Below are 55,193 nucleotides of genomic sequence, written 5' to 3'. Positions count from 1 at the left end.
TTGAGGCCACGCTTCTCGATGATCTCGTCGGCATTGCCTTCACCGGCGGCCATCGCTTCGAACACGGTCTTGGCAATTTTGCCGGAGATGGTGTTGTCCTTGATGCGCAGCAGCATGCCACCCAGTTGTTCGGCGGTGACCGGCGCGTCGTCGATTTCCAGGCCCTGTTTGTTCAACAGGCTGCCCAGCTCGACCATCACCCAGTTGGCCGCCAGCTTGGCGTCGCCGGCAATGCTCACGACTTTTTCGAAGTAGTTGGCTTGTTCACGGCTGGAGGCCAATACGCTGGCATCGTAGACCGACAGGCCGAATTGCTCCTGGAAGCGCTCGCGTTTTTGCTGCGGCAGTTCCGGCAGGGTGGCGCGGATGTCATTGAGGAACGAATCCTCCAGCACCACCGGCAACAGGTCCGGGTCGGGGAAGTAACGGTAGTCGTTGGCTTCCTCTTTGCTGCGCATGGCGCGGGTTTCGTCTTTGTTCGGGTCGTACAGGCGCGTTTGCTGGATCACCTTGCCGCCGTCTTCGATCAGCTCGATCTGGCGACGTACTTCGCTGTTGATCGCTTTCTCAATGAAGCGGAACGAGTTGACGTTCTTGATCTCGCAGCGGGTGCCGAACTCGACCTGGCCCTTGGGGCGGATCGACACGTTGCAATCGCAACGCAGCGAGCCTTCGGCCATGTTGCCGTCGCAGATGCCCAGGTAGCGCACCAGCGCGTGGATGGTCTTGACGTAGGCCACGGCTTCCTTGGCGCTGCGCATGTCCGGCTCGGACACGATCTCCAGCAGCGGCGTGCCGGCACGGTTCAGGTCGATACCGGTGGCGCCCGGGAATTCTTCGTGCAGGCTTTTGCCGGCGTCTTCCTCCAGGTGTGCACGGGTGACGCCGACGCGCTTGATGGTGCCGTCTTCCAGTGGAATGTCCAGGTGGCCCTTGCCGACAATCGGCAGTTCCATCTGGCTGATCTGGTAGCCCTTGGGCAGGTCCGGGTAGAAGTAGTTCTTGCGCGCAAACACGTTGTGCTGGCCGATTTCGGCGTCAATCGCCAGGCCGAACATCACCGCCATGCGCACCGCTTCCTGGTTCAGCACCGGTAGCACGCCGGGCATGCCCAGGTCTACCAGGCTGGCCTGGGTATTGGGCTCGGAGCCGAACGTGGTGGCGCTACCGGAGAAAATCTTCGATTGGGTGGCGAGCTGGGTATGAATCTCCAGCCCGATCACAACTTCCCATTGCATAGTGTTCTCCTCAGAAGCCGGTAGGGGTGCGGGTGTGCCAGTCGGTGTTCAACTGGTACTGGTGCGCCACATTGAGCAGGCGGCCTTCCTGGAAATATGGGGCGAGCAATTGCACGCCCACCGGCAGGCCATCGACGAAACCTGCGGGCATGGACAAGCCCGGCAAGCCCGCGAGGTTGGCGGTGATGGTGTAGAGGTCTTCCAGGTATTCGGCGATCGGGTCGCCGGTCTTGGCGCCGATCTTCCACGCCAGGTTCGGCGCGGTCGGGCCGAGGATCACATCGACTTCTTCAAAGGCGGCCATGAAGTCGTTCTTGATCAGGCGACGGATTTTTTGCGCCTTGAGGTAGTACGCGTCGTAGTAGCCGGCCGACAGGGCGTAGGCCCCGACCATGATCCGGCGCTGCACTTCACTGCCGAAGCCTTCGCCGCGGGAGCGTTTGTACAGGTCGGTGAGGTCTTTCGGGTTCTCGCAGCGATAGCCGAAGCGCACGCCGTCGAAACGCGACAGGTTGGAAGAGGCCTCTGCTGGCGCGATCACGTAGTAGGCGGGAATCGCGTGCTGGTTGTTCGGCAGGCTGATTTCCTTGATCACGGCGCCAAGCTTTTCCAGCTCTTTGATGCTGTTTTGCACCAGTTCGGCGATACGCGGGTCGAGGCCGGCGCTGAAGTATTCCTTCGGCACGCCGATGCGCAGGCCCTTGATCGAGGTGTTCAGGCTGGCGCTGTAGTCCGGCACTGGCTCATCGATGCTGGTGGAGTCCTGTTTATCGAAGCCTGCCATGCCTTGTAACAATATTGCGCAGTCTTCAGCCGTGCGTGCCAGGGGGCCGCCCTGATCGAGACTTGAGGCGTAGGCGATCATGCCCCAGCGGGAAACGCGACCGTAGGTCGGCTTCAGGCCGGTCAGGTTGGTGAAGGCGGCTGGCTGGCGGATCGACCCGCCGGTATCGGTGGCGGTAGCGGCCGGCAGGAAGCGTGCGGCCACGGCCGCAGCCGAACCACCGGACGAACCACCCGGGACGTGTTCCAGGTTCCACGGGTTTTTCACCGCACCGTAGTAGCTGGACTCGTTGGCCGAACCCATGGCGAATTCGTCCATGTTGGTCTTGCCCAGGGTCACGGCGCCGGCGGCGGCCAGCTTGGCGACCACAGTGGCGTCGTAGGGCGCCTTGAAGTTGTCGAGCATCTTCGAGCCGCAGCTGGTGCGAATGCCCTGGGTGCAGAACAGGTCCTTGTGGGCGATCGGTGCGCCGAGCAGCGCGCCGTTCTCACCGTTGGCGCGACGGGCGTCGGCGGCCTTGGCCTGGCTCAGGGCCAGCTCCTCGGTGAGGCTGATGAAGCTGTTGACCTTCGGATCGAGCGCGGCGATACGCGCCAGCAAGGTCTGGGTCAGCTCTTCGGAAGAAAACGATTTGTCGGCGAGACCGCGGGCGATCTCGGCCAGAGTCATGTGATGCATGAAAGGCTCTTTCCCTTTAGTCGATGACTTTCGGAACCAGGTACAGGCCGTTTTCGACCGCTGGCGCGATGGACTGGTAGGCCTCGCGATTATTGCGTTCGGTCACGACGTCTGCGCGCAGGCGCTGGCTGGCTTCCAGTGGGTGAGCCAGGGGCTCGATGCCGTCGGTATTCACGGCCTGCATTTGGTCGACCAGCCCGAGAATGCTGTTCAGGGCTGCGGTGGTCTGTGGAAGATCGGCATCATTAAGGCCAAGCGAGGCCAAATGTGCGATTTTTTCCACGTCGGAGCGTTCAAGCGCCATGGGATTCTCCAGTGGAAAACAGAACGGAGGGCGTCCGTGTGTTAGATTGTCGGAACACTACCGCATTTCTACGGTCATAAGGCCGCGATTGTGGGGGTTGGTGCACAGAAAGTCGGCCAATTTAGCACATTGGCGCCTTGCCCAAAATCCCTGTCGTTGTTAGAGTTTGCCGCACTTTTTTACCCACGCGTTGCCTAGGGTCCTTTCCCCATGTTCAAGAAACTGCGTGGCATGTTTTCCAGCGATCTCTCCATTGACCTGGGCACTGCCAACACCCTTATTTACGTGCGCGAGCGCGGTATCGTTCTGAATGAGCCATCAGTTGTGGCCATTCGGACCCATGGTAATCAGAAAAGTGTCGTTGCCGTTGGCACCGAGGCCAAGCGCATGCTCGGCCGTACACCAGGCAATATTGCTGCCATTCGTCCGATGAAGGATGGCGTGATCGCCGATTTCAGCGTCTGCGAAAAGATGCTGCAGTACTTCATCAACAAAGTTCACGAAAACAGTTTCCTGCAGCCCAGCCCTCGCGTGCTGATCTGCGTTCCGTGCAAGTCCACCCAGGTGGAGCGTCGCGCCATCCGTGAATCGGCCCTTGGCGCCGGTGCCCGTGAAGTATTCCTGATCGAAGAGCCAATGGCGGCTGCGATCGGTGCCGGCCTGCCGGTGGAAGAAGCGCGCGGTTCGATGGTGGTGGATATCGGTGGTGGTACTACCGAAATCGCCCTGATTTCCCTGAACGGTGTGGTGTATGCCGAATCCGTGCGCGTGGGCGGCGACCGCTTCGACGAAGCGATCATCACTTATGTGCGTCGTAACTACGGCAGCCTGATCGGCGAATCCACCGCCGAGCGCATCAAGCAGGAAATCGGCACCGCTTACCCAGGCGGTGAAGTGCGCGAAGTCGATGTGCGCGGTCGCAACCTGGCCGAAGGCGTTCCACGTGCCTTCACCCTGAACTCCAATGAAGTGCTGGAGGCTCTGCAAGAGTCCCTGGCCACCATCGTTCAGGCGGTGAAAAGTGCCCTGGAGCAATCGCCGCCGGAGCTGGCTTCCGATATTGCCGAGCGTGGCCTGGTACTGACCGGTGGTGGCGCCTTGCTGCGCGACCTCGACAAGCTGCTGGCCCAGGAAACTGGTCTGCCGGTGATCGTTGCCGAAGACCCGCTGACCTGCGTTGCTCGTGGTGGTGGTCGTGCGCTGGAAATGATGGATAAACACACCATGGACCTGCTCTCCAGCGAATAAGATTGCCTGGATGGTTCATGCTTCGTCGGCAGGCAGCACTTTGCAGTGCTGCCTGTTGGCGTTTATCTTCTTCAATCTGCATCCAGGCCGGTTTGATGCCGTATGAATAAAGAGAACATTTGCCTGGGAGGAGCGGCTTATTAAACCGCTTTTCGCCAAAGGCCCCTCATTGGGTGTGCGCTTATTGGTGCTGACCGTGCTTTCGGTCGCGCTGATGGTGGTCGATGCCCGCTTTGCACTGCTCAAGCCGGTGCGCAGCCAGATGTCGCTGGTGTTGATGCAGACCTACTGGATCACCGACCTGCCGCAACGTCTCTTCCAGGGCGTGTCCAGCCAATTTGGCAGCCGCACCGAACTGGTCGCCGAGAACGAAAAACTCAAGACTGAAAACCTGCTGTTGCAGGGGCGCATGCAAAAGCTGGCGGCCCTCACCGAGCAGAACGTTCGGCTACGCGAGTTGCTCAATTCTTCCGCGCTGGTCAACGAAAAGGTCGAAGTGGCCGAGCTGATCGGCATGGACCCCAACCCCTTTACCCACCGCATCATCATCAACAAGGGTGAGCGCGACGGTGTGGTGCTTGGCCAGCCGGTGCTCGATGCCCGTGGCCTGATGGGCCAGGTGGTGGAGTTGATGCCCTACACCTCGCGGGTGCTGTTGCTGACGGATACGACCCACAGCATTCCGGTGCAGGTCAACCGTAACGGCTTGCGCGCAATCGCCAGCGGCACCGGTAACCCGGAACGCCTGGAGCTGCGCCATGTGGCGGATACCGCTGACATCAAGGAAGGCGACCTGTTGGTCAGCTCTGGCCTGGGCCAGCGCTTCCCGGCGGGTTATCCGGTGGCGACGGTCAAAGAGGTGATCCACGATTCCGGCCAGCCGTTCGCTATCGTTCGGGCGGTACCGACTGCCGCGCTGAACCGCAGCCGTTACCTGCTGCTGGTGTTCAGCGACAACCGCACCCCGGAAGAGCGCGCTAACGACGCTGCCCAGGCCCAGGAAGCGGAGGACCAGCAGAATGGCACCGCGCCTATCGTGCCGGCCACGGTGCCAAAACCTGCTTTTGTTGGCCCACCTGCACCCGCGCCAGCCACGTCACCTGCACCGGCAGCTGCAGCACCTGTGGCAACGCCGGCCAAACCTGCCGCGCATAACGCGCGCCCGGCTAAACCGACCGCCGCTCCGGCCACCACACCGCAGAGGGGGGACTAATGGCGGGTACTCATTCACGCAATGGCTGGATCGTCTGGCTGACCTTCGCCATCGGCTTGCTGCTCAGCGTCTCGCCGCTGCCGCAGTTCATGGAAATCCTTCGCCCGCTCTGGCTGGCCTTGTTGCTGGCGTTCTGGTCATTGAACCTGCCGCACAAGGTGGGCATGGTCACGGCCATGTGCCTGGGGTTGGCCGAAGATGTGCTGTATGGCACCTTGCTAGGCCAGAACGCGTTGATCCTGACCCTGATTACCTTTCTGGTGCTGTCGCTGCAGCAGCGCTTGCGCATGTTCCCGATGTGGCAGCAGTGCCTGGTGATCCTGGTGATATTCGGCCTGGCGCAGTTGGTGCAACTATGGCTCAGCGCGTTGACCGGCAACCGCCAGCCGACCCTGGCCTTGGTTCTGCCGGCGCTGGTCAGCGCCTTGTTATGGCCCTGGATCAGTTTTGGCCTGCGTGGGCTGCGTCGTCGCTATAAAATCAATTGAATGGATTGCGAGGCTCTGCCTGGTTATCGAACCCCACAGGGAGAGTCTGCAATGAATTCGCTTTATCTGGCCTCGGGCTCCCCGCGGCGACGTGAACTGCTGGCCCAGATCGGTGTGCCCTTCACCCTGGTCAGCGCCGCTATTGATGAAACTCCCCTGAACGACGAACCTGCCGTTGCCTATGTCGAGCGCCTTGCGCGGGGCAAGGCGACGGCAGGTTTTGTCGCGCTTGGCCACACCTCGGGCACCTGCGTACTGGGGGCCGACACGGCGGTGATTGTCGATGGGCGGATCCTGGGCAAGCCGGTGGACCAGGCTGATGCACTGGCCATGCTGATGGCCCTTTCCGGCCGCGAGCATGAAGTGCTCACCGCCATCGCCCTGACCGACGGCCAGCAATGTGAAACCCGATGTGTCAGCAGCCGTGTACGTTTCCGCGAGGTTTCTGTGCGGGAGGCTACCACCTACTGGCACAGTGGCGAACCGCAGGACAAGGCCGGCGGCTATGCTATCCAAGGGCTGGGCTCGGTGTTTGTGGCCGGGCTGAATGGCAGTTATTCCGCCGTGGTGGGCCTGCCAGTCTGCGAAACCGCGCAACTGCTCGCCCAATTCGGCATACCCTGTTGGCAAAACCTTACCGTGTGCTGAACGCCGTATTCCAGCGCCAAGCCTTAAGCGAACGGTCACTATTGTGAAAACGCCTGAACGAGACCCAGCCATGAGTGAAGAGATTCTGATCAATATCACGCCGATGGAATCGCGCGTGGCGGTGGTAGAGAACGGTGTTCTGCAAGAAGTGCATGTCGAGCGCACCCAGAAGCGCGGGATCGTCGGCAATATCTACAAAGGCAAGGTGGTGCGCGTATTGCCGGGCATGCAGGCGGCCTTCGTCGACATCGGCCTGGACCGTGCAGCGTTTATCCATGCCTCGGAAATTTCCTTGCGCGAGGGCCCTGCGGTGGAAAGCATCAGCGCTCTGGTGCACGAGGGCCAGAGCCTGGTGGTGCAAGTCACCAAGGACCCCATCGGTTCCAAGGGCGCCCGCTTGACCACCCAGCTGTCGATTCCCTCGCGCTACCTGGTGTACATGCCGCGCACCGCCCATGTGGGCATTTCCTTGAAGATCGAAGATGAAGCCGAGCGCGAGCGTCTGAAGAAGGTGGTCAGCGACTGCGTCGCCGCCGAGGGCATCAAGGAAGCGGGCGGGTTTATCCTGCGCACCGCCGCAGAAGGCGCGGGCGCTGACGAGATCCTCATGGATATTCGCTACCTGCGGCGCTTGTGGGACCAAATCGACGCGCAGATCAAGACCATTGGCGCGCCCAGCGTCATTTATGAAGACCTTGGCCTGGCGCTGCGCACGCTGCGCGACCTGGTCAGCCCGAAGATCGAGAAAATTCGCATCGACTCGCGGGAAACCTTCCAGCGCACCACGCAATTTGTCGCTGAGTTGATGCCAGAAATCGCCGATCGCCTGGAACACTACCCCGGCGAGCGGCCGATATTCGACCTGTATGGCGTCGAAGACGAAATCCAGAAAGCCCTGGAGCGCAAGGTGCCACTCAAGTCCGGCGGCTACCTGGTGGTGGACCCGGCAGAAGCCATGACCACCATCGACGTCAACACCGGTGCCTTCGTGGGCCATCGCAACCTTGAAGAGACGATCTTCAAGACCAACCTCGAAGCGGCCACGGCCATCGCTCGTCAACTGCGCCTGCGTAACCTGGGCGGCATCATCATCATCGACTTCATCGACATGGAAGATGAAGAGCACCAGCGCCAGGTGCTGCGTACGCTTGAAAAACAACTGGAGCGCGATCACGCCAAGACCAACATCATCGGCATCACCGAGTTGGGCCTGGTGCAGATGACCCGCAAGCGCACGCGTGAGAGCCTGGAACAGGTACTGTGCGAGCCGTGCAGCAGTTGCCAGGGGCGCGGCAAACTGAAGACCCCGGAAACGGTTTGCTACGAGATTTTCCGTGAGATCCTGCGGGAGGCACGCGCCTATCAGGCCGAAGGTTATAGAGTGCTTGCCAATCAGAAGGTGGTGGATCGCCTGCTGGACGAAGAGTCCGGTAACGTCGCCGAACTGGAAAGTTTTATCGGTCGCACCATTCGCTTCCAGGTCGAAACCATGTATTCCCAGGAACAATACGACGTGGTGTTGCTCTGATCCCCAACTGTGCACTTTCTTCGAGACCGGCAGACCTTGATCTGCCGTCCGCTAACTGTTTTTTGAGGGTCGCCTGACATGGAGCGTCTGATACGCTTTTTTGCCGCTTTGACCCGTTGGGGCCTGGGCCTGTGTGCGTTGTTGCTGGTATTGGCGGCGGTGTACGTGAGCCTGGGGCGCGAACTTACCCCGCTGGTGGCCGAATACCGCGCCGAAGTCGAGGCCAAGGCCCAGGCTGCGCTGGATACGCCGCTGCATATCGGCAGCCTTGAAGGCCGCTGGAGCGGGTTTGCCCCGGTATTGCTGGCCCATGACGTCATGGTGGGCGAGGGCAGCAGTGCCTTGCGCCTGGACCAGGTGGAAGTGGTGCCGGATATGTGGGCCAGCCTGTTGGCCCGCGAAGTGCGTATCGCCCATCTGCAAGTCAGTGGCTTGCAACTGAGTGTCAAGGAAGACCAGGACGGCCGCTGGACCCTGCAAGGCTTGCCGGTGCAGGACGACCAGCCGTTGGACCCGCAACAACTGCTGACGCGCATGCAAATGGTCAAGCGCGTGTCGGTGCTGGACAGCCAGGTGACCCTGCAACCCTTCGACCAGGCACCAGTGACCGTGACCTATGTGGGCCTGAGCCTGCATACCGGCATGAGCCAGCAGCGTCTGGACGCTCGCCTGACATTGCCCGATGGCCAACCGTTGGCGGTCAGCCTGCGTAGCCGCATTCGTGCCAGCCAGTGGCAAGACGCTGAGGTCGATGCCTACCTGAGCCTGCCGCAGAGCGACTGGGCCAAGTGGATTCCCGCCAAACTGACCCAGCAATGGAAGCTGACGCAATTGAAGGCTGGCGGCGAGTTTTGGCTCAGTTGGGCCAAAGGTACGGTGCAAAGCGCTGCCGTGCGCCTCAATTCGCCCCAAGTGAAGGGCAGCTATGCCGACCGTAAGCCGGTACACCTCGAAAACCTGGCCCTGACCGCCTACCTGCAGCGCAGTGACACTGGCCTCAAGGTGCTGTTTGATTCCCTGGCGATGAACATTGGCGAAACCCGCTGGGAGTCGCGCCTGCAATTGCAGCAAAGCCTGGCGACCGACAAGGAACAGGAAGTGTGGAAATTGCAGGCCGACCGCCTCGACCTGACCCCCATTACCCCGTTGCTCAACGCCTTGGCGCCGCTGCCGGACGGTTTCGCCAAGGCCGTCGAACACCTCAAAGCCACTGGCCTGTTACGCAATGTGCTGGTGGACTTCCGACCGCAAGACACCACCGATCGCAAACTCAGTTTTGCCGCCAACCTGGAGCGTGTCGGCTTCGATGCCTACTTTGGCGCGCCGGCCGCACGCAATGTGTCCGGCAGCATCAGTGGCGACCTGGGCCAAGGTGAGTTGCGCATGGACAGCAAGGACTTTTCCTTGCATCTGTATCCGATCTTCGCCAAGCCGTGGCAGTACATCCAGGCCAATGCGCGCCTGACCTGGAAGTTGGACAAGCAAGGCTTCACCCTGATCGCCCCGTATATCAAGGTCCTGGGCGAGGAAGGCAAGGTGGCGGCGGACTTCCTGATTCGTCTGCATTTCGACCACAGCCAGGAAGACTACATGGACCTGCGGGTCGGCATGGTCGATGGCGATGGCCGTTTCACCCCGAAGTACCTACCGGCCGTGTTGAGCCCGGCGCTGGATGAATGGCTGCGCACGGCGATCCTAAAGGGCGCGGTGGACGAAGGCTTCTTCCAGTACCAGGGCTCGCTCAGCCACAATGCGCTGCCTGCGTCGCGCAATATCAGCCTGTTCTTCAAGGTGCATGATGCCGAGCTCGCCTTCCAGCCGGGCTGGCCTCATGTGAACAAGGTCAATGGCGAAGTGTTTGTCGAGGAGAGCGGCGTACGCATTCTGGCGAGCAAGGGCCAGTTGCTCGACACCCAGGTCAAGGATGTCTACGTCAATATCCCCCACGCCCCAGCGGGCGGGGACAGTCATCTGCTGCTCACGGGCGGGTTCTCCGGCGGCTTGGGCGACGGCCTGAAGATCCTTCAAGAAGCCCCTATCGGCACGGCGTCTACGTTTGCCGGCTGGAAAGGCGAGGGCGACCTGCAAGGTGGCCTGGACCTGGACGTACCGCTGGCCAAAGGCACTGAGCCCAAGATCGTGGTGGACTTCAAGACCGACAAGGCGCGCCTGCAATTGGCCGAGCCGCCGCTGGACCTGACCCAGCTCAAGGGTGATTTTCGCTTCGACAGCGCCAAGGGCCTGAGCGGGCAGAAGATCTCGGCCCAGGCGTTCGACCGCCCCATCACGGCGCAGATCTTTGCCGAAGGCAAACCGGGCAATATCAGCACGCGGGTGACTGCCAATGGCCAGGTCACCGTCAAGCGCCTTACGGACTGGTTGAAAATCAGCCAGCCGTTGCCGGTCTCCGGCGATATTCCGTACCAGTTGCAAGTGATCCTGGACGGCGCGGACAGCCAGTTGATGGTCAACTCCAACCTCAAGGGTGTCGCGGTGGACCTGCCGGCACCGTTCGGCATGCCCGCCAGCCAGGGGCGTGACAGCACCTTTCGCATGACCTTGCAGGGTGCTGAGCGCCGTTACTGGTTTGATTACGGCGAGTTGGCGAATTTCACTTTTGCCGCGCCGCCGGACAAGTTCAATGATGGCCGCGGCGAACTGTTCCTCGGCGACGGTGATGCCATGTTGCCCGGTGCCAAGGGCCTGCGCATTCGTGGCGTGCTGTCGGAACTGGATATCGATCCCTGGAAGAAACTTGTGGATCGCTACGCGGGCAATGATCCAGGTGGCAATGCCAAGCAGCTGCTCAGCGGTGCGGACTTCAAGGTGGGCAAACTGACCGGGTTTGGTACCCAGTTTGATCAGGTCAGCTTGCAGCTCGATCGCAAACCAGCGGCCTGGGGCCTGCAACTCGATAGCCAGCAAGCCAAGGGCGCGGTGAACCTGCCGGACGCCAAAGGCGCGCCGATTGCGGTCAACCTCAAGTATGTGAAATTGCCTGCGCCAGACCCGACCGCGCAGGCGGACGAAAACGCGCCGGACCCGCTGGCCGATATCGACCCAAAAAGCATTCCGGCGCTGGATATTGCCGTCGACCAGCTGTTCCAGGGCTCGGACCTGATCGGGGCCTGGTCGCTGAGGATCCGCCCCACCGCCAAAGGGCTGGCCTTCAATAACCTCGACCTTGGCCTCAAGGGCATGCTGCTCAAGGGCGCCGGGGGTTGGGAAGGTGCGCCAGGCGCCAGCAGCAGTTGGTACAAGGGCCGCCTCGATGGGCGCAACATTGCCGACGTGCTCAAGGGCTGGGGTTTTGCGCCTACGGTGACCAGCGAAGACTTTCATCTGGACGTGGATGGCCGCTGGCCGGGGTCGCCGGCCTGGGTCGGGCCCAAGCGGTTTTCCGGCAGTCTGGATGCCGCGTTCCGTAAAGGTCAGTTCGTCGAAGTGGAGGGCGGTGCCCAGGCATTGCGAGTGTTTGGCCTGCTTAACTTCAACTCCATTGGCCGGCGTTTGCGTTTGGACTTTTCCGACTTGTTCGGCAAGGGCTTGAGCTACGACCGGGTCAAAGGCTTGTTGGCCGCCAGTAATGGCGTGTTCGTGACCCGCGAGCCCATCACCATGACCGGGCCTTCCACCAACTTGGAGCTTAACGGCACCCTGGATCTGGTGGCCGATCGCGTCGACGCCAAATTGCTGGTCACCTTGCCTGTGACCAACAACCTGCCGATTGCGGCGCTGATTGTCGGTGCGCCGGCCATTGGTGGTGCGCTGTTTTTGATCGACAAGCTGATCGGTGACCGGGTTTCGCGCTTCGCCAGTGTGCAATACAAGGTGCAAGGCCCCTGGAAGGATCCAAAAATCACCTTCGACAAGCCATTTGAAAAGCCAAACTGAGAGCCTGTGGAGTAGCATGGCCCCATGCCCTGTCTGGAGTGTCGGCCCATGTCCTTTGCGGTAATTCAAATGGTCAGCCAGAGTGACGTGCTGGCCAACCTCGCCCAGGCGCGTCGCCTGCTGGAGCAGGCGGCGGCCGATGGTGCGAAACTCGCGGTGCTGCCAGAGAATTTCGCCGCCATGGGCCGCCGCGACTTGGCCGACATTGGCCGCGCCGAGGCGTTGGGCCAAGGGCCTGTGCTGCCCTGGTTGAAACAGGCCGCCCGCGACCTCACCTTATGGATAGTGGCCGGCACATTGCCGCTGCCGCCCAAGGACCAGCCCCACGCCAAACCCAATGCTTGCTCGCTGCTGATCAATGATCAGGGTGAAATCGTCGCTCGCTACGACAAACTCCATCTGTTTGATGTGGACGTGGCGGATGCTCGCGGTCGTTATCGCGAATCTGACGACTATGCTTTCGGTAACCATGTGGTGGTGGCGGATACGCCGGTGGGCCGTGTGGGGTTGACGGTGTGTTACGACCTGCGTTTCCCCGAGCTGTACAGCGAGTTACGTGCGGCGGGGGCTGAACTGATTACCGCGCCCTCGGCCTTCACGGCGGTGACCGGGGCTGCACACTGGGATGTGCTGATTCGCGCACGTGCCATCGAAACCCAGTGCTACCTGCTGGCAGCCGCCCAGGGCGGTGTGCACCCAGGCCCACGGGAAACGTTTGGCCATGCGGCGATTGTCGACCCTTGGGGCCGAGTGCTGGCGCAACAGGATCAAGGCGAAGCGGTGTTACTGGCCGAACGCGATAGCAGTGAACAGGCGTCGATACGGACGCGCATGCCGGTGGCCAATCACCGGCGCTTTTTCTCGCAGGGCGCGCAGCGGCCTGCTTCAGAACGATGAATTTAAGGCCAAACCTATGAGCGAGTTGTTGTCCTCAGTCAGTGATCACCTCCTGGCACCCGGTGGCGTGACCATCGAAAGCCTGCAAGCCGTGCTCGGCGATCTGGCCGGGCCGGGTATCGATGCGGCTGACCTGTATTTCCAGGGGCAGATTTCCGAGTCCTGGGCGTTGGAAGATGGGATCGTCAAGGAAGGCAGTTTCAACCTTGACCAGGGCGTAGGCGTCCGCGCGCAATCGGGTGAGAAGACCGGCTTTGCCTACAGTAATGCGATCACCCTGGAGGCCCTGGGCCTGGCGGCGCGTGCCGCCCGTTCGATCTCCCGTGCCGGGCAGAATGGCACGGTGCAGGCGTTCAGTACCCAGGACGTGGCGCAGTTGTATGCGCCGGATAACCCCTTGGAAGTGATCAGTCGTGCGGAAAAGGTAGAGCTGCTCAAGCGTATCGACGCTGCTACCCGTGCCTTGGACCCGCGTATCCAGCAAGTGACCGTGAGCATGGCTGGCGTGTGGGAGCGCATCCTCGTGGCGTCCACCGACGGTGGGCTGGCGGCGGATGTACGGCCGCTGGTGCGTTTCAATGTGAGTGTGATCGTCGAACAGAACGGGCGCCGCGAGCGCGGTGGTCATGGCGGCGGCGGACGCACCGACTACCGTTATTTCCTTGCTGACGACCGTGCCATGGGCTATGCCCGTGAGGCGCTGCGCCAGGCATTGGTCAACCTGGAAGCGATTCCCGCGCCGGCCGGCACCTTGCCGGTGGTGCTGGGTTCGGGTTGGTCTGGCGTGTTGCTCCACGAAGCCGTGGGCCATGGCCTGGAAGGCGATTTCAACCGCAAGGGCAGTTCCGCCTACAGCGGGCGCATGGGCGAAATGGTTGCGTCCAAGCTGTGCACAATTGTCGATGACGGCACCCTGGCCGGCCGCCGTGGTTCGCTGAGCGTCGATGACGAAGGCACGCCGACCGAATGCACCACCCTGATCGAGAACGGCGTGCTCAAGGGCTACATGCAAGACAAGCTCAACGCCCGCCTGATGGGCGTGGCGCGCACCGGTAACGGCCGTCGTGAGTCCTATGCGCATCTACCGATGCCGCGCATGACCAACACCTACATGCTCGGTGGTCAAAGCGATCCGGCAGAAATCATTGCCTCGGTAAAACGCGGTATCTACTGCGCCAACCTCGGCGGCGGCCAGGTGGATATCACCAGCGGCAAGTTCGTGTTCTCCACCAGCGAGGCGTACCTGATCGAAGACGGCAAGATTACCGCGCCGGTCAAAGGGGCGACGCTGATTGGTAACGGGCCGGAAGCCATGAGCAAGGTGTCGATGGTCGGTAACGACCTGTCGCTGGACAGCGGCGTGGGCACGTGCGGCAAGGATGGGCAGTCGGTGCCGGTAGGTGTCGGCCAGCCAACTTTGAAAATTGATGCGATTACCGTGGGTGGCACGGGATCGTAGGAGCCGGAGCTTCGGGTGGCGAAGACCGCCACCCGGGGAAGAGGATCAGCGCAGACCGCGTTGAGTCTCGTCCAGCTCACGGATGTACTTGAAGATTTTACGGCTGGTGGCCGGCGCCTTGTTATGCGCCAGCTCGTGCTGGGCCTGACGGATCAGGGAGCGCAATTGCTGGCGGTCCGCGTCCGGATAGTCCAGTACGAATTTCTCCAGCACCGCGTCATCGCCCGAGATCAGGCGGTCACGCCAACGTTCCAGGTTGTGGAAGCGTTCGTTGTACTGGCGAGTGGAGGCATCGGTTTGATCGAGCAAAGTCAGAATGGCGTCAATGTCTTGGTCGCGCATCAGTTTGCCGATAAACGAGATGTGCCGTTTACGCGCGATATTCGCGGTGTGCTTGGGCGCATCGGCCAGGGCCCGACGCATTTCGTCGGTCAGTGGCAGTTTGGCAACCAAATCCTTTTTGAGCGTTGTAAGGCGCTCGCCAAGGTCAACCAGAGCATGCAGCTCACGTTTGACCTGGGTTTTGCTTTTCTCCCCATCGAGGGAGTCGTCGTAAGAATCAACCATGGTGGCAGTCCGCAAAGAAACGCCGCCATGATAACCAGTCGGGGGCCGCTTGTCCGGCCCGGTCGCTCGATGGCCATTACCGAAAGCAGAATTTGAGTGGAGAAAACCATGAGTGCAGCCCAAAGCGTCGGTCCACAAGCGTTACCGGCACTGCAGGAACAAGTCGAGCAGATCCTTGCCGAAGCCAAGCGCCAGGGGGCCAGCGCCTGTGAAGTGGCGGTGTCGCTGGAGCAAGGGTTGTCGACTTCGGTGCGCCAGCGTGAAGTGGAAACGGTTGAATTCAATCGCGACCAAGGGTTTGGCATCACCTTGTATGCGGGCCAGCGCAAAGGCTCGGCCAGCACCTCGGCCAGTGGTCCGGAGGCGATTCGCGAGACCGTCGCCGCAGCACTGGCGATTGCCAAGCACACGTCCGAGGATGAAAGCTCGGGCCTGGCCGACAAGGCGCTGATGGCCAAGGATGTGCAGGATTTCGACCTGTTCCATGCCTGGGATATCACCCCTGAGCAAGCCATCGAGCTGGCGCTGACCTGCGAAGCGGCAGCCTTCGATGCCGATGCCCGCATCAAGAATGCGGATGGCACCACCTTGAGCACCCATCAGGGTTGCCGCGTCTACGGCAACAGCCATGGCTTTATCGGTGGTTATGCCTCCACGCGCCACAGCCTCAGTTGCGTGATGATTGCCGAAGCCAACGGGCAGATGCAGCGTGATTACTGGTACGACGTAAACCGCCAAGGCGATTTACTGGCCGACCCTGCAAGCATTGGCCAGCGTGCGGCGCAACGGGCCGCGAGCCGCCTGGGCGCGCGCCCGGTGCCGACCTGCGAAGTGCCTGTGCTGTTTTCCGCAGAGCTGGCCGGTGGTTTATTCGGCAGCTTCCTGGGCGCGATTTCCGGTGGCAACCTGTATCGCAAGTCTTCGTTCCTGGAAGGCGCCATCGGTCAGAAACTGTTCCCTGAGTGGCTGACCATTGACGAGCGCCCGCATCTGATGCGCGCGATGGGCAGTTCGTCGTTCGACGGCGATGGCCTGGCGACCTATGCCAAGCCGTTTGTCGAGAAGGGTGAGCTGGTGTCCTATGTGCTGGGTACTTATGCCGGCCGCAAGCTGGGCCTGCCAAGCACCGCTAACGCAGGCGGTGTGCATAACCTGTTCGTGACCCACGGTGATGAAGACCAGGCGGCGTTGTTGCGGCGGATGGGGCGCGGGTTGCTGGTGACTGAATTGATGGGCCATGGCCTGAACATGGTCACCGGTGACTACTCGCGGGGTGCGGCGGGCTTCTGGGTGGAGAATGGCGAGATTCAGTTCGCCGTCCAGGAAGTGACCATCGCCGGCAATATGCGCGATATGTTCAAGCAGATCGTTGCCGTGGGTAACGACCTGGAACTGCGCAGCAATATTCGCACGGGTTCGGTGCTTATCGAACGCATGACGGTCGCTGGCAGCTAATTCCTCCCGCACGTCCTGAAAGGCGCGCCATCGCGAAGATGGCGCGCCTTTTTTATTGCCTTGTCACGGCAGGATTAATAGGCTTCTCTTGTTTTGATTCTCAATATCATTTAATAATAAATATCATTACCGAATGAGTGTGGCTCATGAGTTCTGTCCTGCATGAGGATCCCTATCTGGAAAGCTGGCGTTGGATGAGCCGCCAGATTCGCTGTGGCCTGGATCCCAATGAACCCCGCCTGATTGAGCACTACCTGAACGAAGGTCGGTACCTGGCGTGTTGCACCGCAACCCATCCGTGGACGATCGCTGAAACCTCATTTCGTTTGTTGATCGACACCGCCGCTGATGTCGCATTGCCCTGGCATTGGCGTTCCCTGTGCCTGGACCAAGCCTGGCGGCCACTGCGCGACCTGGAAAAACTCTCCCACTGTGCCTGCCGCCTCAAGCGCTGGCAGACCTTTGCCTGGCAATTGGCGAGCTGCGAATTACTGCCTTCGATTTCCGTTTCTGACTTGGTGCAAGGATCTAATGATGAGTAACCCCCGTATCGAACGCGACAGCATGGGCGAACTGCATGTGCCGCAAGAAGCTTTGTATGGCGCACAAACACAGCGTGCGGTGAACAACTTTCCCATCAGTCATCAACCCATGCCGGCGCAATTCATCCGCGCCCTGATCCTGGCCAAGACAGCCGCGGCCAAGGTCAACGTCGAGCTCAAGCAAATCAGCGAAGGGCAGGGCAAGGCCATTGTCGATGCCGCCCAAGGCTTGCTGGAAGGCGACTACATGCAGCACTTCCCGGTGGATATCTTCCAGACCGGCTCCGGCACCAGTTCCAACATGAACGCCAACGAAGTGATCGCGACCCTTGCCAGCCGTTTGCTGGGCGAGGCGGTCAACCCCAACGATCATGTGAATTGCGGCCAGAGCAGCAACGACATCATCCCCACCACCATCCACGTCAGTGCCGCGTTGGTGCTACACGAGCAAACGTTGCCGGCCCTGCTGCATCTGGTGCAAGTCATCGAGCAAAAAGCCGAGGCGGTTCACCCGTTCATCAAGACCGGTCGCACGCATTTGATGGACGCCATGCCGGTGCGCATGAGCCAGGTGCTGAACGGCTGGGCGCAGCAGCTCAAGGCCAATATCGGTCACTTGCAGGACCTGCTACCGGCGCTGCAAGCATTGGCTCAGGGCGGCACGGCGGTCGGTACCGGGGTCAACGCACACCCCGAGTTTGCCAGGCGCTTCAGCCAGCAACTGAGCCTTTTGGCCGGGGTGAAATTCACGCCCGGCAAGAACCTGTTCGCGCTGATTGGCTCCCAGGACACCGCCGTTGCAGTCTCTGGCCAGTTGAAAGCCACGGCGGTGTCGCTGATGAAGATCGCCAATGACCTGCGCTGGATGAACTCCGGGCCATTGGCCGGCCTGGGTGAAATCGAACTGGAGGCGCTGCAGCCAGGCTCTTCGATCATGCCGGGCAAGGTCAACCCGGTCATTCCGGAAGCGACCGCCATGGTGGCCGCCCAGGTCATTGGCAATGACACAGTGATCACGGTGGCCGGCCAATCGGGCAACTTCGAGCTGAATGTGATGCTCCCGATCATTGCCCAAAACCTGCTCAGCAGCCTGGAGCTGCTGGCCAATGCCAGCCGGTTGCTGGCGGACAAGGCCATTGCCAGCTTCAAGGTCAATGAGCCCAAGCTCAAGGAAGCGCTGTCGCGCAATCCGATTCTGGTCACCGCACTTAACCCGATCATCGGCTACCAGAAAGCCGCTGAAATCGCCAAGAAGGCGTATCAGCAAGGCCGCCCGGTGATCGATGTCGCCCTCGAACACACCGACCTGCCTCGCAGCCAACTGGAAGTCCTGCTGGACCCGGAAAAGCTCACCGCCGGCGGCGTGTAATCAACGACCCTGCTTTGGAGGCTCACCATGGAGCACTGGAAACGCACGATCGAACGGGCCAATCGCTGCTTTATGGCAGGCGAGTTGGTTGACGCTCGCGAGGCCTATCTGCAAGCCCTGGCCCTGGCCCAAGTGTTGTTCGAACGCTGGGCGGATGCTGACGAAGCAGTGGCGGCCTGTGTCATTTCCCATCACAACCTGGCGGACCTGCACTTGCGCCTGAACCAGCCTGAGGAAAGCGCCGAATATCTCTGCGCTATCCATCAGCGCCTCTTGCAGACCATGCAGGACCCACGCCTCAGCCCGTCACTGCGCGAGGCCGCGTTGCGCCAGAGCAGCAAGACCTACGTCGAGCTGCTGAATTTCATCAGCGATCACGGCGAATACCCACGCACTCATCGGCTGCTGGGAAGTGCTGCGACGCCACCGTCCACGTCCCATTATGGAGCACATTGATATGACCTATACCTTGCCGGCCTTGCCTTACGCCTACGATGCCCTCGAGCCGCATATCGACGCGCAAACCATGGAAATTCACTACACCAAACACCACCAGACCTACATCAATAACCTCAATGCCGCGGTCGAGGGCACTGAGTTCGCCGGCTGGCCCGTGGAGAAGCTGGTGTCCAGCGTCGAAACATTGCCGGAGAAATTACGCGCTGCCGTGGTCAACCAAGGAGGCGGGCATGCGAACCACTCGTTGTTCTGGGCGGTCATGTCACCGACAGGGGGCGGCAAACCCGAGGGCGCGCTGGGCAAGGCTATCGACGAGCAATTGGGTGGTTTCGACAGCTTCAAGGAGGCCTTCACCAAGGCGGCGTTGACGCGTTTCGGTAGCGGCTGGGCCTGGTTGAGTGTCACGCCACAGAAAACGCTGGTGGTGGAAAGCAGCGGCAACCAGGACAGCCCGCTGATGAGCGGCAATACACCGGTCCTGGGCCTGGACGTTTGGGAGCACGCCTACTACTTGCAATATCAAAACCGACGACCTGAGTACATCAATGCATTTTACAGCGTCATCAACTGGCCGGAAGTTGCCGCGCGGTATCAGGCGGCCTTGGCCTGACACTCACTCCATAACAAGATCTAAGGCCGACTATGGGCACTCAAACACTGGCGATCGGTAGCGTACGAATGTTTCGTTATGCGTTTGGCACGCTGCTGCTATTGGCAGGTACTGCGTTATTGGTGGCCCATGGGCTGGACTGGTTGAACCTGGAGGCGCGCATCCTGCGCGCTTTGCAGGGTGGAGCGATCTGCGCGCTGGGCACGGCGCTGGGCGCGGTGCCGGTGTTGGTGATTCGGCGCATGCCGATGGCGCTGAGCGATACCCTGCTGGGCTTTGGTGCCGGTGTGATGCTGGCGGCGACCGCTTTTTCCCTGGTCGTGCCGGGTATCGCCGCCGCTGAAAGCCTGGGGCTTTCACCTTGGGGTGCCGGTGGCTTGATCAGCTTCGGCATCATGCTCGGGGCGTTCGGCCTGTACCTCGTAGATCGCAAGGTTTCTGGCGCCAGCCCGGAAATGCTGGTGGGTACACCGGATAAACCGGTTATCCCGCCGCGTATTTGGTTATTCGTGTTTGCCATCATTGCGCACAACATCCCGGAAGGCATGGCTGTAGGTGTTTCTGCGGGCGGAGGCATGGCGGATGCCGACAGCCTCGCCATGGGCATTGCCTTGCAGGATGTACCTGAAGGGCTAGTGATTGCGTTGGTATTGGCTGGGGCGGGAATGTCGCGGATCAAAGCCTTCCTGATTGGCGCTGCATCGGGCTTGGTTGAACCGGTATTTGCGGTGCTCTGCGCATGGCTGGTGAGCCTTGCCGAAGTGTTGTTGCCGCTGGGTTTGGCGCTGGCCGCCGGGGCAATGTTGCTGGTAGTGACTCATGAAGTCATCCCCGAGTCGCGCCGCAATGGCCATGAAAAGCTTGCCAGCCTTGGGCTGTGCCTCGGGTTTTGCGTGATGATGGTGATGGATACGGCGTTGGGCTGAGGGTGGTTCCATGTGGGAGCGAGCTTGCTCGCGAGCAACCTGAGAACACTGCGTTAAACCAGGATGCCCGCGTTATCGTTGACGTTTTTCGCGAGCAAGCTCGCTCCTACAGTAGGGATTATTCGCCTTCGTCGAAGTAGTTGTTGATCAACTCGACCAGTGCGGCCATTGCTTCGTCTTCTTGCTCGCCCTCGGTGCTCAGATGAATTTTGGTGCCTTTGCCGGCCGCCAACATCATCATCGCCATGATGCTTTTGCCATCTACCATGGACTCTGGCGTACGCCCAGCACGGATCTGGCAGGGGAACTGGCCGGCCACGCCGACGAATTTAGCCGACGCCCGTGCGTGCAGGCCCAGCTTGTTGATGATTTCAATTTCCAGAGCAGGCATCGCGCAGGTGTTCCTATCAACTCAGGTCGCGGTGGCGAACCTGGACGTTCTTGAGGGTTTGTTGCAGCACCTGGCCCAGGCGCTCAGTCAGATAGACTGAGCGGTGGTGGCCGCCAGTGCAGCCAATGGCAATGGTGACATAGGCTCGATTGCTGGCGGCAAAGCGCGGCAACCATTTGAGCAGGTAGCTGGAGATATCCAGGAACATCTCTTCTACGTCCGGTTGTGCGGCCAGGTAGTCGATCACGGGCTGATCCAGCCCGGACTGGTCGCGTAACTCCGGTTTCCAGTAAGGGTTGGGCAGGCAGCGCACATCGAACACAAGGTCGGCATCTACCGGCATGCCCCGCTTGAAGCCAAACGACTCGACCAGAAACGCTGTGCCCGGCTCAGGCTGGTTCAGCAGGCGCAGCTTGATCGCGTCGCGCAACTGATACAGGTTCAGGTTGGTGGTGTTGATCTTCAGGTCGGCCAGGTCAATGATCGGCCCGAGCAGCTTGGTCTCGTCCTCGATGGCTTCGGCCAGGGAACGGTTGGCGCTGCTGAGGGGGTGGCGTCGACGGGTTTCGGAGAAACGCTTGAGCAGGGTCTCTTCGTCGGCATCCAGGTACAGCACATCGCAATGAATGTGCTTGGCACGCACTTCTTCCAACAGTTCCGGGAAGCGCGAGAGGTGGCTGGGCAGGTTGCGCGCATCAATCGAGACCGCAACGAGCGGCTGCGCCAATTCGGTATGGATCAGTGCACGCTCCGCCAGCTCTGGCAGCAGGCCGGCAGGCAGGTTGTCGATGCAATAGAAGCCGTTGTCCTCAAGCACATTGAGGGCGGTGCTCTTACCGGAGCCGGAGCGACCGCTGACGATGATCAAACGCATGATTACTGCCCGTTTTGTTCATCCAGGACAACTTGGTACAACGCTTCATTGCTGGAAGCGCTGCGCAGTTTGTCGCGTACATCCTTGCGGTCTAGCATGCTGGCGATCTGCCGTAGCAGTTCCAGGTGCGCATCGGTGGCGGCTTCCGGGACCAGCAGCACAAACAGCAGGTCGACCGGGGCGCCGTCGATGGCGTCGAAATCAATCGGAGCGTCCAGGTGCATCAGCGCGCTCACAGGTTTATCACAACCTTTGAGGCGGCAGTGGGGGATCGCGATGCCGTTGCCAAAACCGGTGGAGCCGAGTTTTTCACGGGCAATCAGAGCTTCGAAGACATCTTGCATCTCCAGATCCGGAATTTCCCGGGCGATCAGGTTGGCAATTTGTTCGAGGGCGCGCTTTTTACTGCCGCCCGGCACGTTCACGAGGGAACGGCCGGGGGTCAGGATGTTTTCAAGTCGGATCATGGGGGGAGAGTTAACGACCTGTACCTTGCATCAGGTGCAGATTCTTTTCCTTATGCTTTATGAGTTGGCGGTCGAGCTTGTCGTAGAGGGAGTCAATGGCCGCGTACATATCTTCATGTTCCGCATTGGCGACGAGCTTGGCATTCGGTACGTGCAGGGTGGCCTCGATTTTCTGCTTGAGCTTATCGACCTCCATGATGACCTGCACGTTGGTGATCTTGTCAAAATGCCCCGCAAGCTTGTTCAGTTTGCTCTCGGTGTATTCACGCAGGGGCTTGGTGACTTCCAGCTGGTGTCCACTGATGTTGACTTGCATACAGCTTCTCCTTCGTTGCCAGTGCATAAAGCGGTGGGCAGGAATACCCACCACTGGAACGCTGTGGCCCGCCCGTCACATCAACCGCTTACGCTCGCTGGAAGGCGCGATCCCTAGGGACTCGCGGTACTTGGCGACGGTTCGACGGGCGACCTGAATGCCTTGTGCCTCCAGTAAACCAGCGATCTTGCTGTCACTCAACGGCTTTTTCTGATTTTCAGCGGCAACCAGTTTTTTGATGATCGCGCGGATCGCCGTGGACGAGCATTCACCGCCTTCAGAGGTGCTGACGTGGCTGGAGAAAAAGTATTTCAGCTCATAAATACCCCGTGGGGTATGCATGAATTTCTGCGTGGTAACCCGGGAAATCGTCGATTCATGCATGCCGACGGCTTCGGCGATGTCGTGCAGCACGAGAGGCTTCATGGCCTCGTCGCCGTACTCCAGGAAACCTCGCTGGTGTTCGACGATCTGGGTTGCGACTTTCATCAGGGTTTCGTTGCGGCTTTGCAGGCTCTTGATGAACCACCGCGCTTCCTGCAACTGGTTGCGCATGAAGGTGTTATCGGCGCTGGTGTCGGCGCGGCGCACAAAACCTGCGTATTGTGGGTTGACCCGCAGGCGCGGTACTGACTCCTGGTTCAGCTCCACCAGCCAGCGTTCGTTGTCCTTGCGCACAATGACGTCGGGCACCACATATTCGGCTTCGCTGGACTCGATCTGCGAGCCCGGACGCGGGTTGAGGCTTTGCACCAGTTCGATGACCTGGCGCAAGTCATCTTCCTTGAGCTTCATACGGCGCATCAGTTGGCTGTAGTCGCGACTGCCCAGCAGGTCGATGTAGTCACTGACCAAGCGTTGCGCTTCGGTGAGCCATGGCGTCTTGGCCGGTAATTGGCGCAGTTGCAGTAACAGGCACTCGCTGAGTGTGCGTGCGCCGATGCCTGCGGGCTCGAATTGCTGGATGCGGTGCAGGACGGCTTCGATTTCGTCCAGTTCGATATCCAGTTCCGGGTCGAAGGCCTCGAGGATCTCGTCGAGGGTTTCGTCCAGGTAACCCTGGTTATTGATGCAATCAATCAGGGTGACCGCGATCAGGCGATCGGTATCGGACATCGGCGCCAGGTTCAGTTGCCACAGCAAGTGGCTCTGAAGGCTCTCGCCCGCCGACGTGCGGGTAGTGAAGTCCCACTCGTCATCATCGCTGCTTGGCAGGCTGCTGGCGCTGGTCTGGTACACGTCTTCCCAGGCGGTGTCCACGGGAAGCTCGTTGGGAATGCGTTCGTTCCAGTCGCCTTCCTCCAGGTTGTCCACCGTCGGGGCGGTTTCCTGATAGGAGGGTTCCTGCACGTCGGAATTGGGTTTTTGCTCGATGTTATCGGCCAGAGGATCTGCGTTATCGAAGTCGTCGCCTTCTTCCTGGCGTTCGAGCATCGGATTGGACTCCAGGGCCTCCTGGATCTCCTGTTGCAGGTCCAGGGTCGACAATTGGAGCAGGCGGATGGCCTGTTGCAGCTGCGGTGTCATCGTCAGCTGCTGGCCCATTCTCAGGACTAGCGATGGTTTCATGGCAGGGGCTTAACACCTTATTCGCCGGCGCAATGCGCCATCCACGACAGGGCGCGTGAGCGCCAAACATAAGCAAATTATATGCCTGATCTCGGGGCCTTTGCCTAGAGCGCGGTAACAATAAAAAAACCGAGGTTTCCATTGACTCCCGCACGCTCCAGGTAAGAGCGCGATACCCCTGTGTTTACAGGCGGAACTCGTGACCCAGGTACACTTCCTTCACCAGCTCGTTGGCCAGGATGGTTTCGGCATCGCCTTCGGCAATCAGCTGACCATCGTTGACGATATACGCGGTTTCGCAGATATCGAGGGTTTCGCGCACGTTGTGATCGGTGATCAGCACGCCAATGCCCTTGGCCTTGAGGTGATGGATGATCTGCTTGATGTCGCCCACCGAAATCGGGTCGACACCTGCGAAGGGCTCATCCAGCAGGATGAATTTCGGCGCGGTCGCCAGGGCGCGGGCGATTTCCACGCGACGACGTTCACCACCGGACAAGCTCATGCCGAGGTTGTCGCGAATATGGTTGATGTGGAATTCCTGCAGCAGGCTTTCCAGCTCCTGGCGGCGGCCATCGCGATCGAGTTCCTTGCGGGTCTCGAGGATCGCCATGATGTTGTCGGCTACCGACAGTTTACGGAAGATCGACGCCTCCTGCGGAAGATAGCCGATACCTGCCCGTGCACGACCGTGCATGGGTTGGTGGCTGACGTCCAGGTCATCGATCAATACGCGACCCTGGTCCGCCTGGACCAGCCCGACGATCATATAGAAGCAAGTGGTTTTGCCGGCACCGTTAGGGCCGAGCAGGCCGACGATCTGGCCGCTGTCGATCGACAGGCTGACGTCGCGTACCACCTGGCGGCTTTTATAGGCCTTGGCCAGATGCTGGGCTTTCAGGGTTGCCATTACTCGGCCTTCTTCTTCGGCTGGATAACCATGTCGATGCGTGGGCGGGGTGCGGTGACCTTGTTGCCGTTGGCGCGACCGGCGTTAGCGATCTGCTTCACGGTGTCATAGGTGATTTTTTCACCTTCCGTGGAGTTGCCGTCCGGGCTCAGCACCTTGGCCTGGTCAATCAGTACGATGCGGTTCTGCTGGGCGTGATACTGGATAGTCTTGCCGTAGCCTTTCATGGGGCCTGTATCGGTAGCGGACTGCTTCTGCTCGAAATAAGCCAGGTTGCCGACCGAAGTCACCACATCGATATCGCCGGTCTTGGTACGAGTCAGGGTCACCGTGTTGCCGGTGATCTTCATCGAGCCTTGGGTGATGATCACGCCGCCGGTGTAGGTGGCGACACCTTGCTTGTCATCGAGCTGCGCATCGTCAGCCGAGATGTGGATCGGTTGCTGGCTATCGTTCGGCAGAGCCCAGGCGCTCACGCTTCCCAGTGCTGCGCCCAGACCGAGCAAAATAGGGAGAGTTTTAACGAGCCTCATACTGTCCTCTTACGTTCGATAGCAGGTGTATCCTGCTTTCTTTCAAATACGCTTTCATTCCCTTGCCAGTCGATACACCGCCAGCGCCGTCGATTCTAACGTCTTGCTCGGTCTGCGCATATTGCTTCTGTGGGAATACGGTCATGCGACTGCTGGTAATGATGGTGTCGCGGTTCTGCGCGTCTGTACGTGCGACGCGAACCGAGTCGATCAGTTCAACTTCGGTGCCGTCAGGGTTGACTTCGCCACGCTTGCTGGTCACGTGCCAGGGAAATTCGGTGCCGCGATACAGGTTCAGGTCCGGATTGGTCAGCAGGCTGACTTCGGAAGCCTTCAAGTGCTCGACCTTGTCCGATGTCATCTCATACTGCACCTTGCCGTCGGGCAGATACTGAATGCTGTAGGCATTGGTGGCGTAATAGTCGATAAGGCCTTCGTCAACCTGTGCAACAGGCTTGTCGAGAAAGCGCTCCGGGCTGATATTCCAGTAGCCCACCGCCAGGAGCAGCGCGGCGATGACCCCGAATAACAGGAAGTTGCGAATCTTTTTACTCAGCATATAACGCTCTATAGGTAGGCGGCGTGGGCCGCTTCAAGACTGCCCTGGGCACGCAGGATCAACTCGCAGAACTCGCGGGCGGCACCTTCGCCGCCACGGGCGGTGGTTATGCCATGGGCGTGTTCGCGGACAAACGCCGCGGCATTTGCGACGGCCATGCCCAGGCCCACCCGGCGAATCACCGGCAGGTCTGGCAGGTCGTCGCCCAGATAGGCGACTTGTTCATAGCTTAGGTTGAGTTGGCCAAGAAGCTCGTCCAGCACCACCAGTTTATCCTCGCGGCCCTGATACAGGTGAGGAATACCGAGGTTTTGTGCACGACGTTCCACAACCGGTGTTTTTCGACCGCTGATAATTGCGGTTTGCACGCCCGCTGCCATCAGCATCTTGATGCCTTGGCCGTCGAGGGTGTTGAAGGTCTTGAATTCGCTGCCGTCTTCGAGGAAGTACAGGCGGCCATCGGTCAGCACGCCGTCAACGTCGAAAATCGCCAGCTTGATGTCTTTACCGCGTTGCAACAGGTCGCTGTTCATTTACATCACTCCTGCGCGCAGCAAGTCGCCAAGGTTAAGGGCCCCGATCGGCCGGTCATCGTCGTCGACCACGATAAGAGCACCTATGCGGTGATCTTCCATGATTTTCAACGCTTCGGCCGCAAGCATTTCGGCGCGCGCGGTCTTGCCGTGAGGGGTCATCACTGCGTCGATGGTCGCGGTATGGATATCAATGGTGCGGTCAAGGGTGCGACGCAGGTCACCGTCGGTGAATATCCCTGCCAGTCGGCCATCGGTTTCGACGATGGCAGTCATGCCCAAGCCCTTGCGGGTCATTTCCATCAGCGCATCCCTGAGCAGGGTGCCGCGTGGAACGCTCGGCAGCTCGGCGCCGCGATGCATGACATTTTCCACTTTCAGTAGCAGGCGACGGCCCAGTGCGCCACCCGGATGGGAAAATGCGAAGTCCTCGGCCGTAAACCCGCGGGCCTCCAGCAGTGCCACCGCCAGGGCATCGCCCATTACCAGCGCGGCGGTAGTGGAGGAGGTGGGCGCCAGGTTCAGCGGGCAGGCCTCATGGGCTACGTGCACGTTCAGATTGACATCGGCGGCCTTGGCCAGCGTTGACTCAGGGTTGCCAGTGAGGCTGATCATCTGGATGCCCAGGCGCTTGATCAGCGGCAGCAGGGTCACGATTTCGTTGGTAGTACCGGAGTTGGACAGGGCGAGGATCACGTCGTCCTTGGTGATCATGCCCATGTCGCCGTGGCTGGCTTCGGCCGGGTGCACGAAAAACGCGGTGGTCCCAGTGCTCGCCAGGGTCGCTGCGATCTTGTTGCCAATGTGGCCGGACTTGCCCATGCCGACCACCACCACGCGGCCCTTGCTGGCCAGAATCATCTCGCAGGCGCGCACGAAATCCGCGTCGATATGCGCCAGCAAGCCCTCTACGGCTTCAAGCTCAAGGCGTATGGTGCGTTGTGCGGATTGAATAAGGTCGCTGGATTGGCTCATGTCTGAAATCGTATAGCCTGACGAAAAGTCGGCGATTATAGCGGTAATGATCAATTCCCTCACGCAAGTTCGTCAGGCTTTGTGCGCGGAATAACTGAAAACCATCGTCGGTAACATAGCAAGCAACGTTTTTTCCCTGTCTCAAATCTGAACCAGCGCTGTTCCGGCCTTGGGGGCTCTGTACCAGCAGTGATATAGTTCGCCGCCAGTTCGGTCCGCCCAACCCATGTGCTCAACTATTGCGCATCTGTTGAAAACCAAAGTCGCACACATGGTGTCTGAGTGAAAGGCTGCATCCCAAGGAGATTAGATGAGTGCCGATAACGCCTACGCGGTCGAGCTGAAGGGTCTTACCTTCAAGCGCGGTACGCGCAGCATCTTCAATAACGTCGATATTCGCATTCCTCGCGGCAAGGTCACGGGCATCATGGGGCCTTCCGGTTGCGGCAAGACCACCCTGTTGCGCCTGATGGGCATGCAATTGCGCCCCAGTGCCGGGGAAGTGTGGGTCAACGGCCAGAACCTGCCAACGCTGTCGCGTAGCGATCTGTTCGATGCGCGCAAGCATATGGGCGTGCTATTTCAGAGCGGCGCGCTGTTCACCGACCTCGATGTGTTCGAAAACGTAGCCTTTCCGCTGCGGGTGCACACCCAGCTGTCCGATGAAATGATTCGTGACATCGTGTTGTTGAAACTGCAGGCCGTAGGGCTTCGCGGCGCCATCGACCTGATGCCGGACGAATTGTCCGGCGGCATGAAGCGCCGTGTTGCCTTGGCGCGGGCGATTGCCCTCGACCCACAGATCCTCATGTATGACGAGCCATTCGTAGGTCAGGACCCGATCGCCATGGGCGTGTTGGTGCGCCTGATCCGCCTGCTCAACGATGCATTGGGGATCACCAGTATCGTGGTGTCCCACGACCTGGCCGAAACCGCGAGCATCGCCGACTACCTGTATGTAGTGGGTGATGGTCAGGTGCTGGGGCAGGGTACGCCTGAAGAGTTGATGAACGCCGATAACCCGCGCATTCGCCAATTCATGACCGGCAACCCCGATGGCCCGGTGCCTTTTCACTTTCCGGCAGCGGACTACCGCTCAGATCTTCTGGGGAAGCGCTGATGCGCAAGACATCTCTTATCGAGAAGGTTCGCCTTTTCGGTCGCTCGGGCATCGACATCGTCGAAGTGCTGGGGCGTTCGACCATTTTCCTGTTTCACGCCTTGCTGGGGCGCGGCGGTATCGGCGGCGGCTTTGGCCTGCTGGTCAAGCAGCTGCACTCGGTGGGGGTGATGTCCCTGGTGATCATCGTGGTCTCCGGCGTATTCATCGGCATGGTGCTGGCGCTGCAGGGTTTCAATATCCTGTCCAGCTACGGCTCGGAGCAGGCGGTAGGGCAGATGGTGGCCCTGACCCTGTTGCGTGAGCTTGGCCCGGTGGTTACCGCCTTGTTGTTCGCGGGGCGTGCAGGTTCGGCGCTGACCGCTGAAATCGGCAATATGAAATCCACTGAGCAGCTGTCCAGCCTGGAAATGATCGGCGTGGACCCGCTCAAGTACATTGTTGCCCCGCGCCTGTGGGCCGGCTTCATTTCCCTGCCACTGCTGGCAATGATCTTCAGCGTGGTGGGTATCTGGGGTGGTTCGTGGGTGGCGGTTGACTGGCTGGGGGTCTACGACGGCTCCTACTGGGCCAACATGCAAAACAGCGTGACCTTCACCGGTGACGTGCTCAACGGCATCATAAAGAGCATTGTCTTTGCCTTTGTGGTGACCTGGATTGCCGTATTCCAAGGCTATGACTGTGAGCCCACTTCAGAGGGGATCAGCCGTGCCACTACCAAGACCGTTGTATACGCTTCGTTGGCGGTACTGGGCCTTGACTTCATTTTGACCGCCTTGATGTTTGGAGATTTCTGATGCAAAACCGCACTGTGGAAATCGGTGTCGGCCTTTTCTTGCTGGCTGGCATCCTGGCTTTACTGTTGCTGGCCCTGCGAGTCAGTGGCCTTTCGGCCAGCCCTACCGCCGATACCTATAAACTTTACGCGTACTTCGACAATATCGCCGGTTTGACGGTCAGATCCAAAGTGACCATGGCCGGTGTCACCATCGGCAAGGTCACGGCAATCGATCTGGATCGCGACAGCTTTACCGGTCGGGTGACGATGCAACTGGACAAGAAGGTAGATAATCTGCCAACTGACTCCACGGCATCTATCCTCACTGCGGGTTTGCTGGGCGAGAAGTACATCGGGGTCAGCGTGGGGGGGGAAACAGCCCTGCTCAAGGATGGTTCGACCATCCACGACACACAGTCGTCGCTGGTGCTTGAAGACCTGATCGGGAAATTTTTGCTCAATACGGTCAATAAAGACGCTAAATGAGGAATCTGTTCATGATCTCTACCTTGCGACGTGGCCTGCTGGTACTGCTTGCAGCATTGCCGATGATGGCCAACGCGGCAGGTTCTGCCCACGATTTGGTGCAGGACACCACCAGCAAAATGCTGGCTGACCTCAAGGCTAATAAAGAACAGTACAAGCAAGACCCTTCCAAGTTCTATAACGCGCTCAACACGATCGTTGGCCCTGTGGTCGATGCTGAAGGCATCTCCAAAAGCATCATGACGGTCAAATATTCGCGCAAAGCTACGCCTGCGCAAATGCAGACGTTCCAGGAAAACTTCAAGAAGGGGCTGTTCCAGTTCTACGGTAACGCTCTGCTGGAATACAACAACCAGGGCATTATCGTTGATGCGCCCAAGGACGAGTCGGGCGACCGTGCCGAAGTCGGAATGAAAGTCTCCGGCAGCAATGGCGCCGTGTACCCTGTGTCCTACACCCTGACGAAGATCAACGGTGAGTGGAAACTGCGTAACGTGATCATCAACGGTATCAACATCGGCAAGCTGTTCCGTGATCAGTTCGCCGACGCGATGCAGCGCAATGGCAACGATCTGGACAAGACCATCAATGGTTGGGCCGGTGAAGTGGCCAAGGCCAAGGAAGAAACCGATAAAGCTGCCGGGAAGCCTGCGCAATGACCGAGTCGGCTGTTCGTATCGGCGACGCCGGCGAGCTGTTCCTCAGCGGCGTGCTGGATTACCGCACCGGGCCTGACCTGCGCAAGCAGGGCCAGGCGCTGATCAAGGCCAGCAAGGCGCCAGAGCTGGTGCTTGATTGCTCGGCGGTGACCAAGTCCAGCAGCGTCGGCTTGTCGTTGTTGCTGTGCTTCATGCGTGATGCCGAGGCGGCGAAAAAGCCGGTAAGCATCCGTGCGTTACCAGAAGACATGCGCGAAATTGCCGAAGTTTCCGGTTTGACCGAGCTGCTGGCGCATCCCTGATACACATTATTAAAGAAGCCCCCCGTCAGAGTCCTGCTATGCGGGGTTCGCAGGCGCGGGGCTTTTTTGTATGATGTGCGACCCGTGCGCACTGGGCGCCGATAGAGGTTGAGCATGCAGGCCCTAGAAGTTAAGAGCTTCCTTGAAGGAAAGCTGCCTGAAACGACTGTAGAAGTCGAAGGCGAAGGCTGCAATTTCCAGCTGAACGTGATTAGCGATGAACTGGCGGCATTGAGCCCGGTCAAGCGTCAGCAGCAGATCTATGCCCATTTGAACCCATGGATCACCGATGGCAGCATCCATGCGGTCACTATGAAATTTTTCAGCCGCGCGGCCTGGGCCGAGCGCACCTGAGCCCCCAAGGCGTCGAGATTCTTATGGATAAATTGATTATTACCGGCGGTGCCCGCCTTGATGGCGAGATTCGCATTTCCGGTGCGAAAAACTCCGCCTTGCCGATCCTGGCAGCGACCCTGCTGTGCGATGGCCCGGTGACTGTGGCCAACCTGCCGCACCTGCACGACATCACCACCATGATCGAGTTGTTCGGTCGCATGGGCATTGAGCCGGTGATCGACGAGAAGCTGGCCGTCGAAATCGACCCACGCACCATCAAGACCCTGGTCGCTCCGTACGAACTGGTGAAAACCATGCGTGCGTCGATCCTGGTGCTGGGCCCTATGGTTGCCCGTTTCGGCGAAGCCGAAGTAGCCTTGCCTGGCGGTTGCGCCATTGGTTCGCGTCCGGTCGACCTGCACATCCGTGGCCTTGAGGCCATGGGCGCAGTCATCGACGTCGAAGGCGGCTACATCAAGGCCAAGGCGCCGGAAGGCGGCCTGCGCGGCGCGAACTTCTTCTTTGATACCGTCAGCGTCACCGGTACCGAGAACATCATGATGGCCGCTGCTCTGGCCAACGGTCGCAGCGTGTTGCAGAACGCCGCACGCGAGCCGGAAGTGGTCGACCTGGCCAACTTCCTCAACGCCATGGGCGCGAAGGTTTCCGGTGCTGGCACCGACACCATCACTATTGATGGTGTAGAGCGTCTGCACACCGCCACCTACAAAGTCATGCCTGACCGCATCGAGACCGGTACCTACCTGGTTGCCGCTGCCGTGACCGGTGGCCGTGTGAAGGTCAAGGACACCGATCCGACCATCCTGGAAGCTGTCCTGGAAAAACTCAAGGAAGCCGGCGCAGAGATCACCACCGGCGAAGACTGGATCGAGCTGAACATGCACGGCAAGCGGCCAAAAGCCGTCAACGTGCGTACCGCTCCGTACCCGGCGTTCCCGACCGACATGCAAGCGCAGTTCATCTCCTTGAACGCGATTGCCGAAGGCACCGGTGCCGTGATCGAGACCATCTTCGAAAACCGCTTCATGCACGTGTATGAACTGCACCGCATGGGCGCCAAGATCCAGGTCGAAGGCAACACCGCCATCGTCACCGGGATCGACAAGCTCAAGGGCGCGCCAGTAATGGCAACCGACCTGCGTGCCTCGGCCAGCCTGGTAATCTCGGCACTGTGCGCCGAAGGTGACACCCTGATCGACCGCATCTACCACATAGACCGTGGTTACGAGTGCATCGAAGAGAAACTGCAGATGCTCGGCGCGAAGATTCGCCGCGTACCGGGCTAGTCCCTGCTTGTGGCGAGGGAGCTTGCTCCCGCTGGACTGCGTAGCAGTCCCGCTCTTCGAGGGCCGCTTCGCGTCTCAGCGGGAGCAAGCTCCCTCGCCACAGTTTGTTGTTGACTGGTTTGTTTCAAATCGAGGCTGTCATGGCCTCGATCTGTGTCTGGCGCCGTTTGCGACCGGACAGCAATAGCCTGATGAAGGACTGACATTTCCCATGTTGACCATCGCACTGTCCAAGGGCCGCATCCTTGACGACACGTTGCCGCTTCTGGCTGAAGCGGGCATCGTGCCGACCGAGAATCCGGACAAGAGCCGCAAGCTGATCATCCCCACGACCCAGGACGACGTGCGCCTGCTGATCGTGCGGGCTACCGACGTGCCGACCTACGTTGAACATGGCGCCGCCGACCTGGGTGTTGCCGGCAAGGATGTGCTGATGGAATACGGCGGCCAGGGCCTGTACGAGCCCCTGGACCTGCGCATCGCACTGTGCAAGCTGATGACCGCCGGCCGCGTCGGTGATGTCGAACCCAAGGGCCGCTTGCGGGTCGCCACCAAGTTCGTCAACGTTGCCAAGCGCTATTACGCCGAACAAGGCCGTCAGGTCGATATCATCAAGCTCTACGGCTCCATGGAGCTGGCACCGCTGATCGGCCTGGCGGACAAGATCATCGACGTGGTCGACACCGGCAACACCCTGCGCGCCAACGGTTTGGAGCCCCAGGATTTTATCGCTGACATCAGCTCCCGCCTGATCGTCAACAAAGCATCGATGAAGATGCAGCACGCCCGTATCCAGGCGTTGATCGACACCCTGCGCAAGGCAGTGGAGTCTCGACACCGCGGTTGACTCACCCGCGTAGCTGAAGAGCTACGCCCGTCTATCCGCCTCATAGCCAGAATTCTCAGGTGCCCAAGCGGAAACGACTGCTAGTTTAGGGCGCCTGAGTTTTTGCCAATTCTATTGAGGCCCTCGCTATGACCACGTCCACTGCAATTGCCCGACTCAACGCTGCCGACCCGGATTTCGCCCATCATCTGGATCATCTGCTGAGCTGGGAAAGCGTGTCCGACGACTCGGTCAACCAGCGGGTGCTCGACATCATCAAGGCCGTGCGTGAGCGCGGTGATGCTGCGCTGGTGGACTTCACCCGCCAGTTCGACGGCCTGGACGTGCAGTCCATGGCTGACCTGATCCTGCCGCGTGAACGCCTGGAGCTGGCGCTGACGCGCATCACCGCACCGCAGCGCGAAGCCCTCGAAGTCGCTGCGGCGCGGGTACGCAGCTATCACGAAAAGCAGAAGCAGGACTCCTGGAGCTACACCGAGGCCGACGGCACTGTGCTGGGCCAGAAGGTCACGCCACTGGACCGCGCCGGTCTGTACGTGCCTGGCGGTAAGGCGTCGTACCCGTCGTCGGTGTTGATGAATGCGATCCCGGCCAAAGTCGCAGGTGTGACCGAAGTGGTCATGGTGGTACCGACCCCGCGTGGCGAAATCAACGAGCTGGTGCTGGCTGCCGCCTGCATCGCCGGTGTGGACCGTGTGTTCACCATCGGTGGCGCCCAGGCCGTCGCAGCGCTGGCCTATGGCACCGAAAGCGTGCCGAAGGTCGACAAAGTGGTCGGCCCCGGCAATATCTACGTCGCGACTGCCAAGCGCCATGTGTTTGGCCAGGTCGGTATCGACATGATCGCCGGTCCTTCGGAAATCCTCGTGGTGTGTGACGGCCAGACCGACCCGGACTGGATCGCCATGGACCTGTTCTCCCAGGCGGAGCACGATGAAGACGCCCAGGCGATCCTGGTCAGCCCCGATGCCGACTTCCTCGACAAGGTCGCCGCCAGCATCAATAAGCTGCTGCCGACCATGGAGCGTGCCGAGATTATCGAGAAGTCGATCAACGGCCGTGGTGCGCTGATTCTGGTGCGTGACATGGAGCAGGCCATTGAAGTGGCCAACCGCATCGCGCCGGAGCACCTGGAGCTGTCCGTAGCGGACCCACAGGCCTGGTTGCCATCGATCCGTCACGCTGGGGCGATCTTCATGGGCCGTCACACCAGCGAAGCCCTGGGCGACTATTGCGCCGGCCCCAATCACGTGTTGCCAACCTCCGGTACTGCGCGTTTCTCGTCGCCGCTGGGGGTGTACGACTTCCAGAAGCGCTCGTCGATTATCTTCTGCTCGCCACAAGGCGCTTCCGAACTGGGCAAGACCGCCTCGGTGCTGGCCCGTGGTGAATCCCTCAGCGCGCACGCACGCAGCGCTGAATACCGCATCGTCAAGGGAGAGTAAGGCATGAGCAAATTCTGGAGCCCTTTCGTCAAAGACCTGGTGCCTTACGTACCCGGTGAGCAACCGAAGCTGACCAAGCTGGTCAAGCTCAACACCAACGAAAACCCCTACGGCCCATCGCCCAAGGCTCTGGCGGCAATGCAGGCCGAGTTGAACGACAACTTGCGCCTGTACCCGGACCCCAACAGCGACCTGCTCAAGCAGGCCGTGGCCAGGTATTACGGGATCGATGCCGGCAAGGTGTTCCTCGGCAACGGTTCCGACGAAGTCTTGGCGCACATCTTCCATGGCCTGTTCCAGCACGATCTGCCGCTGCTGTTCCCGGATATCAGCTACAGCTTCTACCCGGTGTACTGCGGCCTGTACGGCATTACGTTCGACGCGGTGTCACTGGACGAACAGTTCCAGATTCGGGCCGCTGACTATGCCAGGCCCAACGGCGGGATCATCTTCCCCAACCCTAACGCGCCCACCGGCTGCGTACTGGCGCTGGACGCGGTGGAGCAGATCCTCAAGGCCAGCCCGGATTCGGTGGTGGTGGTCGATGAAGCCTATATCGACTTCGGTGGCGAAACTGCCATCAGCCTGGTCGACCGTTACCCGAACCTGCTGGTGACCCAGACCCTGTCCAAATCGCGCTCACTGGCCGGTTTGCGTGTGGGCCTGGCTGTGGGCCACCCAGACCTGATCGAGGCGCTGGAGCGGGTCAAGAACAGCTTCAACTCCTACCCGTTGGATCGGTTGGCGATTGTTGGCGCGGCGGCCGCGTTTGACGACCGTGAATATTTCGAGAAAACCTGTCAGTGGGTGATCGACAGCCGCAACCAGGTCGTCGCGCAATTGCAGGGCAAGGGGTTTGAGGTATTGCCGTCGGCAGCGAACTTCATCTTTGCGCGTCACCCGCGGCATGACGCTGCAGGGCTGGCCGCCAAGTTGCGTGAGCAAGGAGTGATCGTGCGGCACTTCAAGCAGGAGCGGATTGCTCAGTTCCTGCGCATCAGCATCGGGACGCCGGAGCAGAACCAGGCGCTGATCGACGGGCTCGGCGAGCTCTGACAGACGCTGAAAATCAAATGTGGGAGCTGGCTTGCCTGCGATGACGGTGTAACAGTCGACCTATCTGTCGTTTGTTACACCGGCATCGCAGGCAAGCCAGCTCCCACACTGATTTGCGTTTAGTCAGTTACAGCAGCGGCTCATCCGGCTTCTTGTTCTTCCAGCCGTCATTGCCCGGCAGCAGCAAGTTCAAACCAATTGCCACCACCGCACACAGGGCGATGCCCTTGAGGCCGAAATCATCCGGGCCGGTGCCGGTACCGACCAGCACACCGCCAATCCCGAACACCAGCGTTACCGACACAATCACCAGGTTGCGCGCCTCGCCCAGGTCGATCTTGTGGCGAATCAGCGTGTTCATCCCCACCGCGGCAATCGAGCCGAACAGCAGGCACAGAATCCCGCCCATCACCGGCACCGGGATACTCTGCAGCAGTGCGCCGAACTTGCCGATGAATGCCAGGCTGATGGCAAACACTGCCGCCCAGGTCATGATTTTCGGGTTGTAGTTCTTGGTCAGCATCACGGCGCCGGTCACTTCGGCGTAGGTGGTGTTTGGCGGGCCGCCAAACATGCCGGCAGCCGTGGTGGCGATACCGTCACCCAGCAGCGTGCGATGCAGGCCAGGCTTTTTCAGGTAATCGCGGCCGGTCACGCTGCCTACCGCAATCACACCACCGATATGCTCGATCGCCGGGGCCAGTGCTACCGGGACGATAAACAGGATGGCCTGCCAGTTGAACTCCGGCGCGGTGAAGTGGGGCAGGGCGAACCACGGCGCAGCGGCGATTTTCGCCGTGTCGACCACACCAAAGTAGAACGACATGGCAAAACCCACCAGCACGCCGGAAATGATCGGCACCAGGCGGAAAATGCCCTTGCCGAACACCGCCACGATCAAGGTGGTGAGCAGCGCTGGCATCGAAATCAGCATCGCCGTCTGGTAGTGGATCAGCTCTGCACCGTCGCCGGACTTGCCCATGGCCATGTTGGCGGCAATCGGCGCCATGGCCAGGCCGATCGAGATGATCACCGGGCCGATCACCACGGGCGGCAGCAGCCGGTCGATAAAACCGGTGCCCTTGACCTTCACGGCCAGGCCCAGGAACGTATAGACGAAACCTGCTGCCATCACCCCACCCATGGTCGCTGCGAGGCCGAACTGGCCCTTGGCGAGAATGATCGGGGTGATGAACGCGAAGCTCGATGCCAAAAATACCGGCACCTGCCGCCCTGTCACCACCTGGAATAGCAACGTGCCAAGGCCTGCGGTAAACAGCGCGACGTTTGGATCAAGACCTGTGATCAGCGGCATCAACACCAACGCGCCAAATGCTACGAAGAGCATTTGTGCGCCAGACAGGATCTGGCGCCAAAGCGGGTCGTTGAATTCATCCTGCATGTTCACGCGTCCTTCTGCTTGGTGCCGAAGATCTTGTCACCGGCATCGCCCAGGCCCGGGATGATGTAGCCGTGTTCATTCAGGCGCTCATCGATGGATGCGGTGTAGATCTGTACATCCGGATGGGCCTTCTCGACGGCGGCGATGCCTTCGGGCGCGGCCACCAGCACCATGGCGCGGATGTCACGGCAACCGGCTTTTTTCAGCAGGTCGATGGTGGCTACCATGGAACTGCCGGTGGCGAGCATCGGGTCGATGATCATGGCCAGGCGCTCGTTGATTTCCGGGACGAGTTTTTCCAGGTAGGTGTGGGCCTGCAGCGTTTCTTCATTGCGGGCCACGCCCACGGCGCTGACCTTGGCGCCCGGAATCAGGCTGAGTACACCTTCAAGCATGCCGATACCGGCGCGCAGGATCGGTACCACGGTAATTTTCTTACCGGCTATTTTCTCCACTTGTACGGGACCGGCCCAACCGGGGATCTCGTAGGTTTCCAGGGGCAAATCCTTGGTGGCTTCGTAAGTGAGCAACGCTCCGACTTCCTGAGCAAGCTCACGGAAGTTCTTCGTGCTAATGTCGGCACGGCGCATAAGGCCGAGTTTGTGTCGGATCAGCGGGTGGCGGATCTCGCGAGTGGGCATAGGAAAGGCTCCGGCGGCGGGCAAAAAAACCGGCCTAGATTAATCTATCCGAGGGTGTTGTCCTATAGACATCAAGTACGTTAGTCCATAAAGGCTTGATTGGAGCGCACGAGAAGCGTACCTTCGCCCGCTTTTCTTGCCACAGCACCCCCTTGGAGAGCGCCATGTCTGCTGATCTCGAGCATATCCGTCAAATCATGCACGAGGCTGACTGCCTGTACACCGAAGCGCAAGTCGAAGCAGCGATCGCCAAGGTCGGCGCGCACATTACTCGCGAAATGGCCGACACCAACCCGGTGGTCTTCTGCGTGATGAACGGTGGCCTGATCTTCGCCGGCAAATTGCTGACTCACCTGCAGTTCCCATTGGAAGCCTCTTACCTGCATGCCACCCGCTATCGCAATGAAACCAGCGGCGGCGACTTGTTCTGGAAGGCCAAGCCGGAAGTGTCTTTCATCGACCGTGATGTGCTGATCATCGATGACATTCTCGATGAGGGTCACACCCTGGGTGCGATCATCGACTTCTGCAAACATGCCGGCGCACGCAAAGTGCATACCGCCGTACTGATCGACAAAGACCACGACCGCAAGGCTCGTCCTGAGCTCAAAGCCGATTTCGTCGGATTGCCGTGCGTTGACCGTTATATCTTCGGGTATGGCATGGACTACAAGGGCTACTGGCGTAACGCCAATGGCATCTACGCCGTTAAAGGGATGTAATCGATGGCCCGCTTTCTTGATCAGACCTTATTTGCAGAGTTGGCCGAGAAAGCGGGCGATAGCCCCCGTGGCCGATACCACCATAATTTCCACCAGATGGAGGAGCCGTGTCATCGCCTCGCGGTGGCGCTGCAGCCGAGTACCTATGTGCCGCCTCATCGGCACTTGAGCGCCGACAAGGCCGAGACTTTGCTGGTGCTTCAGGGGCGCCTCGGTCTGCTGATATTCACCGATGCGGGTGAAGTGATCGCCAAACGCGTGATGCAGGCGGGTGGCGAGTGCGCAGGCGTCGATCTGCCACCGGGAGTGTTTCATGGCCTGGTGGTGCTGGAGCCAGACACGGTGATGTTCGAATGCAAGGCCGGGCCTTATCGACCGGTGGGTGAGGGCGAACTGGCTGATTGGGCACCGCGAGAAGGTGATGCAGGTGTGGCTGACTACCAGCGCTGGATGCTTGCTCAGTTCGACTGAACACTGACATCCAAATGTGGGCGTCTGTAGGAGCGAGCTTGCTCGCGAAAAACGTCAACGATAACGCGTGCTTCCTGAATAAACGCGGCGCCTTTGAGCTTTTCGCGAGCAAGCTCGCTCCTACAGGTATTAGGGCGAGCCCCCTCCCACATCCGGCGTCGCGCAGGTAGACTTCAAACCCCGTGTAAATGTCTGCAGGCTGGAGTCGGTAATGCGTAAAGATAAGAAACAGGTGATTGGCGACGAAATCGGTGACGACCAGATCAAGTTGTTCCTGGACTTCGAGCCGGTTGATGCGACGTCGCCGTCCCTGCACAAACTGATCAAGGCCTATCGCGGCCTGCGTATCGACGACTTCGAGCGTTTCCTGGGCTTTTTCAAAGAAGCAGGCCTGGACCTGGACGGCAAGGACGAGCATGGCCAGACCTTCGTCGACCTGATCAGGGACCAGCGCAACGCCGCCGAGTACATCGAACTGATCGACAACGCCCGCGGCTGATTGTCCGAGCAAAAAAAACGCCCCGGCTTCAGAGTCCGGGGCGTTTTGCTTTTAACGGTAGGAGCGAGCTTGCTCGCGAAGAACCTGAGAGCGGCGCCTTAATCCGCTTGCGCCGCGTTATCGTTGACGTTTTTCGCGAGCGAGCTCGCTCCTACAGGTTCCACCAGCTCCAGGCTGATGTTGTTCTGCGTGTTGATCTTGCGATACAGCTCGGCGTCCGTCTCCAGCACTTTCTCGCGCGCCGGGAAGATCTCGTGCAGCTTGGTGGCCCATTCACCGGCGGCTTTCTGCGGGAAGCAGCGCTCGATCAGCTCCAGCATGATCGAGACGGTGACCGAAGCACCTGGAGACGCGCCCAGCAGCGCTGCAAGCGAACCGTCCTTGGCAGCAACCAGTTCGGTGCCGAACTGCAGCACGCCGCCTTTCTTCGGATCTTTCTTGATGATTTGCACGCGCTGGCCGGCCACTTCCAGGCGCCAGTCTTCGGCTTTCGCCTCGGGGTAGAAGCGACGCAGGGATTCCAGGCGCTGTTCCATGGACTGGCGCACTTCGCTGACCAGGTACTTGGTCAGGTCCATATTGTCGCGGGCCACGGCCAGCATCGGGCCGATGTTGCCGGCGCGAATCGACATCGGCAGGTCAAGGAACGAGCCGTGTTTGAGGAACTTGGTGGTGAAACCGGCGTATGGCCCGAACAGCAGGGATTTCTTGCCATCCACTACGCGGGTGTCCAGGTGCGGCACGGACATCGGCGGCGAGCCCACGGCAGCCTGGCTGTAGACCTTGGCCTGGTGCTGCTTGACCACTTCCGGGTTGTCGCAACGCAGCCACTGGCCGCTCACCGGGAAGCCGCCGAAGCCTTTGCTCTCTTCGATGCCCGAGGCCTGCAGCAACGGCAGAGCCGCACCGCCAGCGCCGAGGAATACGAACTTGGCATCGACGTCGCGGCTGTTACCGCTGTTCACGTCCTTGATGCTCACGGTCCAGCCCGCGCCGTTGCGCTTGAGGCCGGTCACGCGTTTGCAGTACTTGACCTGGGCGTCCGGCGAGCTGGTCAGGTGGCTGAGCAACTGATTGGTCAGGGCGCCAAAGTTGACGTCTGTGCCGTTCATCACACGGGTGGCGGCGATTTTTTCATCGAGCGGGCGGCCCGGCATCATCAGCGGCATCCACTCGGCCATTTCGCTGCGGTCTTCGGTGTAGTGCATGTCCGAAAACGCGTGGTGCTGGCTGAGGGTCTCAAAGCGCTTCTTGAGGAAGGACACGCCTTTGTCGCCCTGCACGAAGCTCAGGTGCGGCACCGGGCTGATGAACGACCTGGACGAGCCAAAGGTGCCCTTCTTGGTCAGGTAAGCCCAGAACTGCTTCGACACCTCGAACTGGGTGTTGATGTGCACGGCTTTCTTGATGTCGATGGAACCGTCGGCGGCCTGCGGCGTGTAGTTCAGCTCACACAGCCCGGCGTGGCCGGTACCGGCGTTGTTCCACGGGTTGGAACTCTCCGCGGCACCCGAATCCATCAGCTCAACGACTTCCAGCTTGAGGCCGGGGTCGAGCTCTTTGAGCAGTACGGCCAGGGTGGCACTCATGATGCCGGCCCCTACCAGTACTACGTCGACTGCTTCGTTATGCGCCATTTAACGCGTCTCCAAAATCTGCAGCACCAAATTGACGGCATGGCTGCCAGGAGTGATGGGGCGGTTCACGTGTTGCCCCAGGTTACCCATGGCCAGGATCGCCATGTCCGATTCGCAATTCTTTGCAACTTCAGCACACGCTTCCTGCCGGGCTAATCTGCCTATGAACGCATTCATGGGCGCCTGTGGCAATTCGACTTATGGTCAAAGCGTGCGATTCGTGCAACCAATCCGTAGCGGACAGGCTCAAGCTCCGGTTTTTGAGGAAGGCTCGATCCTGTGTAATTGGGCTGACCCAGACGCTGATGGTGCTTGTACAAACGCCAAACTATTCATTTGCTCGCCACACTCTTGTGAAGTTGTGAAAACCCGTTTTTTCACGCTCTTTTGAAGACGTGAACCTCAAAAAAGGGCTGCCCCAGCCTGGCACCTGGCCCGTAAACCTCTGCCGACACGCGGCAAAACGGGCAAACAACTCAAGTGGCCGAGCGCAATGGCAGCTCTGGCAGATTCGATAAAAGACGGGGTGGTTTGCAAAGGAAACAGCAAGCACGCCAGCTTCACTCGATCTGTGTGGGCGGCTCTCTGTGGGCGATTTTGGGGCTAATGCCTGGGCATTAACGATGCTGCGAGGCCCGATCAGGAGACGTCCTTATAATCGGGGGGAGATTGTAGCGAAGAACGTCAGTGAAATGGGCGTGTTTTATGACTTTTATTAGGGGGCTGGTCAGGAGGCCAACGCTTGCCGGTGTCGTGGGCGAAAAACCTTTGGGCTGACCCGGGCGCTGGCCGGCAGTGGGCGGTGCATCCAGCCCAGGTGAGTCTCGGTCACTTCCACCCAGCCTTCACCGACGGGCGGCAGGCTGCACTGCTTGAAGGCCAGGCAATGTCCGTGGGCATCAAGCAGGGCAAAGTGGCGATGACGAGCGTGGGACATGAACAGGGTCTTGAGAAGGCGCATGGCTGTGTACCTGGTGTGTTACATGCTTGAAGGTTGCCAGTGTGGCATGACACTGGGGTGACGAATTTATGCGAATTTGTAATTTGCGCAGGGGCTTCAGCCGCCGTTCAGGATCGCTGGTGAGTGGTGCGCGTGCACCGTTATACTGGCGTCCTGTCTGCACCTAGTCCTGGAGAAATGCGTATGTTGCAACGCCTGTTGTTCGGTTTGATCACTGTGACCAGTTTGACCCTTGTCGGCTGCGCCAACAGCCCGCAACAACTCAGCCCGCAACCTAAAGTCACCGCGCAGTTGGCGGCGGTAGGCCACGGCCAGCCGGTATCGGTACGCGTGGTTGACGGTCGCCCGTCGCCAACCCTGGGTTCGCGTGGCGGCCTGTATCCTGAGACCGCGTTGATTTCGGTGAACGGCCAGGATGTGCTGCCCAAGTTGCAGGCCCAGGCTGAAGCCGCTGTGCGTTTGCTGGGCTTTACGCCGACCAACTCGCCAGGCGTGCCGCAACTGACCGTGACCCTGGCCGAGCTGAAATACCAGTCGCCCAAAGACGGCCTGTATGTGACCGAGGCTTCCATCGGCGCTACCTTCAAGTCTGACGTCAGTGCCGGTACCCGCCGCTACAGTGGCCGCTACGCAGCCTCGCTCAACCAGCGGTTCGGCATGTCGCCCAACCAGGAAACCAACACCAAGCTGGTCAGCGACGTGCTCAGTGATGCCTTGACCCGCCTGTTCAAGGACCCAAGCATCGGTCAACTGCTCAGCGCGCAATAAGCCGCTCACAAAAAACCGGGCTCATCGCTGAGCCCGGTTTTTTTGTACCCGTGGTTTTTGTCATGCGGCCGTATCGACATAAAAGTCCAGCATGCTCACACCGGTGAGCAGATCCAGCTCCGGCAGATCGGCATGCTGGTGCCCGCCGAGGGCGCAATACACCAGCCAATGGCGGTCCTGAACGTTGAACGCGAGACTGCCGATCAGCGCCTCCTGTTCCTCGCTCTGGGCGATCAAATACAGCCGATCCTGGTTTTGCGCATGCAACATGACAAGCTCCTCAAGCGTCGAAGGGCAACAGAGTGGCTTGTTAAGGTGACGTTCAGGTGACGGCGTAAATTACTGGATACATTAGCCGTCAATGGGGAAGGAGCATTAAATGCGCAGGAGGCGACTGTCGTTCAGGTGTGTACCTGGACTGATACCCGAAGACTGATTTACCGAGGTTTGCGATGGCGCTGCCCGCACTGCTCATCAATATTGTTGCCCTCTTGGTTGCCTGCTCGGGCGCCTGGGTGTTGTTCATCACCCGTCTGCATGCACAGCGTGCGATAGCTGACCTGGCCCTGCGCAGCGAAGAGCGCGCTATCGACCAACCGATGCTGTTTCTGGATACACGCACCGAACGGGCGCATCGCCTGGCGTACCGCGTCGGGTTCGCCTGCCTTGGCTTGGCCCTGGCCATCTCCTGGCTCAGCACCCGCTTATAATTCCACTGCGAAACCAAATGTGGGAGCGGGCTTGCCCGCGAAGGCGGTGTATCAGCCACTGAATCTTTAACTGAACCAACGCTATCGCAGGCAAGCCAGCTCCCACACTGGCCATGTACTGCCCGCAGAGTCAGCGCCTGCCACATATCCCCTGTGGGCTCACTATTACAGGGGGATACCGGCCTTGACTCGGTATTGGTTGCGTACCGGCGTCGCATACTGCACCACCAGATAAGGCCGATGCTCCGCCGGGCACTCGTTCAAGCGCCGCTCCCATTCCGCCTTGGCCTTGGCCAGCTCATCGGCCGGGAACACGTCCGCCGCCTTGGGCACCTGCAATTGCGGGTCGGCATCACTCCACTGCGCGTACGCCAGGTAGTGCACCGGAAACAAGCGGTAGCCACCGAGGATCTGCCGGTCCATTTCCGCGGCCAGCAGCTTGGTGTCTTCGAAACGCTCGGTGATCGGCGGCGCAAAGTTCACGTGCACTCGGCCTTTATAGCCGGTAATGCCCAAGGCAATGCTCACATCATCCTCTCCCGGTGCCTTGGTGTAGGTGCCGGTGGTGGCGCGGATATACAGCTCGCGGGCCTTGGCGGCATCGCAGGGGTCGTACTCGTAGCTGATGGACACAGGCGTCAGGTTCAACGACTGGATGACCTCGGCAAATGGCTCGTCCTTGCGGCTGACGTGGAACATCTTGAGGATCGCCGATTCGGTACGGTCATCGCCATCCTTGGCCCGGCCTTCAGCCTGGGCAATCCAGATCGACTGGCAGTCGTTGCGGATCGAATGGTTGATGTAGGCCGACAGCAAGTTGTAAGCCGCCATCTTCTCCTTTCGCCCGGTGATCGAACGGTGCACGATGAAGCTCTTGTTCAAGCGCATCAGGTCGCTGACAAACGGCTTTTGCAGCAGGTTGTCGCCGATGGCGATGCGCGGCGTCGGCAGGCCGGCGTGGTACACGGCGTAGTTGACGAAGGCCGGGTCCATCACGATGTCGCGGTGGTTGGCCAGGAACAGGTAGGCGGTGCCGGATTTCAGTTGCTCGACGCCGGTATAGGTCACGCCGTCGGTCGCCCGGTCAATGGTGTGGTCAACGTAGTACTCGACCTTGTCCTGCAGCGTGGCCACGGTGGTGACGCCAGCGAACTCGCGGCGCAGTTTGCGCGCAATCATTGGCTTGAGCAGCCAGCCCAGGGCGCCTGCAAAGCGCGGGAAGCGGAAGTGGGTCAGGATGTCCAGAAAGGCCTTGTCACTGAACAGGCGCGCCAGCACTGCCGGGACTTCGCTGTCGTTGTAAGGTCGGATGGTATCGAATTCGCCCATCATGCTCTCTTGTTAGAAACGGCTAGGGTAAGTAAAAGGAAATGTCAGGGTGCGGTCCGAATAAGGGGCCGGCCAAGAATAGCCCTGTAAATAGACCGGCGATTATACGCACAAGTCACCTAGGAGACTGCGATGCTCGAAACTGCGCTGTACGATTGTCCTTATTGTGGCGAAGCGGTCGAGACGACGGTGGATTTGTCTGGCGGGGACCAGACCTATATAGAAGACTGCCAAGTGTGTTGCCGGCCGATCACGTTCGACCTGCAAGTTGATGGTGAAGAGTGGATGCTTGAAACCCGCAGCGAAAATGAATAATGCGCAGCGAGAACGAATAAAAAGGTACGCCCATGCAGCGAATCTACGAACCGGAAAACCTGATGGAGGGCGAGTTGTTGCAGCAGATGCTTGCCAGTGAAGGTATCGAGGCGCACCTGGTGGGGCGCCATTTGCTCGGCGGCACGGGCGAGTTGCCGATATTCGGCTTGCTGGGGCTGGAGGTCGACAACGACCAGGCCGCCTGCGCCCGCGAGCTGATCACCGCCTATATCGGCGCCCAACCCTTGCCCGGCGACGAACCCGACAGCTTCCCTGACGTGTTGGTCTGTTAGGCTGTCGGTCGGTTTACCCAAGAGTCGTGTTGCCCCATGTGTGGACGTTATGCCCTGTTTCGCTGGAACCCTGCCTTTGCTGCCTTGCCCGGCTTCCCCGCCGACCAGCAGGCCCAGTGGAACATCTCCCCGAATGATTCGGTGCTGATCCAGCGCCTGAGCGAGGGCCAACTCACCCTGGCGCGTGCCCGTTGGGGCCTCACACCGCCCTGGCTGACAGACCTGTCGCGCACCCCGGCCCACGCTCGCGCAGAAACCCTGGCCGAACAACCGATGTTTCGTGAAGCCTTCCGCTTGCGCCGTTGCCTGCTGCCCGCCAATGGCTTTTATGAGTGGCGCGGCACCCAGCGCAAGCGCCCGTACTGGCTCACGCCGGGGGAGGGCTCCACGTTGTTCTTTGCCGCAGTGTGGGAAGCGTATCCGGTGCAGGAGCAGGTGTGGCTGAGCACGGCGGTGGTTACCCAAGCGGCGCAAAGTCAGCGACGGCCATTGATCCTGGACGCGGCAGGGCAGGCCGCCTGGCTCGATCCCGAGACTCCGCTGCAGGTGCTGCAGGGCCTGCTGGCGGCTGAGCCTGCCGTGCTGCGCGAGCGGGTGCTGGCCAATATGGTCAACGATCCGAAGCTCAATGGGCCGGAGTGCCTGACCCCGGCATGAGCTTTGTCCGTCGAGCCGCGTTCGGATGTATCTTAAATTCAGCGGTTAAACGTCCAGGGTATCTGGCGCAGATACAAATGACCGCCTACGATACGCGCCATGTTTTCAGGGAGCGTGTTCATGAAGAAGTCATTGGTGGTAAGTGGTTTGGTTGCAGCAATGCTGCTGGCGGGTTGCCAGTCGGTCAATACCACCAGCGGCGGCGCCGTTGGGGTGGAGCGCAAGCAGTACATGTTCAGCATGCTGTCGAGTCAGGAAGTCGACCAGATGTATGCCCAGTCTTATCAGCAGACCTTGGGTGAAGCCAGCAGCAAAGGGGTGCTGGACAAGACCAGCGCCAACGCCAAGCGCGTGCAGGCCATTGCCAAGCGCCTGATCGCCCAGGCTCCGACGTTCCGCGCGGATGCGGCCCAGTGGAACTGGGACGTGAACCTGATCAAAAGCGATGAGATGAACGCCAACTGCGGGCCTGGCGGCAAGATCCTGGTGTACAGCGGCTTGATCGACAACCTCAAGCTCACCGATGACGAGCTGGCTGCCGTGATGGGTCATGAAATCGCCCACGCCCTGCGTGAACACGGCCGCGAAGCCATGTCCAAGGCCTACGGTATCCAGATGGCCAAGCAGGGCGCCGGGGCAATATTCGGTCTCGGCCAGGACAGCCTGGCACTGGCCGATACCGTCGCCAACTACGGCATGACCTTGCCCAACAGCCGCAGCAACGAAAACGAAGCCGACCTGATCGGCCTGGAGCTGGCCGCCCGCGCTGGCTACAACCCGAACGCGGCCATCACGTTGTGGAACAAGATGGCCAAGGCTTCGGAAGGCGCACCGCCGGAATTCATGAGCACGCACCCGGCTTCGGACAGCCGCATCGCGTCCTTGCAGGCGGCGATTCCGAAGGTGATGCCGCTCTACCAGCAGGCCAAGAAGTCCTGATCGACGCCGTGTAGGAGCGAGCTTGCTCGCGAAAAACGTCAACGATAACGCGTGTTGCCTGAATAAACGCGGCGCCGGTGAGTTTTTCGCGAGCAAGCTCGCTCCTACAGGCATCAGGGCAAACCATCTTCCGTGTTTGCCTTAGATCCAGCCGCTGCTCTGCATGGCCTTGTACACTGCAATAATCGCCAGCACGAAGAACGCCGTAGCCGCCAAGCGACGAATCAAGGTCAGCGGCAGTTTCTCCGCGGCAAAATTCCCCGCCAGCACCACCGGCACGTTGGCAATCAACATGCCCAGGGTGGTACCGATAATCACCAGCCACAGTTCCGGGTATTGCGCCGCCAGCATCACCGTGGCGATCTGGGTTTTGTCACCGATTTCGGCGAGGAAGAACGCAATCAAGGTGGTCAGGAAGGGCCCGAACTTACGGGTGGTACTGGCTTCGTCATCATCGAGTTTGTCCGGCACCAGGGTCCACAGCGCCGTGGCGCAGAAGCTCGCGGCGAGGATCCAGTGCAGCACCGCATCCGAGAAGAAACTCCCGAACCAGGCGCCCACGGCACCGGCCGCCGCATGGTTGGCCAGGGTCGCGGCAACGATGCCGGCGATGATCGGCCAGGGCTTGCGAAAGCGAGCAGCAAGGATGAGTGCGAGCAGTTGCGTCTTGTCGCCGATTTCGGCCAAGGCAACGATTGCGGTAGGAACGAGTAGTGAATCCAGCATCAGGTAGTTTCCAGGGGCGGGTCGACACGGCTATGACACGTACAGCCTTCCCGCCCCGGGTAAGGTGTGCGTGTCATAGGTCTTGTCAAACCCCGGTCCGTCTGTGCGGACTCCTGGGTCGCATACGCCATGGTCTCTGACCAAGTATGTTGACGTATGCCGGACGAGCATGGGCTCGTGGGAGACTACTCCCCTAGGACGCTGCGGATTCTGCCTAGGCAAAACCCATTCGGCAAGCGTTCTTTTTCAAACGTCCGTCAGGGGCGCTTGGCGCGGTAAATGCGAAAACCATTGCCTTCGGCCTTGATTGCGCAGATGCCCAAATGCTCTTCGATCAGTGGCTGGTACTTCAGGAAGCTATTGGCAACCAGGCGAAGTTCGCCACCTTTTGCCAGGTGTTTCGCTGCTTTTCGCAGCAGGTTCTCCGTGGCGAAATAATCGGTGTGCACGCCGACATGGAACGGTGGGTTGCTCAAAATCGCGTTCAAACCCATGGGCGCCGCGTCGATTCCGTCGCCGGTCAACACGTCGGCTTCCAGGCCGTTCGCTGCCAGTGTCAGGCGACTGCTGGCAGCGGCGAAGGCATCCACATCCAGCATCGTCACGGTGTTATGCGGGTAGCGGCGCTTGACCGCAGCCCCCAGTACGCCAGCGCCGCAACCGAAATCGAGCAGGTTGCCGCTGGGCAGCTTGTCCAAGTGCTCCAGCAACAACTCGGTGCCGCGGTCCAGGCGGCCATGGCTGAACACCCCTGGCAAGCTCACCACCTTCAGCGGACCTTCGGCCAGAGGTACGTCGAAGACCTGCGCCAGGCTCTCAAGCTCCACGGCTTGCGGCGCGTTAGCGACAGTGACCTGCCATAGTTGGCAATGCCGTGCGCTATCGAGCTTGCGCGGTTTGCCGAACGGAACCATCTGCTTGGCGGCACTTTCGATACCCCCCTTTTTCTCGCCCACCAGAAACAGCTCGGCGCCAGGCAGGCGCGCGGCCACGGCGTTGAGCAGGTAGTCGGTGAGGTCTTTGGACTTGGGCAGGAAAATCACCGCCGCATCAAAGGCGCGCTCGGGCACTGTCACGCCAAACTGGCTGCGTTCGGCGAAGCGCGCATCGAGCGCCGCCTGGTCACCGGCATGCCAGCACCAGCCGTGGGCATTGGGCAGGCGCCCAAGCAAATCGTCGGCAGGCAAACCTACGAGCAGCAGGTTGCCTTGAAAAAGTTCGGCCTGTCGAAGCAGTACTTCACTGCGCGGATCCATAGTCTGCTCCTTGAAAAGGGGCGCAGTTTATCAACTGACGACGCGCAGCGGGGCGCCGTTGAAAAAGCCCTGGGCGTTTTCCGTGAGCTGGCCAACGATACGCTGCCGTGCTTCGCGACTGCCCCAGGCGTTGTGGGGCGTGACGATCAAGCGTGGAATGTCGCCAGCCAGCAGCGGGTTGCCATTGACTGGCGGCTCGACACTCAGCACATCAGTCGCCGCGCCGCCAAGGTGACCACTTCGCAGCGCGTCGGCCAGGGCCTGTTCATTGATCAAACCACCGCGCGCAGTATTGACCACAAATGCGCCGGGCTTGAGCAAGGCCAGTTCACGGGCGCCGATAAAGTCGCGGGTGTGTTCATTGAGTGGGCAATGCAGGGTCAGCGCATCGACCTGGGTCAGCAATTCGTCCAGCGGCACACGGTCGGCGCGGGCAGGGCGCCCAGGTATCGCGCCGAGCATCACGCGCATGCCGAACGCTTCGGCCAGGCGTGCCACGGCACTGCCCAATTCACCATGGCCGAGCAGGCCGAGGGTTTTGCCTTCCAGTTCGACGATCGGATGGTCCAGCAGGCAAAACTGTTTGGCATGCTGCCATTTGCCAGCGGCCACATCCTGTTGGTAATCCTTCAAGCGCGTGGCGAGGTTGAGCAACAGCATGATCGTATGTTGCGCCACCGACGGCGTGCCGTAACCCTGGCAGTTGCTCACGGTAATCCCCTGGGCGCGGGCCGCTTCAAGGTCGATATTGTTGGTGCCGGTGGCCGACACCAGGATCAGCTTGAGCTCGGGGCAGGCCGCCAGGGTTTGCGCCGTGAGCGGGATTTTGTTGCTGATGGCGACTTGGGCGCCCTGCAAGCGCTCCAGCACATTCTCGGGCGTGGTCTGTTCAAACAACTGCAACTGGCTGAAGCAGCCATGCAGACCGCTGAGGTCGAGGTCGCCCAAGTCCAGGGAAGGGTGGTCGAGGAAGACGGCGCGGCGATTGTTCATGATCAACTGTACCTTTTGCGACGAGGTTCGAAGGCGTAATCTGCCGAGCCTATCAGATGAAATAATCAGTTACTTAATGGAGTGAGCATGTACGTCGCCGAGTTTTTGACCGTAGCCTTGATTCACTTGTTGGCAGTGGCGAGCCCCGGCCCGGATTTCGCCGTGGTGGTGCGTGAAAGCGTGACCCACGGCCGCCGTGCTGGCACATGGACGGCCTTGGGCGTCGGTTCGGCGATTTTCCTGCATGTGGGTTACTCGTTGCTGGGTATCGGCTTGATCGTGTCCCAGTCCATTGTGTTGTTCAATGCGTTGAAGTGGGCCGCAGCCGCGTACCTGCTTTACATTGGCTTCAAGGCCCTGCGCGCCCAGCCGGCCAAGCCTGCGGCCGAGGGCGAGTTGCACCGTGAAGCGGGCGAGCGCACCCCACGCGGCGCGTTTACCGCAGGTTTTGTGACCAATGGCTTGAACCCCAAGGCCACGCTGTTCTTTCTGTCGCTGTTCACCGTAGTGATCAACCCGCACACGCCGCTGGCAGTGCAGGCCGGTTATGGGGTGTACCTGGCGGTGGCGACTGCGTTGTGGTTTTGCCTGGTGGCCATGTTGTTCAGCCAGCAGCGCGTGCGCGCCGGGTTTGCAAAGATGGGTCATTGGTTTGATCGGACCATGGGCGCGGTGTTGATTGCCATCGGGGTGAAACTGGCCTTTACCAGCATGAAATAATCATTTTTCTCAAGTGAGCACAATCCAGATCTGGGAGCGGGCTTGCTCGCGAATGCGGTGCTTCAGTCAAAGATATACCGGCTGACACTGCGCATTCGCGAGCAAGCCCGCTCCCACATTGGGTTTCATTAGGTCCTTGGTAATGGCGTAACGCTAGCATTTACTGGCCCCTGCAAATCATTCCTTTGGCTGATTTGGCTGAAACATAAGCGCTCTACAGTGCAGGTCTTCAAGCCAAGACCGTGCAGTCATTAAAGGGATTCTTATGTTGCAGACCCGTGTTATCCCGCCCGCCGAAGGTGCGTACCAATACCCGCTGTTGATCAAACGCCTGTTGATGTCCGGGACTCGCTACGAGAAAACCCGGGAAATTATCTATCGCGACAAGCTGCGCTACAGCTACCCGACGCTGATCGAGCGCGTCGCTCGCCTGGCCAATGTGCTGACCGAAGCCGGGGTCAAGGCCGGTGACACGGTGGCGGTGATGGACTGGGACAGCCACCGTTACCTGGAGTGTATGTTCGCCATCCCGATGATCGGCGCGGTGATTCACACTATCAACGTGCGCCTGTCGCCAGAACAGATTCTGTACACCATGAACCACGCCGAAGACCGCTTTGTGCTGGTCAACAGTGAGTTCGTGGGGCTCTACCAGGCGATTGCCGGGCAGCTCACTACCGTCGACAAGACCTTATTGATTACCGATGGTGACACCCACACCGCCGAGCTGCCCAACCTGGTAGGTGAGTACGAAACCCTGCTGGCCGCCGCCAGCCCCACCTATGACTTCAAGGACTTCGACGAAAACTCGGTCGCCACCACCTTCTACACCACCGGCACCACCGGCAACCCCAAGGGCGTGTACTTCACCCATCGGCAACTGGTGCTGCACACCATTGGCGTAGCGACCATCATGGGCAGCGTCGACAGCGTGCGCCTGCTGGGCACCAACGATGTGTATATGCCGATCACGCCGATGTTCCACGTACACGCCTGGGGCTTGCCGTATGTGGCGACCATGCTCGGGCTGAAACAGGTGTACCCCGGCCGCTACGACCCGGAATACCTGGTGGAACTGTGGCGCAAGGAGAAGGTGACGTTCTCCCACTGTGTGCCGACCATTCTGCAAATGGTGCTCAACGCCAAGGCTGCGCAGAACGTGGATTTCGGCGGTTGGAAAATCGTCATCGGCGGCAGCGCCCTGAACCGTTCGCTGTACGAAGCCGCCAAGGCTCGAGGCATTCAACTGACCGCCGCGTACGGCATGTCCGAGACCGGGCCGCTGGTATCCTGCGCTCACCTCAATGATGAGTTGATGGCTGGCAGCGAAGATGAGCGCACCACCTACCGCATCAAGGCCGGTGTGCCGGGGCCGTTGGTCGAAGCGGCAATCATGGACACCGACGGTCGTTTCCTGCCCGCCGATGGCGAAACCCAGGGCGAACTGGTGCTGCGCGCGCCGTGGCTGACCGAGGGTTACTACAACGAGCCGCACAAGGGCGCCGAGCTATGGTCCGGTGGCTGGTTGCACACCGGTGATGTGGCTACGCTGGATGCCTTTGGCGTGATTGATATTCGTGACCGCATCAAGGATGTGATCAAGACCGGCGGCGAATGGATCTCCTCCCTGGCCCTCGAAGACCTGGTCAGCCGTCACCCCGCCGTACGGGAAGTGGCGGTGGTAGGCATCGCCGATCCGCAATGGGGCGAGCGCCCCTTCGCTTTGTTGGTGGTGCGTGAAGGGCATGTGATCGATGCGCGAGAGCTCAAGGAACACCTCAAGCCTTTTGTCGAACTGGGCCATTTGAGCAAGTGGGCGATCCCGAGCCAGATCGCCGTTGTTACTGAAATTCCCAAGACCAGTGTCGGCAAGCTCGACAAGAAACGTATCCGTGTCGACATCATCGAATGGCAGGCCAACAACAGCACGTTCCTGTCCACGCTTTAAACCCTCTCGCCGCGCCCGTTCGGGCGCGGCAATGCTCTATATCAAGCCTTTACTTGTGATTTGCCGAATTTCAGCCATCCTTCCCGCGTCGACCTTCGTCGGCGTGGCGAAAGGGTTGTGGCAGACAGGTTGGTGATGCAAATCACACTTTAGAGGGATCAAGCACTACCCCCCTCTGGCTATAGTCCCTTTCAGAGTTTTTCGCGGATGTTGCGCTTCGAGCCATGGAGGCTCGGTGGCGATGCGGCATTGGAATCGTTGTATCCCGGCCGTTACATCTGAAGAAAGGGCTCACTGCCATAACAATAAAATATGCACATGGAGTAGCGTCGATGACCTCAGTAAACCAGTTCTGGCGCCGGGCAAGACTGCCCCTGGCCGTCAGCCTCGCTTCTACGCTCGCCGGGCCGGCATTCGGCGTCAGTTTCAACATTGGTGAAATCGAAGGGAGCTTTGACTCGTCGCTTTCCGTGGGGGCGAGCTGGTCCACGGCCAAGCCCAATCGTGACCTGATCGGTGCCAACAACGGCGGCAAGGGCCTGTCCCAGACCTCCGATGACGGGCACTTGAACTTCAAGCGCGGCGAAACGTTCTCGAAGATCTTCAAGGGCATCCACGACCTGGAACTGAAGTACGGCGACACCGGTGTGTTTGTGCGGGGCAAGTACTGGTACGACTTCGAACTCAAGGACGAAAGCCGTCCGTTCAAGGACATCAGCGACAACAACCGCAAGGAAGGCGCCAAGTCTTCGGGCGGGCAGATTCTCGATGCATTCGTCTACCACAACTACTCGATTGCCGATGCGCCGGGTTCCGTGCGTTTTGGTAAGCAGGTCGTGAGCTGGGGCGAAAGTACCTTCATCGGCGGCGGCATCAACTCCATCAACCCGATCGACGTGTCGGCGTTTCGTCGTCCGGGGGCCGAGATCAAGGAAGGCTTGATCCCGGTGAACATGTTCTACGTGTCCCAGTCGCTCACCGACAACCTGTCGGCCGAGGCGTTTTACCAACTGGAGTGGGACCAGACCGTGACCGATAACTGCGGCACGTTCTTCTCGCAGCCGGACGTGATCTCCGATGGTTGCAGCAACAACCTGCGGGTACTGAACAAGCGTTCCACCATTCCTGCTGCCGCCCTGCCGACCCTGGGTGCCTTGGGTGTGGACGTGAACAGCGAAGGCGTACTGGTGCGTCGTGGTCCGGACCGTGATGCACGCGACAGCGGCCAGTTCGGCGTCGCTATGCGTTACAACTTCGAACCGCTGGATACCGAATTCGGCGCCTACTTCATGAACTACCACAGCCGTGCGCCGATCTTCAGCGCGCAGGGCGCGCCATCGGCGGCCTACACGCGTCCGCTGGGGCCACTGGGGGCCTTGCGGCCGTTGATCGTGGCGGGTAGTTCGAACTACTTCGTCGAGTACCCGGAAGATATTCGCCTCTACGGCCTGAGCTTCTCCACCACCTTGCCTACCGGCACCGCCTGGAGCGGTGAGTTGAGCTACCGTCCGAATGCGCCGGTGCAGTTGAGCACCACTGACATTCTGTTCGCCGGCGTCACGCCGATCCCCGGCTTTGGCAATGCGTCCGTGCTCAAGGGCACGCCAGGCCAGGACCTGCACGGCTACAACCGCAAGGAAGTCACCCAGTTCCAGACCACTTTCACGCACTTCTTCGACCAGGTCATGGGCGCCAGCCGCCTCACCACCGTCGGTGAAATCGGCGTGACCCACGTGGGTGGCCTGGAAAGCAAATCCCAGGCTCGTTACGGCCGCGATCCGGTGTTCGGCCCAGGCACGCTGCCAGGTGGGTTCTGCAACGCCCTCAACAACTCCACCGCCAACGGCGCCGGCTTGCCCAACGCTGCTGGCCTGAACACCAATTGCAATAACGACGGCTATACCACCGCAACGTCATGGGGCTACCGCGCCCGTGCCATCTGGGAATACCCGGACGTGTTCGCGGGCGTGAACCTCAAGCCCAACGTGGCCTGGTCCCATGACGTCAAGGGTTACTCGCCAGGCCCTGGCGGCAACTTTGAAGAAGGTCGCAAGGCGGTCAGCCTGGGCCTGGATGCCGAATACCAGAACACCTACACCGCGAGCCTGGCGTACACCAACTTCTTTGGTGGCAAGTTCAGCACCGTGGATGACCGCGACTTTGTCGCCTTGAGCTTCGGCGCCAACTTCTAAGCACACTCTTTCCAAGTGGCATGTATTCAGGAAGACCAGAGCATGAAAATAACAAAAAGTCTGTTGCACGTGGGTGTGCTTGGGCTGTCGATCCTGGCGAGTAACGTCATGGCGGCAGTCTCGGCAGATGAAGCCGCCAAGCTCGGCACGACCCTGACCCCGATGGGCGCCGAGATGGCCGGTAACGCGGCCGGCACCATTCCTAAATGGTCGCCATTGCCGACCAATGCCGGCGCGGTGGACG

Annotated in this window: 60 protein-coding genes and 1 riboswitch (2 of these 61 only partly in view); of the genes, 37 read left to right on the top strand and 23 right to left on the bottom strand. The window is 60.1% G+C overall.

Features of this window, described 5'->3' with window-relative positions; genetic code table 11:
- The 3 genes in view from gatB to gatC are tightly spaced (at most 16 nt apart) and all read right to left on the bottom strand, a layout consistent with a single transcriptional unit that may run on beyond the window.
- Positions 1-1,238, bottom strand: the 5' portion of a protein-coding gene (gene gatB, locus HU730_RS08270) for an Asp-tRNA(Asn)/Glu-tRNA(Gln) amidotransferase subunit GatB (RefSeq protein WP_054897023.1). The gene continues 208 nt to the left of window position 1, outside the view; 1,238 of the gene's 1,446 nt are visible here — the first part of the coding sequence; the start codon lies at positions 1,236-1,238; its stop codon lies beyond the left edge, outside the window.
- A gap of 10 nt (positions 1,239-1,248) precedes the next feature.
- Entirely contained in the window at positions 1,249-2,700 is a 1,452-nt protein-coding gene (gene gatA, locus HU730_RS08265) for an Asp-tRNA(Asn)/Glu-tRNA(Gln) amidotransferase subunit GatA (RefSeq protein ID WP_014716920.1), read from the bottom strand.
- Between the two features lie 16 nt (positions 2,701-2,716).
- Positions 2,717-3,004: an Asp-tRNA(Asn)/Glu-tRNA(Gln) amidotransferase subunit GatC gene (gene gatC / locus HU730_RS08260; protein WP_003188556.1), complete on the bottom strand. Its 288-nt coding sequence runs from the start codon at positions 3,002-3,004 to the stop codon at positions 2,717-2,719.
- A gap of 210 nt (positions 3,005-3,214) precedes the next feature.
- Between gatC and mreB the strand changes: the two genes are divergently transcribed.
- The 8 genes from mreB (at position 3,215) to tldD (ending at position 14,379) form a co-directional block, all read left to right on the top strand.
- Positions 3,215-4,252 (top strand): rod shape-determining protein MreB, encoded by a 1,038-nt coding sequence (gene mreB / locus HU730_RS08255; protein ID WP_002555108.1) that lies wholly within the window; start codon positions 3,215-3,217, stop codon positions 4,250-4,252.
- Between the two features lie 139 nt (positions 4,253-4,391).
- Positions 4,392-5,465: a rod shape-determining protein MreC gene (gene mreC, locus HU730_RS08250; protein ID WP_072447076.1), complete on the top strand. Its 1,074-nt coding sequence runs from the start codon at positions 4,392-4,394 to the stop codon at positions 5,463-5,465.
- Positions 5,465-5,953 (top strand): rod shape-determining protein MreD, encoded by a 489-nt coding sequence (gene mreD / locus HU730_RS08245; RefSeq protein ID WP_003188558.1) that lies wholly within the window; start codon positions 5,465-5,467, stop codon positions 5,951-5,953. Before mreC ends, mreD begins: the two co-directional genes overlap by 1 nt.
- A gap of 51 nt (positions 5,954-6,004) precedes the next feature.
- A complete protein-coding gene (locus tag HU730_RS08240; protein WP_054897022.1) occupies positions 6,005-6,601 on the top strand; it encodes a Maf family protein in 597 nt (198 codons plus the stop codon).
- A 70-nt stretch (positions 6,602-6,671) separates the two neighbouring features.
- Positions 6,672-8,129, top strand: coding sequence for a ribonuclease G (rng, locus tag HU730_RS08235; protein ID WP_003188562.1), 1,458 nt, complete (start codon positions 6,672-6,674; stop codon positions 8,127-8,129).
- Between the two features lie 78 nt (positions 8,130-8,207).
- On the top strand, positions 8,208-12,023 hold the full coding sequence (locus tag HU730_RS08230) for a YhdP family protein (protein WP_186527577.1): 3,816 nt from the start codon (positions 8,208-8,210) through the stop codon (positions 12,021-12,023).
- A gap of 48 nt (positions 12,024-12,071) precedes the next feature.
- Positions 12,072-12,920: a carbon-nitrogen hydrolase family protein gene (locus HU730_RS08225; protein ID WP_034126303.1), complete on the top strand. Its 849-nt coding sequence runs from the start codon at positions 12,072-12,074 to the stop codon at positions 12,918-12,920.
- A gap of 16 nt (positions 12,921-12,936) precedes the next feature.
- On the top strand, positions 12,937-14,379 hold the full coding sequence (tldD, locus tag HU730_RS08220) for a metalloprotease TldD (protein ID WP_034126304.1): 1,443 nt from the start codon (positions 12,937-12,939) through the stop codon (positions 14,377-14,379).
- 45 nt (positions 14,380-14,424) lie between these two features.
- On the opposite strand, the gene yjgA is transcribed toward tldD, so the two are convergent.
- The gene (yjgA, locus tag HU730_RS08215) at positions 14,425-14,946 is read right to left on the bottom strand and encodes a ribosome biogenesis factor YjgA (RefSeq protein ID WP_003188568.1); all 522 of its coding nucleotides are present in this window, start codon (positions 14,944-14,946) and stop codon (positions 14,425-14,427) included.
- 108 nt (positions 14,947-15,054) lie between these two features.
- On the opposite strand from yjgA, the gene pmbA reads away from it, so the two are divergent.
- The 6 genes from pmbA (at position 15,055) to HU730_RS08185 (ending at position 20,307) form a co-directional block, all read left to right on the top strand.
- Complete coding sequence (pmbA, locus tag HU730_RS08210) at positions 15,055-16,401, top strand: metalloprotease PmbA (RefSeq protein WP_034126305.1); 1,347 nt, start codon at positions 15,055-15,057, stop codon at positions 16,399-16,401.
- Positions 16,402-16,547: 146 nt separating this feature from the next.
- A complete protein-coding gene (locus tag HU730_RS08205) occupies positions 16,548-16,943 on the top strand; it encodes a hypothetical protein (RefSeq protein WP_003188570.1) in 396 nt (131 codons plus the stop codon).
- Positions 16,936-18,312, top strand: a complete 1,377-nt coding sequence (locus HU730_RS08200; RefSeq protein WP_186527576.1) for a class II fumarate hydratase — start codon at positions 16,936-16,938, stop codon at positions 18,310-18,312. Before HU730_RS08205 ends, HU730_RS08200 begins: the two co-directional genes overlap by 8 nt.
- Positions 18,313-18,339: 27 nt before the next feature.
- Positions 18,340-18,768 (top strand): hypothetical protein, encoded by a 429-nt coding sequence (locus HU730_RS08195; RefSeq protein ID WP_034126307.1) that lies wholly within the window; start codon positions 18,340-18,342, stop codon positions 18,766-18,768.
- 1 nt (position 18,769) lies between these two features.
- Positions 18,770-19,381: a superoxide dismutase gene (locus tag HU730_RS08190; protein ID WP_034126308.1), complete on the top strand. Its 612-nt coding sequence runs from the start codon at positions 18,770-18,772 to the stop codon at positions 19,379-19,381.
- A 32-nt stretch (positions 19,382-19,413) separates the two neighbouring features.
- Complete coding sequence (locus tag HU730_RS08185; protein ID WP_186527575.1) at positions 19,414-20,307, top strand: ZIP family metal transporter; 894 nt, start codon at positions 19,414-19,416, stop codon at positions 20,305-20,307.
- A 118-nt stretch (positions 20,308-20,425) separates the two neighbouring features.
- On the opposite strand, the gene HU730_RS08180 is transcribed toward HU730_RS08185, so the two are convergent.
- The 10 genes from HU730_RS08180 to HU730_RS08135 form a co-directional block, all read right to left on the bottom strand.
- The gene (locus HU730_RS08180; protein WP_003188577.1) at positions 20,426-20,698 is read right to left on the bottom strand and encodes an HPr family phosphocarrier protein; all 273 of its coding nucleotides are present in this window, start codon (positions 20,696-20,698) and stop codon (positions 20,426-20,428) included.
- Positions 20,699-20,714: 16 nt separating this feature from the next.
- Positions 20,715-21,572: an RNase adapter RapZ gene (rapZ, locus tag HU730_RS08175; RefSeq protein WP_034126310.1), complete on the bottom strand. Its 858-nt coding sequence runs from the start codon at positions 21,570-21,572 to the stop codon at positions 20,715-20,717.
- Between the two features lie 2 nt (positions 21,573-21,574).
- Complete coding sequence (gene ptsN, locus HU730_RS08170; protein ID WP_034126311.1) at positions 21,575-22,039, bottom strand: PTS IIA-like nitrogen regulatory protein PtsN; 465 nt, start codon at positions 22,037-22,039, stop codon at positions 21,575-21,577.
- A gap of 10 nt (positions 22,040-22,049) precedes the next feature.
- Positions 22,050-22,355: a ribosome-associated translation inhibitor RaiA gene (gene raiA / locus HU730_RS08165; protein WP_003171804.1), complete on the bottom strand. Its 306-nt coding sequence runs from the start codon at positions 22,353-22,355 to the stop codon at positions 22,050-22,052.
- 75 nt (positions 22,356-22,430) lie between these two features.
- Positions 22,431-23,924 carry an RNA polymerase factor sigma-54 gene (locus HU730_RS08160; RefSeq protein WP_034126312.1) on the bottom strand — a complete coding sequence of 498 codons (1,494 nt, stop codon included), beginning with the start codon at positions 23,922-23,924 and terminating at the stop codon, positions 22,431-22,433.
- A gap of 184 nt (positions 23,925-24,108) precedes the next feature.
- On the bottom strand, positions 24,109-24,834 hold the full coding sequence (gene lptB / locus HU730_RS08155) for an LPS export ABC transporter ATP-binding protein (RefSeq protein WP_003188582.1): 726 nt from the start codon (positions 24,832-24,834) through the stop codon (positions 24,109-24,111).
- Positions 24,834-25,367 (bottom strand): lipopolysaccharide transport periplasmic protein LptA, encoded by a 534-nt coding sequence (gene lptA, locus HU730_RS08150; protein WP_032893554.1) that lies wholly within the window; start codon positions 25,365-25,367, stop codon positions 24,834-24,836. Before lptA ends, lptB begins: the two co-directional genes overlap by 1 nt.
- Positions 25,354-25,926, bottom strand: coding sequence for an LPS export ABC transporter periplasmic protein LptC (lptC, locus tag HU730_RS08145; RefSeq protein WP_014716937.1), 573 nt, complete (start codon positions 25,924-25,926; stop codon positions 25,354-25,356). Before lptC ends, lptA begins: the two co-directional genes overlap by 14 nt.
- Positions 25,927-25,934: 8 nt before the next feature.
- The gene (locus HU730_RS08140; protein WP_054897015.1) at positions 25,935-26,459 is read right to left on the bottom strand and encodes an HAD family hydrolase; all 525 of its coding nucleotides are present in this window, start codon (positions 26,457-26,459) and stop codon (positions 25,935-25,937) included.
- Complete coding sequence (locus tag HU730_RS08135) at positions 26,460-27,434, bottom strand: KpsF/GutQ family sugar-phosphate isomerase (protein WP_034126314.1); 975 nt, start codon at positions 27,432-27,434, stop codon at positions 26,460-26,462.
- Between the two features lie 310 nt (positions 27,435-27,744).
- Between HU730_RS08135 and HU730_RS08130 the strand changes: the two genes are divergently transcribed.
- The 10 genes from HU730_RS08130 to hisC all read left to right on the top strand — a co-directional run bounded on the left by HU730_RS08130 (position 27,745) and on the right by hisC (position 35,770).
- A complete protein-coding gene (locus HU730_RS08130; protein ID WP_003188590.1) occupies positions 27,745-28,554 on the top strand; it encodes an ATP-binding cassette domain-containing protein in 810 nt (269 codons plus the stop codon).
- Complete coding sequence (gene mlaE / locus HU730_RS08125) at positions 28,554-29,351, top strand: lipid asymmetry maintenance ABC transporter permease subunit MlaE (protein ID WP_003188592.1); 798 nt, start codon at positions 28,554-28,556, stop codon at positions 29,349-29,351. Before HU730_RS08130 ends, mlaE begins: the two co-directional genes overlap by 1 nt.
- Entirely contained in the window at positions 29,351-29,818 is a 468-nt protein-coding gene (gene mlaD, locus HU730_RS08120) for an outer membrane lipid asymmetry maintenance protein MlaD (protein WP_003188593.1), read from the top strand. Before mlaE ends, mlaD begins: the two co-directional genes overlap by 1 nt.
- 11 nt (positions 29,819-29,829) lie before the next feature.
- Positions 29,830-30,477: an ABC transporter substrate-binding protein gene (locus HU730_RS08115; protein WP_014716940.1), complete on the top strand. Its 648-nt coding sequence runs from the start codon at positions 29,830-29,832 to the stop codon at positions 30,475-30,477.
- On the top strand, positions 30,474-30,779 hold the full coding sequence (locus HU730_RS08110; protein ID WP_003188596.1) for an STAS domain-containing protein: 306 nt from the start codon (positions 30,474-30,476) through the stop codon (positions 30,777-30,779). The genes HU730_RS08115 and HU730_RS08110 overlap by 4 nt, the downstream gene beginning before the upstream one ends.
- Positions 30,780-30,893: 114 nt before the next feature.
- Positions 30,894-31,133: a BolA family protein gene (locus HU730_RS08105; protein ID WP_003188597.1), complete on the top strand. Its 240-nt coding sequence runs from the start codon at positions 30,894-30,896 to the stop codon at positions 31,131-31,133.
- A gap of 23 nt (positions 31,134-31,156) precedes the next feature.
- The gene (gene murA, locus HU730_RS08100; RefSeq protein ID WP_034126315.1) at positions 31,157-32,422 is read left to right on the top strand and encodes a UDP-N-acetylglucosamine 1-carboxyvinyltransferase; all 1,266 of its coding nucleotides are present in this window, start codon (positions 31,157-31,159) and stop codon (positions 32,420-32,422) included.
- Positions 32,423-32,633: 211 nt separating this feature from the next.
- Complete coding sequence (gene hisG, locus HU730_RS08095; protein ID WP_003188599.1) at positions 32,634-33,269, top strand: ATP phosphoribosyltransferase; 636 nt, start codon at positions 32,634-32,636, stop codon at positions 33,267-33,269.
- Between the two features lie 128 nt (positions 33,270-33,397).
- Positions 33,398-34,714 (top strand): histidinol dehydrogenase, encoded by a 1,317-nt coding sequence (gene hisD, locus HU730_RS08090; protein ID WP_060764723.1) that lies wholly within the window; start codon positions 33,398-33,400, stop codon positions 34,712-34,714.
- Positions 34,715-34,717: 3 nt separating this feature from the next.
- Positions 34,718-35,770 (top strand): histidinol-phosphate transaminase, encoded by a 1,053-nt coding sequence (hisC, locus tag HU730_RS08085; RefSeq protein WP_186527574.1) that lies wholly within the window; start codon positions 34,718-34,720, stop codon positions 35,768-35,770.
- 127 nt (positions 35,771-35,897) lie between these two features.
- On the opposite strand, the gene HU730_RS08080 is transcribed toward hisC, so the two are convergent.
- The gene (locus HU730_RS08080) at positions 35,898-37,172 is read right to left on the bottom strand and encodes a uracil-xanthine permease family protein (protein WP_003188606.1); all 1,275 of its coding nucleotides are present in this window, start codon (positions 37,170-37,172) and stop codon (positions 35,898-35,900) included.
- Between the two features lie 2 nt (positions 37,173-37,174).
- Complete coding sequence (upp, locus tag HU730_RS08075; protein ID WP_003188608.1) at positions 37,175-37,813, bottom strand: uracil phosphoribosyltransferase; 639 nt, start codon at positions 37,811-37,813, stop codon at positions 37,175-37,177.
- A 164-nt stretch (positions 37,814-37,977) separates the two neighbouring features.
- On the opposite strand from upp, the gene HU730_RS08070 reads away from it, so the two are divergent.
- The 3 genes from HU730_RS08070 to HU730_RS08060 all read left to right on the top strand — a co-directional run bounded on the left by HU730_RS08070 (position 37,978) and on the right by HU730_RS08060 (position 39,505).
- Positions 37,978-38,535 (top strand): hypoxanthine-guanine phosphoribosyltransferase, encoded by a 558-nt coding sequence (locus HU730_RS08070; RefSeq protein WP_003188610.1) that lies wholly within the window; start codon positions 37,978-37,980, stop codon positions 38,533-38,535.
- Between the two features lie 3 nt (positions 38,536-38,538).
- Entirely contained in the window at positions 38,539-39,006 is a 468-nt protein-coding gene (locus HU730_RS08065; RefSeq protein WP_034126318.1) for a WbuC family cupin fold metalloprotein, read from the top strand.
- 211 nt (positions 39,007-39,217) lie between these two features.
- The gene (locus HU730_RS08060) at positions 39,218-39,505 is read left to right on the top strand and encodes a PA4642 family protein (RefSeq protein WP_186527573.1); all 288 of its coding nucleotides are present in this window, start codon (positions 39,218-39,220) and stop codon (positions 39,503-39,505) included.
- A gap of 98 nt (positions 39,506-39,603) precedes the next feature.
- On the opposite strand, the gene mqo is transcribed toward HU730_RS08060, so the two are convergent.
- On the bottom strand, positions 39,604-41,142 hold the full coding sequence (gene mqo, locus HU730_RS08055) for a malate dehydrogenase (quinone) (protein ID WP_186527572.1): 1,539 nt from the start codon (positions 41,140-41,142) through the stop codon (positions 39,604-39,606).
- 727 nt (positions 41,143-41,869) lie between these two features.
- The gene (locus tag HU730_RS08050; RefSeq protein WP_034126320.1) at positions 41,870-42,103 is read right to left on the bottom strand and encodes a hypothetical protein; all 234 of its coding nucleotides are present in this window, start codon (positions 42,101-42,103) and stop codon (positions 41,870-41,872) included.
- Between the two features lie 183 nt (positions 42,104-42,286).
- On the opposite strand from HU730_RS08050, the gene HU730_RS08045 reads away from it, so the two are divergent.
- A complete protein-coding gene (locus HU730_RS08045; RefSeq protein ID WP_034126321.1) occupies positions 42,287-42,871 on the top strand; it encodes a YajG family lipoprotein in 585 nt (194 codons plus the stop codon).
- A gap of 60 nt (positions 42,872-42,931) precedes the next feature.
- Here the strand turns inward: HU730_RS08045 and HU730_RS08040 are convergent, their stop codons facing one another.
- Positions 42,932-43,141 carry a hypothetical protein gene (locus HU730_RS08040; protein WP_003188620.1) on the bottom strand — a complete coding sequence of 70 codons (210 nt, stop codon included), beginning with the start codon at positions 43,139-43,141 and terminating at the stop codon, positions 42,932-42,934.
- Between the two features lie 182 nt (positions 43,142-43,323).
- On the opposite strand from HU730_RS08040, the gene HU730_RS08035 reads away from it, so the two are divergent.
- A complete protein-coding gene (locus tag HU730_RS08035) occupies positions 43,324-43,581 on the top strand; it encodes a hypothetical protein (RefSeq protein WP_034126322.1) in 258 nt (85 codons plus the stop codon).
- A gap of 165 nt (positions 43,582-43,746) precedes the next feature.
- Here HU730_RS08035 and HU730_RS08030 read toward each other — a convergent pair whose 3' ends face one another.
- Positions 43,747-44,910 carry a 1-acyl-sn-glycerol-3-phosphate acyltransferase gene (locus HU730_RS08030; protein WP_169918829.1) on the bottom strand — a complete coding sequence of 388 codons (1,164 nt, stop codon included), beginning with the start codon at positions 44,908-44,910 and terminating at the stop codon, positions 43,747-43,749.
- Between the two features lie 132 nt (positions 44,911-45,042).
- Between HU730_RS08030 and HU730_RS08025 the strand changes: the two genes are divergently transcribed.
- The 4 genes from HU730_RS08025 to HU730_RS08010 all read left to right on the top strand — a co-directional run bounded on the left by HU730_RS08025 (position 45,043) and on the right by HU730_RS08010 (position 47,114).
- Positions 45,043-45,225, top strand: a complete 183-nt coding sequence (locus HU730_RS08025) for a CPXCG motif-containing cysteine-rich protein (protein ID WP_054897012.1) — start codon at positions 45,043-45,045, stop codon at positions 45,223-45,225.
- A gap of 32 nt (positions 45,226-45,257) precedes the next feature.
- Positions 45,258-45,518: a DUF2007 domain-containing protein gene (locus HU730_RS08020; protein ID WP_032893538.1), complete on the top strand. Its 261-nt coding sequence runs from the start codon at positions 45,258-45,260 to the stop codon at positions 45,516-45,518.
- A 36-nt stretch (positions 45,519-45,554) separates the two neighbouring features.
- Entirely contained in the window at positions 45,555-46,175 is a 621-nt protein-coding gene (locus HU730_RS08015) for an SOS response-associated peptidase (RefSeq protein ID WP_034126325.1), read from the top strand.
- A 120-nt stretch (positions 46,176-46,295) separates the two neighbouring features.
- Complete coding sequence (locus HU730_RS08010; protein WP_014716953.1) at positions 46,296-47,114, top strand: M48 family metallopeptidase; 819 nt, start codon at positions 46,296-46,298, stop codon at positions 47,112-47,114.
- A gap of 141 nt (positions 47,115-47,255) precedes the next feature.
- On the opposite strand, the gene HU730_RS08005 is transcribed toward HU730_RS08010, so the two are convergent.
- From HU730_RS08005 to HU730_RS07995, 3 genes are all read right to left on the bottom strand, one after another.
- Positions 47,256-47,840, bottom strand: a complete 585-nt coding sequence (locus HU730_RS08005) for a TMEM165/GDT1 family protein (RefSeq protein WP_054897011.1) — start codon at positions 47,838-47,840, stop codon at positions 47,256-47,258.
- Positions 47,841-47,928: 88 nt separating this feature from the next.
- Positions 47,929-48,046, bottom strand: a riboswitch (yybP-ykoY riboswitch).
- A gap of 51 nt (positions 48,047-48,097) precedes the next feature.
- Positions 48,098-49,096, bottom strand: coding sequence for a class I SAM-dependent methyltransferase (locus HU730_RS08000; protein WP_034126326.1), 999 nt, complete (start codon positions 49,094-49,096; stop codon positions 48,098-48,100).
- A 30-nt stretch (positions 49,097-49,126) separates the two neighbouring features.
- On the bottom strand, positions 49,127-50,092 hold the full coding sequence (locus tag HU730_RS07995) for a 2-hydroxyacid dehydrogenase (protein ID WP_054897035.1): 966 nt from the start codon (positions 50,090-50,092) through the stop codon (positions 49,127-49,129).
- An 84-nt stretch (positions 50,093-50,176) separates the two neighbouring features.
- On the opposite strand from HU730_RS07995, the gene HU730_RS07990 reads away from it, so the two are divergent.
- The 4 genes from HU730_RS07990 to HU730_RS07975 all read left to right on the top strand — a co-directional run.
- A complete protein-coding gene (locus HU730_RS07990; RefSeq protein ID WP_014716957.1) occupies positions 50,177-50,809 on the top strand; it encodes a LysE family transporter in 633 nt (210 codons plus the stop codon).
- 265 nt (positions 50,810-51,074) lie between these two features.
- On the top strand, positions 51,075-52,757 hold the full coding sequence (locus HU730_RS07985; RefSeq protein ID WP_034126327.1) for a fatty acid--CoA ligase: 1,683 nt from the start codon (positions 51,075-51,077) through the stop codon (positions 52,755-52,757).
- 332 nt (positions 52,758-53,089) lie between these two features.
- Positions 53,090-54,949: a DUF1302 domain-containing protein gene (locus HU730_RS07980; RefSeq protein ID WP_003188640.1), complete on the top strand. Its 1,860-nt coding sequence runs from the start codon at positions 53,090-53,092 to the stop codon at positions 54,947-54,949.
- 42 nt (positions 54,950-54,991) lie between these two features.
- A protein-coding gene (locus tag HU730_RS07975) for a DUF1329 domain-containing protein (protein WP_034126328.1) crosses the window boundary here: on the top strand, positions 54,992-55,193 show its 5' end (the start). It continues 1,163 nt past the right edge of the window; 202 of the gene's 1,365 nt are visible here — the first part of the coding sequence; it begins with the start codon at positions 54,992-54,994; its stop codon lies off the right edge, out of view.

It is taken from the genome of Pseudomonas sp. SWRI22 (assembly GCF_014268395.2).
In the GTDB taxonomy this organism is placed as follows: Bacteria; Pseudomonadota; Gammaproteobacteria; order Pseudomonadales; family Pseudomonadaceae; genus Aquipseudomonas; species Aquipseudomonas paracarnis.
The sequence above is the reverse complement of the archived record's forward strand: the minus strand, read 5'-3'. Positions and strand labels throughout refer to the sequence as shown.

Bases quoted from the DNA above. Each gene is read 5' to 3' on its own strand.
- HU730_RS08115 (WP_014716940.1), top strand. From the start codon at position 29,830: ATGATCTCTACCTTGCGACGTGGCCTGCTGGTACTGCTTGCAGCATTG.
- mlaE (WP_003188592.1), top strand. From the start codon at position 28,554: ATGCGCAAGACATCTCTTATCGAGAAGGTTCGCCTTTTCGGTCGCTCG.
- HU730_RS08065 (WP_034126318.1), top strand. From the start codon at position 38,539: ATGGCCCGCTTTCTTGATCAGACCTTATTTGCAGAGTTGGCCGAGAAA.
- rng (WP_003188562.1), top strand. From the start codon at position 6,672: ATGAGTGAAGAGATTCTGATCAATATCACGCCGATGGAATCGCGCGTG.
- HU730_RS08010 (WP_014716953.1), top strand. From the start codon at position 46,296: ATGAAGAAGTCATTGGTGGTAAGTGGTTTGGTTGCAGCAATGCTGCTG.
- yjgA (WP_003188568.1), bottom strand. From the start codon at position 14,946: ATGGTTGATTCTTACGACGACTCCCTCGATGGGGAGAAAAGCAAAACC.
- HU730_RS08050 (WP_034126320.1), bottom strand. From the start codon at position 42,103: ATGCGCCTTCTCAAGACCCTGTTCATGTCCCACGCTCGTCATCGCCAC.
- mreB (WP_002555108.1), top strand. From the start codon at position 3,215: ATGTTCAAGAAACTGCGTGGCATGTTTTCCAGCGATCTCTCCATTGAC.
- upp (WP_003188608.1), bottom strand. From the start codon at position 37,813: ATGCCCACTCGCGAGATCCGCCACCCGCTGATCCGACACAAACTCGGC.
- HU730_RS08000 (WP_034126326.1), bottom strand. From the start codon at position 49,096: ATGGATCCGCGCAGTGAAGTACTGCTTCGACAGGCCGAACTTTTTCAA.
- HU730_RS08060 (WP_186527573.1), top strand. From the start codon at position 39,218: ATGCGTAAAGATAAGAAACAGGTGATTGGCGACGAAATCGGTGACGAC.
- hisC (WP_186527574.1), top strand. From the start codon at position 34,718: ATGAGCAAATTCTGGAGCCCTTTCGTCAAAGACCTGGTGCCTTACGTA.
- HU730_RS07990 (WP_014716957.1), top strand. From the start codon at position 50,177: ATGTACGTCGCCGAGTTTTTGACCGTAGCCTTGATTCACTTGTTGGCA.
- tldD (WP_034126304.1), top strand. From the start codon at position 12,937: ATGAGCGAGTTGTTGTCCTCAGTCAGTGATCACCTCCTGGCACCCGGT.
- HU730_RS08035 (WP_034126322.1), top strand. From the start codon at position 43,324: ATGGCGCTGCCCGCACTGCTCATCAATATTGTTGCCCTCTTGGTTGCC.
- HU730_RS08130 (WP_003188590.1), top strand. From the start codon at position 27,745: ATGAGTGCCGATAACGCCTACGCGGTCGAGCTGAAGGGTCTTACCTTC.
- gatC (WP_003188556.1), bottom strand. From the start codon at position 3,004: ATGGCGCTTGAACGCTCCGACGTGGAAAAAATCGCACATTTGGCCTCG.
- murA (WP_034126315.1), top strand. From the start codon at position 31,157: ATGGATAAATTGATTATTACCGGCGGTGCCCGCCTTGATGGCGAGATT.
- raiA (WP_003171804.1), bottom strand. From the start codon at position 22,355: ATGCAAGTCAACATCAGTGGACACCAGCTGGAAGTCACCAAGCCCCTG.
- lptC (WP_014716937.1), bottom strand. From the start codon at position 25,926: ATGCTGAGTAAAAAGATTCGCAACTTCCTGTTATTCGGGGTCATCGCC.
- HU730_RS08080 (WP_003188606.1), bottom strand. From the start codon at position 37,172: ATGCAGGATGAATTCAACGACCCGCTTTGGCGCCAGATCCTGTCTGGC.
- lptA (WP_032893554.1), bottom strand. From the start codon at position 25,367: ATGAGGCTCGTTAAAACTCTCCCTATTTTGCTCGGTCTGGGCGCAGCA.
- HU730_RS08240 (WP_054897022.1), top strand. From the start codon at position 6,005: ATGAATTCGCTTTATCTGGCCTCGGGCTCCCCGCGGCGACGTGAACTG.
- mlaD (WP_003188593.1), top strand. From the start codon at position 29,351: ATGCAAAACCGCACTGTGGAAATCGGTGTCGGCCTTTTCTTGCTGGCT.
- HU730_RS08045 (WP_034126321.1), top strand. From the start codon at position 42,287: ATGTTGCAACGCCTGTTGTTCGGTTTGATCACTGTGACCAGTTTGACC.
- mqo (WP_186527572.1), bottom strand. From the start codon at position 41,142: ATGGCGCATAACGAAGCAGTCGACGTAGTACTGGTAGGGGCCGGCATC.
- hisD (WP_060764723.1), top strand. From the start codon at position 33,398: ATGACCACGTCCACTGCAATTGCCCGACTCAACGCTGCCGACCCGGAT.
- gatA (WP_014716920.1), bottom strand. From the start codon at position 2,700: ATGCATCACATGACTCTGGCCGAGATCGCCCGCGGTCTCGCCGACAAA.
- HU730_RS08160 (WP_034126312.1), bottom strand. From the start codon at position 23,924: ATGAAACCATCGCTAGTCCTGAGAATGGGCCAGCAGCTGACGATGACA.
- HU730_RS08200 (WP_186527576.1), top strand. From the start codon at position 16,936: ATGAGTAACCCCCGTATCGAACGCGACAGCATGGGCGAACTGCATGTG.
- hisG (WP_003188599.1), top strand. From the start codon at position 32,634: ATGTTGACCATCGCACTGTCCAAGGGCCGCATCCTTGACGACACGTTG.
- HU730_RS08025 (WP_054897012.1), top strand. From the start codon at position 45,043: ATGCTCGAAACTGCGCTGTACGATTGTCCTTATTGTGGCGAAGCGGTC.
- HU730_RS08030 (WP_169918829.1), bottom strand. From the start codon at position 44,910: ATGGGCGAATTCGATACCATCCGACCTTACAACGACAGCGAAGTCCCG.
- ptsN (WP_034126311.1), bottom strand. From the start codon at position 22,039: ATGATCCGACTTGAAAACATCCTGACCCCCGGCCGTTCCCTCGTGAAC.
- rapZ (WP_034126310.1), bottom strand. From the start codon at position 21,572: ATGCGTTTGATCATCGTCAGCGGTCGCTCCGGCTCCGGTAAGAGCACC.
- HU730_RS08070 (WP_003188610.1), top strand. From the start codon at position 37,978: ATGTCTGCTGATCTCGAGCATATCCGTCAAATCATGCACGAGGCTGAC.
- HU730_RS08185 (WP_186527575.1), top strand. From the start codon at position 19,414: ATGGGCACTCAAACACTGGCGATCGGTAGCGTACGAATGTTTCGTTAT.
- HU730_RS08020 (WP_032893538.1), top strand. From the start codon at position 45,258: ATGCAGCGAATCTACGAACCGGAAAACCTGATGGAGGGCGAGTTGTTG.
- HU730_RS08105 (WP_003188597.1), top strand. From the start codon at position 30,894: ATGCAGGCCCTAGAAGTTAAGAGCTTCCTTGAAGGAAAGCTGCCTGAA.
- mreD (WP_003188558.1), top strand. From the start codon at position 5,465: ATGGCGGGTACTCATTCACGCAATGGCTGGATCGTCTGGCTGACCTTC.
- HU730_RS08225 (WP_034126303.1), top strand. From the start codon at position 12,072: ATGTCCTTTGCGGTAATTCAAATGGTCAGCCAGAGTGACGTGCTGGCC.
- HU730_RS08190 (WP_034126308.1), top strand. From the start codon at position 18,770: ATGACCTATACCTTGCCGGCCTTGCCTTACGCCTACGATGCCCTCGAG.
- HU730_RS07980 (WP_003188640.1), top strand. From the start codon at position 53,090: ATGACCTCAGTAAACCAGTTCTGGCGCCGGGCAAGACTGCCCCTGGCC.
- HU730_RS08110 (WP_003188596.1), top strand. From the start codon at position 30,474: ATGACCGAGTCGGCTGTTCGTATCGGCGACGCCGGCGAGCTGTTCCTC.
- HU730_RS08005 (WP_054897011.1), bottom strand. From the start codon at position 47,840: ATGCTGGATTCACTACTCGTTCCTACCGCAATCGTTGCCTTGGCCGAA.
- pmbA (WP_034126305.1), top strand. From the start codon at position 15,055: ATGAGTGCAGCCCAAAGCGTCGGTCCACAAGCGTTACCGGCACTGCAG.
- HU730_RS08205 (WP_003188570.1), top strand. From the start codon at position 16,548: ATGAGTTCTGTCCTGCATGAGGATCCCTATCTGGAAAGCTGGCGTTGG.
- HU730_RS08135 (WP_034126314.1), bottom strand. From the start codon at position 27,434: ATGAGCCAATCCAGCGACCTTATTCAATCCGCACAACGCACCATACGC.
- HU730_RS08230 (WP_186527577.1), top strand. From the start codon at position 8,208: ATGGAGCGTCTGATACGCTTTTTTGCCGCTTTGACCCGTTGGGGCCTG.
- HU730_RS08140 (WP_054897015.1), bottom strand. From the start codon at position 26,459: ATGAACAGCGACCTGTTGCAACGCGGTAAAGACATCAAGCTGGCGATT.
- lptB (WP_003188582.1), bottom strand. From the start codon at position 24,834: ATGGCAACCCTGAAAGCCCAGCATCTGGCCAAGGCCTATAAAAGCCGC.
- HU730_RS08015 (WP_034126325.1), top strand. From the start codon at position 45,555: ATGTGTGGACGTTATGCCCTGTTTCGCTGGAACCCTGCCTTTGCTGCC.
- HU730_RS08195 (WP_034126307.1), top strand. From the start codon at position 18,340: ATGGAGCACTGGAAACGCACGATCGAACGGGCCAATCGCTGCTTTATG.
- HU730_RS08040 (WP_003188620.1), bottom strand. From the start codon at position 43,141: ATGTTGCATGCGCAAAACCAGGATCGGCTGTATTTGATCGCCCAGAGC.
- HU730_RS07985 (WP_034126327.1), top strand. From the start codon at position 51,075: ATGTTGCAGACCCGTGTTATCCCGCCCGCCGAAGGTGCGTACCAATAC.
- HU730_RS08180 (WP_003188577.1), bottom strand. From the start codon at position 20,698: ATGCCTGCTCTGGAAATTGAAATCATCAACAAGCTGGGCCTGCACGCA.